The sequence below is a fragment of the Nitrospira sp. genome (assembly GCA_024998565.1).
Lineage (GTDB): Bacteria > Nitrospirota > Nitrospiria > Nitrospirales > Nitrospiraceae > Nitrospira_A.
Genome location: JACOEM010000001.1, coordinates 451,760 through 506,072, shown reverse-complemented (window position 1 = coordinate 506,072; position 54,313 = coordinate 451,760). Strand labels below are relative to the sequence as shown.

At 60.0% G+C, this 54,313-nt stretch carries 65 protein-coding genes (2 of these 65 cut by a window edge); 20 read left to right on the top strand and 45 right to left on the bottom strand.

Annotated elements, in window-relative coordinates:
- The 5 genes from H8K11_02625 to H8K11_02605 form a co-directional block, all read left to right on the top strand.
- Positions 1–103, top strand: partial view of a DNA polymerase IV gene (locus H8K11_02625; protein ID MCS6262626.1) — the 3' end only. It extends 1,091 nt beyond the left edge of the window; the window shows 103 of its 1,194 coding nt (coding positions 1,092–1,194); the start codon falls outside the window, past its left edge; its stop codon occupies positions 101–103.
- 89 nt (positions 104–192) lie between these two features.
- Positions 193–675, top strand: a complete 483-nt coding sequence (gene rfaE2 / locus H8K11_02620) for a D-glycero-beta-D-manno-heptose 1-phosphate adenylyltransferase (protein ID MCS6262625.1) — start codon at positions 193–195, stop codon at positions 673–675.
- A 7-nt stretch (positions 676–682) separates the two neighbouring features.
- On the top strand, positions 683–4,156 hold the full coding sequence (gene mfd, locus H8K11_02615) for a transcription-repair coupling factor (GenBank protein ID MCS6262624.1): 3,474 nt from the start codon (positions 683–685) through the stop codon (positions 4,154–4,156).
- Positions 4,157–4,186: 30 nt separating this feature from the next.
- A complete protein-coding gene (locus H8K11_02610) occupies positions 4,187–5,083 on the top strand; it encodes a peptidylprolyl isomerase (protein MCS6262623.1) in 897 nt (298 codons plus the stop codon).
- Positions 5,084–5,180: 97 nt separating this feature from the next.
- Complete coding sequence (locus H8K11_02605) at positions 5,181–6,215, top strand: peptidyl-prolyl cis-trans isomerase (protein MCS6262622.1); 1,035 nt, start codon at positions 5,181–5,183, stop codon at positions 6,213–6,215.
- Here the strand turns inward: H8K11_02605 and H8K11_02600 are convergent.
- Positions 6,205–6,807, bottom strand: coding sequence for a YihA family ribosome biogenesis GTP-binding protein (locus tag H8K11_02600; protein MCS6262621.1), 603 nt, complete (start codon positions 6,805–6,807; stop codon positions 6,205–6,207). The two genes, H8K11_02605 and H8K11_02600, sit on opposite strands and share 11 nt — an antisense overlap.
- A 101-nt stretch (positions 6,808–6,908) precedes the next feature.
- On the opposite strand from H8K11_02600, the gene mtgA reads away from it, so the two are divergent.
- A complete protein-coding gene (gene mtgA, locus H8K11_02595; protein ID MCS6262620.1) occupies positions 6,909–7,685 on the top strand; it encodes a monofunctional biosynthetic peptidoglycan transglycosylase in 777 nt (258 codons plus the stop codon).
- A 28-nt stretch (positions 7,686–7,713) separates the two neighbouring features.
- Here the strand turns inward: mtgA and H8K11_02590 are convergent, their stop codons facing one another.
- From H8K11_02590 to H8K11_02550, 9 genes are all read right to left on the bottom strand, one after another.
- Positions 7,714–8,142 (bottom strand): VOC family protein, encoded by a 429-nt coding sequence (locus H8K11_02590; GenBank protein MCS6262619.1) that lies wholly within the window; start codon positions 8,140–8,142, stop codon positions 7,714–7,716.
- 40 nt (positions 8,143–8,182) lie between these two features.
- Positions 8,183–9,121, bottom strand: a complete 939-nt coding sequence (locus H8K11_02585) for an isoaspartyl peptidase/L-asparaginase (protein MCS6262618.1) — start codon at positions 9,119–9,121, stop codon at positions 8,183–8,185.
- Positions 9,118–9,684: a hypothetical protein gene (locus H8K11_02580; protein MCS6262617.1), complete on the bottom strand. Its 567-nt coding sequence runs from the start codon at positions 9,682–9,684 to the stop codon at positions 9,118–9,120. Before H8K11_02580 ends, H8K11_02585 begins: the two co-directional genes overlap by 4 nt.
- 98 nt (positions 9,685–9,782) lie before the next feature.
- Positions 9,783–10,253: a D-tyrosyl-tRNA(Tyr) deacylase gene (locus tag H8K11_02575; GenBank protein ID MCS6262616.1), complete on the bottom strand. Its 471-nt coding sequence runs from the start codon at positions 10,251–10,253 to the stop codon at positions 9,783–9,785.
- Positions 10,254–10,287: 34 nt separating this feature from the next.
- Entirely contained in the window at positions 10,288–10,791 is a 504-nt protein-coding gene (locus H8K11_02570; GenBank protein ID MCS6262615.1) for a methylated-DNA--[protein]-cysteine S-methyltransferase, read from the bottom strand.
- A 1-nt stretch (position 10,792) separates the two neighbouring features.
- Complete coding sequence (murJ, locus tag H8K11_02565) at positions 10,793–12,421, bottom strand: murein biosynthesis integral membrane protein MurJ (protein MCS6262614.1); 1,629 nt, start codon at positions 12,419–12,421, stop codon at positions 10,793–10,795.
- 58 nt (positions 12,422–12,479) lie between these two features.
- The gene (locus H8K11_02560) at positions 12,480–13,142 is read right to left on the bottom strand and encodes a TPM domain-containing protein (GenBank protein ID MCS6262613.1); all 663 of its coding nucleotides are present in this window, start codon (positions 13,140–13,142) and stop codon (positions 12,480–12,482) included.
- Complete coding sequence (locus H8K11_02555; GenBank protein MCS6262612.1) at positions 13,129–14,034, bottom strand: TPM domain-containing protein; 906 nt, start codon at positions 14,032–14,034, stop codon at positions 13,129–13,131. Before H8K11_02555 ends, H8K11_02560 begins: the two co-directional genes overlap by 14 nt.
- A gap of 31 nt (positions 14,035–14,065) precedes the next feature.
- Positions 14,066–14,668, bottom strand: coding sequence for a LemA family protein (locus H8K11_02550; GenBank protein MCS6262611.1), 603 nt, complete (start codon positions 14,666–14,668; stop codon positions 14,066–14,068).
- A gap of 161 nt (positions 14,669–14,829) precedes the next feature.
- Between H8K11_02550 and H8K11_02545 the strand changes: the two genes are divergently transcribed.
- A complete protein-coding gene (locus tag H8K11_02545; protein ID MCS6262610.1) occupies positions 14,830–15,135 on the top strand; it encodes a hypothetical protein in 306 nt (101 codons plus the stop codon).
- A 134-nt stretch (positions 15,136–15,269) separates the two neighbouring features.
- On the opposite strand, the gene H8K11_02540 is transcribed toward H8K11_02545, so the two are convergent.
- A complete protein-coding gene (locus H8K11_02540; protein MCS6262609.1) occupies positions 15,270–15,770 on the bottom strand; it encodes a PilZ domain-containing protein in 501 nt (166 codons plus the stop codon).
- A 585-nt stretch (positions 15,771–16,355) separates the two neighbouring features.
- Here H8K11_02540 and H8K11_02535 point away from each other — a divergent pair.
- Positions 16,356–16,535 (top strand): hypothetical protein, encoded by a 180-nt coding sequence (locus H8K11_02535; GenBank protein ID MCS6262608.1) that lies wholly within the window; start codon positions 16,356–16,358, stop codon positions 16,533–16,535.
- 186 nt (positions 16,536–16,721) lie between these two features.
- Here the strand turns inward: H8K11_02535 and xth are convergent, their stop codons facing one another.
- The 7 genes from xth to H8K11_02500 all read right to left on the bottom strand — a co-directional run bounded on the left by xth (position 16,722) and on the right by H8K11_02500 (position 21,941).
- On the bottom strand, positions 16,722–17,495 hold the full coding sequence (xth, locus tag H8K11_02530; protein MCS6262607.1) for an exodeoxyribonuclease III: 774 nt from the start codon (positions 17,493–17,495) through the stop codon (positions 16,722–16,724).
- A 141-nt stretch (positions 17,496–17,636) separates the two neighbouring features.
- On the bottom strand, positions 17,637–18,041 hold the full coding sequence (locus tag H8K11_02525; GenBank protein ID MCS6262606.1) for a hypothetical protein: 405 nt from the start codon (positions 18,039–18,041) through the stop codon (positions 17,637–17,639).
- A 200-nt stretch (positions 18,042–18,241) separates the two neighbouring features.
- Positions 18,242–19,066: a mechanosensitive ion channel family protein gene (locus H8K11_02520; protein MCS6262605.1), complete on the bottom strand. Its 825-nt coding sequence runs from the start codon at positions 19,064–19,066 to the stop codon at positions 18,242–18,244.
- A 17-nt stretch (positions 19,067–19,083) separates the two neighbouring features.
- Positions 19,084–19,530 (bottom strand): hypothetical protein, encoded by a 447-nt coding sequence (locus tag H8K11_02515; protein MCS6262604.1) that lies wholly within the window; start codon positions 19,528–19,530, stop codon positions 19,084–19,086.
- Between the two features lie 28 nt (positions 19,531–19,558).
- Complete coding sequence (locus tag H8K11_02510; protein ID MCS6262603.1) at positions 19,559–19,774, bottom strand: hypothetical protein; 216 nt, start codon at positions 19,772–19,774, stop codon at positions 19,559–19,561.
- Positions 19,775–19,851: 77 nt separating this feature from the next.
- On the bottom strand, positions 19,852–20,535 hold the full coding sequence (locus tag H8K11_02505; GenBank protein ID MCS6262602.1) for a tetratricopeptide repeat protein: 684 nt from the start codon (positions 20,533–20,535) through the stop codon (positions 19,852–19,854).
- Positions 20,532–21,941: an FAD-dependent oxidoreductase gene (locus H8K11_02500; protein ID MCS6262601.1), complete on the bottom strand. Its 1,410-nt coding sequence runs from the start codon at positions 21,939–21,941 to the stop codon at positions 20,532–20,534. The genes H8K11_02505 and H8K11_02500 overlap by 4 nt, the downstream gene beginning before the upstream one ends.
- A 52-nt stretch (positions 21,942–21,993) precedes the next feature.
- On the opposite strand from H8K11_02500, the gene H8K11_02495 reads away from it, so the two are divergent.
- On the top strand, positions 21,994–22,209 hold the full coding sequence (locus H8K11_02495) for a DUF1653 domain-containing protein (GenBank protein MCS6262600.1): 216 nt from the start codon (positions 21,994–21,996) through the stop codon (positions 22,207–22,209).
- Here H8K11_02495 and H8K11_02490 read toward each other — a convergent pair.
- The 3 genes from H8K11_02490 to H8K11_02480 form a co-directional block, all read right to left on the bottom strand.
- Positions 22,189–22,743: an MEKHLA domain-containing protein gene (locus tag H8K11_02490; protein ID MCS6262599.1), complete on the bottom strand. Its 555-nt coding sequence runs from the start codon at positions 22,741–22,743 to the stop codon at positions 22,189–22,191. The two genes, H8K11_02495 and H8K11_02490, sit on opposite strands and share 21 nt — an antisense overlap.
- Positions 22,744–22,753: 10 nt before the next feature.
- Positions 22,754–23,305 carry a hypothetical protein gene (locus H8K11_02485; protein MCS6262598.1) on the bottom strand — a complete coding sequence of 184 codons (552 nt, stop codon included), beginning with the start codon at positions 23,303–23,305 and terminating at the stop codon, positions 22,754–22,756.
- Between the two features lie 101 nt (positions 23,306–23,406).
- A complete protein-coding gene (locus tag H8K11_02480; GenBank protein MCS6262597.1) occupies positions 23,407–23,640 on the bottom strand; it encodes a hypothetical protein in 234 nt (77 codons plus the stop codon).
- A 160-nt stretch (positions 23,641–23,800) separates the two neighbouring features.
- On the opposite strand from H8K11_02480, the gene leuC reads away from it, so the two are divergent.
- From leuC to H8K11_02465, 3 genes are all read left to right on the top strand, one after another.
- The gene (gene leuC / locus H8K11_02475) at positions 23,801–25,204 is read left to right on the top strand and encodes a 3-isopropylmalate dehydratase large subunit (GenBank protein MCS6262596.1); all 1,404 of its coding nucleotides are present in this window, start codon (positions 23,801–23,803) and stop codon (positions 25,202–25,204) included.
- An 86-nt stretch (positions 25,205–25,290) separates the two neighbouring features.
- On the top strand, positions 25,291–25,911 hold the full coding sequence (leuD, locus tag H8K11_02470) for a 3-isopropylmalate dehydratase small subunit (GenBank protein ID MCS6262595.1): 621 nt from the start codon (positions 25,291–25,293) through the stop codon (positions 25,909–25,911).
- 62 nt (positions 25,912–25,973) lie between these two features.
- Positions 25,974–26,324, top strand: a complete 351-nt coding sequence (locus H8K11_02465) for a hypothetical protein (GenBank protein MCS6262594.1) — start codon at positions 25,974–25,976, stop codon at positions 26,322–26,324.
- A 20-nt stretch (positions 26,325–26,344) separates the two neighbouring features.
- Here the strand turns inward: H8K11_02465 and corA are convergent, their stop codons facing one another.
- Positions 26,345–27,409: a magnesium/cobalt transporter CorA gene (gene corA / locus H8K11_02460; GenBank protein MCS6262593.1), complete on the bottom strand. Its 1,065-nt coding sequence runs from the start codon at positions 27,407–27,409 to the stop codon at positions 26,345–26,347.
- A gap of 136 nt (positions 27,410–27,545) precedes the next feature.
- Here corA and H8K11_02455 point away from each other — a divergent pair, with 136 nt between their 5' ends.
- Positions 27,546–28,364 carry a 3'(2'),5'-bisphosphate nucleotidase CysQ gene (locus tag H8K11_02455; GenBank protein ID MCS6262592.1) on the top strand — a complete coding sequence of 273 codons (819 nt, stop codon included), beginning with the start codon at positions 27,546–27,548 and terminating at the stop codon, positions 28,362–28,364.
- Between the two features lie 65 nt (positions 28,365–28,429).
- Complete coding sequence (locus H8K11_02450; protein ID MCS6262591.1) at positions 28,430–29,299, top strand: NAD(P)-dependent oxidoreductase; 870 nt, start codon at positions 28,430–28,432, stop codon at positions 29,297–29,299.
- 9 nt (positions 29,300–29,308) lie between these two features.
- On the opposite strand, the gene H8K11_02445 is transcribed toward H8K11_02450, so the two are convergent.
- From H8K11_02445 to msrA, 7 genes are all read right to left on the bottom strand, one after another.
- Positions 29,309–29,794, bottom strand: a complete 486-nt coding sequence (locus H8K11_02445) for a hypothetical protein (GenBank protein ID MCS6262590.1) — start codon at positions 29,792–29,794, stop codon at positions 29,309–29,311.
- 443 nt (positions 29,795–30,237) lie between these two features.
- The gene (locus H8K11_02440; GenBank protein MCS6262589.1) at positions 30,238–31,392 is read right to left on the bottom strand and encodes a pyridoxal phosphate-dependent aminotransferase; all 1,155 of its coding nucleotides are present in this window, start codon (positions 31,390–31,392) and stop codon (positions 30,238–30,240) included.
- 159 nt (positions 31,393–31,551) lie between these two features.
- The gene (locus tag H8K11_02435; protein MCS6262588.1) at positions 31,552–32,169 is read right to left on the bottom strand and encodes a lytic transglycosylase domain-containing protein; all 618 of its coding nucleotides are present in this window, start codon (positions 32,167–32,169) and stop codon (positions 31,552–31,554) included.
- A 39-nt stretch (positions 32,170–32,208) separates the two neighbouring features.
- The gene (locus H8K11_02430; GenBank protein MCS6262587.1) at positions 32,209–32,595 is read right to left on the bottom strand and encodes a hypothetical protein; all 387 of its coding nucleotides are present in this window, start codon (positions 32,593–32,595) and stop codon (positions 32,209–32,211) included.
- Positions 32,596–32,745: 150 nt separating this feature from the next.
- Complete coding sequence (locus H8K11_02425) at positions 32,746–33,186, bottom strand: hypothetical protein (GenBank protein MCS6262586.1); 441 nt, start codon at positions 33,184–33,186, stop codon at positions 32,746–32,748.
- Positions 33,183–33,629, bottom strand: a complete 447-nt coding sequence (locus H8K11_02420; GenBank protein MCS6262585.1) for a CoA-binding protein — start codon at positions 33,627–33,629, stop codon at positions 33,183–33,185. The genes H8K11_02425 and H8K11_02420 overlap by 4 nt, the downstream gene beginning before the upstream one ends.
- Positions 33,626–34,249 carry a peptide-methionine (S)-S-oxide reductase MsrA gene (gene msrA, locus H8K11_02415; protein ID MCS6262584.1) on the bottom strand — a complete coding sequence of 208 codons (624 nt, stop codon included), beginning with the start codon at positions 34,247–34,249 and terminating at the stop codon, positions 33,626–33,628. The genes H8K11_02420 and msrA overlap by 4 nt, the downstream gene beginning before the upstream one ends.
- Before the next feature lie 201 nt (positions 34,250–34,450).
- On the opposite strand from msrA, the gene H8K11_02410 reads away from it, so the two are divergent.
- Positions 34,451–34,924, top strand: a complete 474-nt coding sequence (locus tag H8K11_02410; GenBank protein ID MCS6262583.1) for an LEA type 2 family protein — start codon at positions 34,451–34,453, stop codon at positions 34,922–34,924.
- Between the two features lie 431 nt (positions 34,925–35,355).
- Here the strand turns inward: H8K11_02410 and H8K11_02405 are convergent, their stop codons facing one another.
- The 6 genes from H8K11_02405 to H8K11_02380 form a co-directional block, all read right to left on the bottom strand.
- Positions 35,356–35,889, bottom strand: coding sequence for an LOG family protein (locus tag H8K11_02405; GenBank protein MCS6262582.1), 534 nt, complete (start codon positions 35,887–35,889; stop codon positions 35,356–35,358).
- A gap of 2 nt (positions 35,890–35,891) precedes the next feature.
- Positions 35,892–36,713, bottom strand: coding sequence for a methyltransferase domain-containing protein (locus H8K11_02400; protein ID MCS6262581.1), 822 nt, complete (start codon positions 36,711–36,713; stop codon positions 35,892–35,894).
- A 56-nt stretch (positions 36,714–36,769) separates the two neighbouring features.
- Positions 36,770–38,404, bottom strand: coding sequence for a hypothetical protein (locus H8K11_02395; protein ID MCS6262580.1), 1,635 nt, complete (start codon positions 38,402–38,404; stop codon positions 36,770–36,772).
- Positions 38,405–38,799: 395 nt separating this feature from the next.
- Complete coding sequence (locus H8K11_02390; GenBank protein ID MCS6262579.1) at positions 38,800–39,507, bottom strand: hypothetical protein; 708 nt, start codon at positions 39,505–39,507, stop codon at positions 38,800–38,802.
- A gap of 124 nt (positions 39,508–39,631) precedes the next feature.
- Positions 39,632–40,978, bottom strand: a complete 1,347-nt coding sequence (locus H8K11_02385) for a TldD/PmbA family protein (protein ID MCS6262578.1) — start codon at positions 40,976–40,978, stop codon at positions 39,632–39,634.
- On the bottom strand, positions 40,975–42,438 hold the full coding sequence (locus H8K11_02380; protein ID MCS6262577.1) for a TldD/PmbA family protein: 1,464 nt from the start codon (positions 42,436–42,438) through the stop codon (positions 40,975–40,977). The genes H8K11_02385 and H8K11_02380 overlap by 4 nt, the downstream gene beginning before the upstream one ends.
- A 114-nt stretch (positions 42,439–42,552) precedes the next feature.
- On the opposite strand from H8K11_02380, the gene H8K11_02375 reads away from it, so the two are divergent.
- Together H8K11_02375 and H8K11_02370 are read left to right on the top strand one after the other, a co-directional pair.
- Positions 42,553–42,864: a transcriptional regulator gene (locus H8K11_02375; protein ID MCS6262576.1), complete on the top strand. Its 312-nt coding sequence runs from the start codon at positions 42,553–42,555 to the stop codon at positions 42,862–42,864.
- Positions 42,865–42,980: 116 nt separating this feature from the next.
- On the top strand, positions 42,981–43,205 hold the full coding sequence (locus H8K11_02370) for a hypothetical protein (GenBank protein ID MCS6262575.1): 225 nt from the start codon (positions 42,981–42,983) through the stop codon (positions 43,203–43,205).
- Between the two features lie 164 nt (positions 43,206–43,369).
- On the opposite strand, the gene H8K11_02365 is transcribed toward H8K11_02370, so the two are convergent.
- A complete protein-coding gene (locus H8K11_02365; protein ID MCS6262574.1) occupies positions 43,370–44,182 on the bottom strand; it encodes a DUF1295 domain-containing protein in 813 nt (270 codons plus the stop codon).
- Between the two features lie 190 nt (positions 44,183–44,372).
- Here H8K11_02365 and H8K11_02360 point away from each other — a divergent pair, with 190 nt between their 5' ends.
- Positions 44,373–44,729: a cytochrome c gene (locus H8K11_02360; protein MCS6262573.1), complete on the top strand. Its 357-nt coding sequence runs from the start codon at positions 44,373–44,375 to the stop codon at positions 44,727–44,729.
- Here H8K11_02360 and H8K11_02355 read toward each other — a convergent pair.
- From H8K11_02355 to ettA, 4 genes are all read right to left on the bottom strand, one after another.
- Positions 44,723–45,595 (bottom strand): SDR family oxidoreductase, encoded by an 873-nt coding sequence (locus H8K11_02355; GenBank protein MCS6262572.1) that lies wholly within the window; start codon positions 45,593–45,595, stop codon positions 44,723–44,725. The two genes, H8K11_02360 and H8K11_02355, sit on opposite strands and share 7 nt — an antisense overlap.
- Positions 45,592–46,266 carry an NAD(P)H-binding protein gene (locus H8K11_02350; GenBank protein ID MCS6262571.1) on the bottom strand — a complete coding sequence of 225 codons (675 nt, stop codon included), beginning with the start codon at positions 46,264–46,266 and terminating at the stop codon, positions 45,592–45,594. Before H8K11_02350 ends, H8K11_02355 begins: the two co-directional genes overlap by 4 nt.
- Positions 46,263–47,519, bottom strand: a complete 1,257-nt coding sequence (locus tag H8K11_02345; GenBank protein ID MCS6262570.1) for a patatin-like phospholipase family protein — start codon at positions 47,517–47,519, stop codon at positions 46,263–46,265. The genes H8K11_02350 and H8K11_02345 overlap by 4 nt, the downstream gene beginning before the upstream one ends.
- A 198-nt stretch (positions 47,520–47,717) precedes the next feature.
- Positions 47,718–49,400, bottom strand: coding sequence for an energy-dependent translational throttle protein EttA (gene ettA / locus H8K11_02340; GenBank protein ID MCS6262569.1), 1,683 nt, complete (start codon positions 49,398–49,400; stop codon positions 47,718–47,720).
- 100 nt (positions 49,401–49,500) lie between these two features.
- Here ettA and H8K11_02335 point away from each other — a divergent pair, with 100 nt between their 5' ends.
- Positions 49,501–50,223: a lipid-binding SYLF domain-containing protein gene (locus H8K11_02335; GenBank protein ID MCS6262568.1), complete on the top strand. Its 723-nt coding sequence runs from the start codon at positions 49,501–49,503 to the stop codon at positions 50,221–50,223.
- Positions 50,224–50,282: 59 nt separating this feature from the next.
- On the top strand, positions 50,283–51,101 hold the full coding sequence (locus H8K11_02330) for a hypothetical protein (protein MCS6262567.1): 819 nt from the start codon (positions 50,283–50,285) through the stop codon (positions 51,099–51,101).
- 55 nt (positions 51,102–51,156) lie between these two features.
- On the opposite strand, the gene H8K11_02325 is transcribed toward H8K11_02330, so the two are convergent.
- The 5 genes from H8K11_02325 to H8K11_02305 form a co-directional block, all read right to left on the bottom strand.
- Entirely contained in the window at positions 51,157–51,966 is an 810-nt protein-coding gene (locus H8K11_02325) for a pyridoxamine 5'-phosphate oxidase family protein (protein MCS6262566.1), read from the bottom strand.
- 24 nt (positions 51,967–51,990) lie between these two features.
- Entirely contained in the window at positions 51,991–52,158 is a 168-nt protein-coding gene (locus H8K11_02320) for a hypothetical protein (GenBank protein ID MCS6262565.1), read from the bottom strand.
- A gap of 20 nt (positions 52,159–52,178) precedes the next feature.
- Positions 52,179–52,916, bottom strand: a complete 738-nt coding sequence (locus H8K11_02315) for a hypothetical protein (protein MCS6262564.1) — start codon at positions 52,914–52,916, stop codon at positions 52,179–52,181.
- Positions 52,917–52,968: 52 nt separating this feature from the next.
- Positions 52,969–53,826 (bottom strand): hypothetical protein, encoded by an 858-nt coding sequence (locus tag H8K11_02310; protein ID MCS6262563.1) that lies wholly within the window; start codon positions 53,824–53,826, stop codon positions 52,969–52,971.
- 154 nt (positions 53,827–53,980) lie between these two features.
- Positions 53,981–54,313: the 3' end of an alpha/beta fold hydrolase gene (locus H8K11_02305; GenBank protein ID MCS6262562.1), read on the bottom strand. It continues 411 nt past the right edge of the window; the window shows 333 of its 744 coding nt (coding positions 412–744); the start codon falls outside the window, past its right edge; the stop codon is at positions 53,981–53,983.

The window sequence follows — 54,313 nt, the reverse complement described above, 5'->3', positions numbered from 1 at the left end:
CGACCGGTTGATCGAGCAACATGGCGCGGGGGTGGTTCGACTGGGAGGACTTCCACAAGGCTGGAACAGCCCGAAGAAGCGGGGACGGCGCACGGAAAACTGACAACCGGATGGCAGCCAGGCCGCCGTGGATTCGTGGTGGCAGACTTTTTCCACATCCTGTTAAGATGACATTTTCGCGACGCACCCACGATGCACACCAAGATCACCACGCGACAAGAGCTTGCCTCACGGCTGAATGAGCACCGTCGGCAGGGACATCGTATCGTTTTCACGAACGGCTGCTTCGACCTGATGCACATCGGCCATACCCGGTATCTGCAAGCAGCCCGCGATCTGGGGGATGCGCTGGTGGTGGGCGTGAATTCCGACGAGTCCGTGCGCGCCCTGAATAAAGGCACCGACCGCCCCATCGTGCCCGATACCCAGCGAGCCGAGGTTCTCGCTGCGTTAGCCTGCGTGGACTATGTAGTGATCTTTTCGGAACCGGACCCCGGCGCCCTCATCGCAACCCTCCAACCGGATATTCTCGTCAAAGGCGGAGATTGGTCCGTCGATCGGATTGTGGGACGGGAAACGGTCGAGGCCCGCGGCGGACGCGTCCAGACCATTCCACTCGTTCCCGGCGTGTCGACGACCACGCTGGTGCAACGTATTCGCTCCACGACAGCGTAAGGATATTGTGCCTCCCCTGATCCCGCTACATCTGACTCAGTGGCTCGCGCCGGCGCGAGAAGCCCTTCGCAGCAGCTCGGGCAAACCCTGCCTCATGGGGTTGCATGGGTCGACCGCCGGCTTCGGCTTGGCGCTCCTCACACACAGCCTGCCATCTCAGCCCCTGGCCGACCGTTCCTGGCTGATCGTCGCCAAAAACGATGACGAGGCGGAACGCCTCTATCGCGACACGGTGTTTTTCCGAACCCTCTGCGGGCAGTCCGTCGACGATCTCGCACTCTTCCCGAAATGGGAAACGCTGCCCTATGAATCGACGGTCCCCCACATCGATCTGGTGGCCCGCCGCATGCAGACGCTCAACCGCCTCTGCACCACGGCGCGCACGGTGCTCTTCACCTCCGTCCCGGCCTTAACGCAGCGGGTCCTGCCGGCCCTGGTCTTCACCGACGCGATTCTGCAGTTTCGACCGGATGGTTCCCTGGAGCGGGAAGTGCTCGTGTCCAGCCTGTTGCGGTTGGGCTACCGGAAGGGATCGGTGGTAGAAATTCCCGGTGAGTTCAGCATTCGCGGCGGGATCGTCGATATCTATTCGACCGCCTATGCCGACCCGCTACGGGTGGAGTTTCTCGGCGACACGATCGAGTCGATCCGCTTCTTCGATCCGGCCACACAAAAATCGACCGACAAGATCAAGCAGGCCTGGGTGCTGCCGGCCCGCGAATTGATTCGCCCCGAGGACGCACCCGATGCCCTCGCGCCCCTGGCCGCCGACGCTGAATGGCATGCCCCATCGGTCTACGGGACCATGGACAGCCTCCTCGACTATTTCCCTCGGCCGCCGGTGCTGGTCCTGGATCAACCCGGCACGCTGAAGGCCCACACGGAAGAATGTTGGCAAGCCATCGAGGAAGGATTCCTGCGTCACGAAGATCGCACGGATCCGAATCCCTACCCCACACCGGACAACCTGTACCTCACGTGGGATCAGATCCTCGCCGCCACCCAAGGCTACGCCACGCTCGCGCTTGAGCCGGTCACCGCACCGGACGCGAGTTGGGACCCGGTGCTGACCTGCCCGGCTCAAACACCAGCCAGCGTGGGGCTCGGTCAACGCGGCACCGCATTCAGCCATACGCTGGAGGTACTCGATCGCTTGCGCGAAGCCGGACCGGTCGTCCTGGTCGCCCGCAGCCAGGGCCAGGTCGGCCGCTTGCTGGCGTTATTCGGCGAGCATGATCGACCGGCGATGGAATGGAAGCCCTCGGCACTCTCGGCCGGCGGCGCGCAAAAGGCGCCGTTTTCGGTCTTGAACGGCGAAGTGTCGGCCGGTTTTCTATCCCCCGATCTGCGGCTGGTGGTCCTCACCGAAGAAGAACTCTTCGCCAAAGGCGCCCGCCATAAACCGCAGCCCAAGAGCAAGGCCGCCACCTTCCTCTCCTCGCTGGAAGATCTGAACATCGGCGACTACGTCGTGCACATGCAATACGGCATCGCGAAGTATCAGGGGCTGCGTCGGCTCTCGGTGCAAGACTTCGACAGCGACTTTCTGGTGCTGGAATTCGCGGGGACCGACAAGCTCTATGTGCCGCTCGATCGACTCAGCCAGGTCCAACGCTATGCGGGGGCGGATGCCCATGTCCCCCGCCTGGACCGCCTGGGCGGCACCAGCTGGGCCAAAACGACCGCGCGGGTCAAGAAAGACATCGAAGAAATGGCGCACGAGCTCGTCGATCTCTACGCCAACCGGGAGCTCGTCCATCGCACCTCGTACGGTAAAGACAGCATGCTCTACCACGAGTTCGAAGCGGCCTTCGAATACGAAGAAACAGTCGATCAGCGCAAGGCGATCGAAGACATTGCCAACGATCTGGCCTCCACGAAGCCGATGGATCGCCTGGTCTGCGGCGACGTGGGTTACGGCAAGACCGAAGTCGCCATGCGGGCGGCGTTCAAGGCCGTCGAGGAAAATCGACAGGTGGCCGTGCTGGTGCCGACGACGCTGCTCGCCCACCAGCATTACGACAACTTCGCCGAACGGTTTGCCCCCTTTCCGACTCGCGTCGCCCTGCTGTCACGCTTTCAGTCTCCGAAGGATACGAAAGCGATCGTCAAGGATACGGAAGCCGGCCTGGTCGATATCCTCATCGGCACCCACCGGCTGCTCCAAAAAGACGTGAAGTTCCGCAACCTCGGCCTCGTCATCATCGACGAAGAGCAATGGTTCGGCGTGAAACATAAGGAACGGCTGAAACAGCTGCGCACCCAAGTCGATGTGTTGACCCTGACCGCGACTCCGATCCCACGCACATTACAAATGACCATGGCGAGTGTGCGCGACCTTTCGATCATCGATACGCCCCCGTCGGGACGCCTGGCGATCCGCACCCAAGTCCTTCGCTTCAGCGAAAAGGCGATCCGTGAGGCGATTCTCCGCGAACTCGGCCGAGGGGGACAAACCTACTTTGTTCACAATCGGGTAGAAACCATGGAGCGGATGGGCGCCTGGCTCCAGGAATTGGTGCCGGAAGCCCGCATCGTGATGGCACACGGCCAGATGGACTCGAAACCGCTGGAAGCCGTGATGCTGAAATTCTTCCACCGGGAAGCGGATATTCTGATCGCCTCCGCCATTATCCAATCGGGCATCGACGTGCCGACCGCCAACACCATCATCGTGAATCGCGCCGACACCTTCGGACTCGCCCAGCTCTATCAACTCCGCGGCCGGGTCGGCCGGGGCGGCGAACAGGCCTACGCCTACTTCCTGGTGCCGGATGAAGGCAACCTCTCGGACGATGCCCAGAAGCGGCTGACCGCCATCCAACAGTTTACCGAATTGGGATCGGGCTTCCGCATCGCCGCAGCGGATCTTGAAATTCGCGGTGCGGGGAATCTGCTCGGCAAACAGCAATCGGGCCATATTGCCGCCGTCGGGCTCGATCTCTACCTGCAAATGGTGGAACAGGCGGTCCAACGCCTGAAGGGTCAGGTCGTGGAGGAAGAACCGGATCCCGAGCTGCGTCTCAGCGTCTCCGCCTATATTCCCGAAGAGTACGTGGCCGACAGCCACCAGCGCCTGTCGCTCTACAAACGACTATCCTCCTGCGGACAACTCGGCGACCTGGCCCTGATGCACGGAGAGATCGAAGACCGCTACGGGCATCCGCCCGATCCGGTCGAGCGTTTGTTCGAGCTCATGCAAATCCGGCTGTTGGCCAAGCAGCTCCGGCTGAGCTCTGTGGTCGAGCAACCGCATGCGGTCGTAATCACCTTCGATCCCAAGGCCACGGTCTCCGAAACCGCCGTGCAAGCCCTGATGGACCGATACAAGAAACGACTACGGTTTCTGTCGCCGCTGTCTTTTGAACTCCAGATACCGCATGACGACTGGAGTTTGGTCTTTCCAGAACTCAACGCAACCTTGCAAACCCTCCACGTCTGTGGTACCAACAATCAAGGGCCCCGCACGGCCTCGACCTGACCTTCGTAGAGGATGCTCCGCCCCGACCGCATGACGCCACCGCGCACACGACAGATTTCATTCTGGCAGACACGATTGACCAGCGCCGCGCTGGGTCTCTGCGCGCTCGGGTCGTTGGCCGCCTGCACCGAACCACCGCAGGAAGAGCCGGTGATCGCGATGATCAACGGCCGATCCATTACTCAATCCGAATTCGACATCCGCTGGGAAGACCTGTCGCAGGCCACGCGCGCGCGCTACGAAAAGGAAGGCGGGAAACGCCGATTTTTGGATGAATTGATCATGCGCGAACTGCTGATGCAGGAAGCGCGCAAGCAGGGTTTGGATCAGTCCGATGAGATTCGCGAAAAGACCCTGCGCTACCGCGAGCAGCTGATTCTGGATGAGTTGCTCAAAGACCGGATCAAGACCAAGGTCGAAGTCAGCAAAGAGGAACTGGACGCCTATCTGGGGAAACACGCCAATCAGCTCCTGGCCAATCCCAAGGTGCAAGTGTCGATTATGCTGCTGCCGAACGTCTATGCGGCCAAGGACCTCAAACGGCAGGTCGAAGCGGGCGGTAACTTCACGCGATTCGCCCTCCGGTATTCAATCGACGAACGCAGCCGTGCCAAAGGCGGCGATCTGGGCCCCTATAAGAAAGGTCTGCTGGAGCCGGAAGTCGATGCGCTGATTCCTTCTCTGCACCCCGGAGTCATCAGCGATCCGATCAAGACCGCGCAGGGCTATTACCTCGTGAAGGTCAGCCCCCTGGAGCCGGAAATTCTGCAGGCGGACCAGGCCACCCGCGAACGACTCCGCCAGGAACTGTTGGCCGAGAAACGCCGGAAACGTCTGGACGATGTGTTTGCCGAACTTCGCACCGGCGCCACGATCCGCCTGGCCGACGCAGCTCGTTACGTGACCGATGAACCACCGCGCCCGTAACCGCCCGCGCACTCCCCTCCGTCTTCACCCGTCTGCGTTTTTCATCTCCAGAGCGCTCCCTTTCTGACGCCTCGATTGTGTACAATCCAACAACCCTATGAACGATCAATCGCTGTTCGCCCGCACCTGCCTCCACGGCTACAGGCTCTTCTCGTCCCTGAGGGACAGGCGTTCCCCCGGACCCGCTCGCAGCGCAACCGGGTTCACCACCCTTGGTGCGCTCATTTTCTGCCTCTGCCTACTCTTCATCCTGATTTCCAATGCGGAGGCCGCCAAGCTGGAAGACCGCATTGTCGCGGTCGTCAATACCGACCTGATCATGCTGTCCGAATTGAAACGCGACCTCCTTCCCGAGCAGGACCGGCTGCGCAAGCTGTACAAAGGCGAAGACCTGGAGCGCCGCCTCAAGACGGCTGAGGCCATGGGCGTCACGAAAATGATCGAGCGGAAACTGCAGTTGCAAGCCGCGAAGAACAAAGGTGTGGACGTGTCCGATCAGGAAGTCGTGCAGGCGGTCGAAGAGATGAAGAAACAGGGCGAGGCCATCGACAGCGCCGATCCGAACACCGCCAGGAGCATTCGCGAACAGTTGACCTTGATGCGAGTTGTCGACCGCGAAGTCCGCGGCCTGATTATGGTGGCGGACTCGGAAATGAAACGGTATTACCATGAGCACCAGGACCGGTTTGCCTACCCCGAGGAATACCAACTCAGCCAAATCCTGATCAAGCCGCGCACGCCGGACGGCCTCTCCGCCGCCCATGGACGAGCCGAAGCGCTTCTGGCAACCCTCAAGCAAGGTGAACCGTTCGAGGATCTCGCCCTGCGCTTTTCCGACGGCGCGGATGCCTCGCGCGGCGGGCGGCTCGGCCTAGTCCGACAAGGCGAATTGATTCCCGCGCTGGAACAGGCGCTGACGTCCGTGGACGTGGGGCAGATTACGGGCATTGTGGAGACGTCGGAAGGGCTGCACATCGTGCGGGTCGACGACAAAAAGCCGCGCCAGTTCCGGCCGTTTGAACAGGTGAAGGCCGAAATTCAATCCCTCGTGTTTCAGCAGAAGACCGAAGATCAGTACCAGATCTGGATGGCCGACCTGAAAAACAAGGCCTACATCGAGATCAAGTTTTAAACTGCGTACGAATCTCGCCCCACAAGGCGTCCCGCCCCTCATGCGTTTCAGCCGAGTAGAGCACAATCGGCACCTCGGGCCCCAATCCGCAAGCAGTCCGCACGGCAGCGAGGCTGGGCGCCCGCTCACTTTGCCGCAATTTATCGGCTTTCGTCAGGACGATGATCATGCCGCACCCGAGGGACTGCACCCACTGCACCGTCATCACATCCTGCGGCATCCACACACGTGCCTCAATCAACAGAATCACAGCGCCGAGGGATTGTCGCTGTTCGAGATACTGCTCGATCATCGGCCCCCATTGCGCCCGCATGGTTTTGGAGACCTTGGCGTACCCGTATCCGGGCAGGTCGACCAGCGACAGCAGGGAGAGCTTCGGATCCGAGGTGCGGACCGTGAAAAAGTTAACGGCTCGCGTTTTCCCCGGCGTCTTGCTGACCTTGGCCAACTTCTTGCGGTGAAGCAGGGAATTGATCAACGAGGACTTCCCGACATTGGATCGTCCGACGAAGGCGATCTCCGGCAATCGGTCGGGAGGAAACTGTTCTGGGGAGACCGAACTTTTGATAAACTCAGCGCTGAGTAATTTCATGGTGATCAACCGCGTATCGACGTGCGGGATGTGCTTTCACCTCCGGAGACACAGGCCGGACCGGTGGAACACCTCGTGTCCTCATAGATAGAGTGTCGGGAATGAGCAAGTCAACTGGCAGCCTGTTCGGCCGAATGCTGTTGTGGGGGACCATCCTGGTCGGTTTCCCCGCAGCCGCATTGGCGCTGTATTGGCTGGTGACGCTGCCGGACGTCTCCCATCTGACCAAACATCACCCCACGGAAACAGCGGTCATGGAAGCCCGGCGGGCTCAGGCCAAGGAACAAGGCCATCCTCTGCACATCAAATTCTCCTGGGTCCCTCTGGCTCGAATCGCGCCCGCCCTTCAGCGCGCCGTGGTGGCGGCCGAAGACGCCTCGTTCTTCGCGCACGAAGGATTCGATTGGGAAGGCATCAAAGATGCGGCGCTCTACAACCTGGAGGTCGGCGAATTCAAGCGCGGCGGCAGCACCATCACCCAGCAGCTGGCGAAGAATCTGTACCTCTCGTCTGAACGCTCCCTGCTACGGAAGGCCCGCGAAGCCCTCATCACCCGTTCCCTGGAACATCATTTGACGAAGGAACGGATTTTGGAATTGTATTTGAATGTCGCGGAATGGGGGCAGGGCGTATTCGGCGCGGAAGCGGCCGCGCGGCACCATTTCGGGAAATCGGCCAAGGAGCTGACGATCGACGAAGCGGCGCTACTGGCCGCGATTCTTCCCTCCCCGCGCCGGTATGACCCGATCCGCCATACCGCCTACTTGAATCGACGGCAGCACCACATCGTCCGATGGCTGGAACGGGGGAACAGCCGGAAAGCGCCCTCGATTAACCGAATCCCTTCGGAGAACCTCGAAGTAGTCCCCGTGGAGTAATGACCACGTACCACAAACGACTCCTGCGCTACGTGGATTCGCCGACTGAGTTGTAGTCCCGCTCTCCAAAAATCGCCGACTCGTGCATGTAATATTTAAATTCGAGCAGATTTCCTGACGGGTCTTCCAGAAAAAATGTGCGATGCTCGATCCGTGTCCCGGGAAACCGGCGGCGTGGCTGCTGATAAAACCTGAGGTCATTGGCCTGCGCGCGATCGGCCAGCGCCTGCCATTCCTCTTCCTGCGTCAACACCAGCCCGAAATGACGCGGATAGACGCCCTTCTGCGGCACTGTCGACTGGGTAGAGAGATGGGCGACCAACTGGTGCCCGGCTAGTCCGAAGGTAACGGCGGAGGAGGATTCCCGACCCAGCACACAACCGAGACCATCGACGTAAAATTGCTTGGCTGCGGCGAGATCGTGGACAGGAAATGCGAGGTGAAAGAGTGCCGGCATGAGCTGATACCTCTGGTCACTGTATCAGCCACTCGCGCGACTAGGCAAACCGCCCGTTCACATGTGGGCGGCCGTCGCGCCCGATCACACCGGCCACCATGTTCGGCGTACTGTGCCGAATGGCGAACCGGCCATCGGGCGAGAGCACCAGCACCCCGGCCGCACCGTGAATACGCTCCACGACCTTCCGCAGTACCCGATTCGCCGCTACCAGCGGACTCAACCCGCTCGCCAACAGATCGCTGATCTCCTTCGCAACGGCTACTCGAATGATGCTCTCCCCTAATCCAGTCATGGAGACCGCTCCGGCCTCATTGTCGGCATAGACCCCGCATCCGATCAACGGCGTATCGCCGACCCGGCCCGGCAGCATCACATCCACCCCGCCGGTCGATGCGCCGGCAGCCACCGTTCCGGCGAGATCCAAGGCCACCGCGCCCACGGTTTCCTTGCCCAAGCTGCGCGCACGGAGGCGGCCCCGCTGCATGATCGCCTGATGCAAGCGCAACGTGTGCTTCAGCCCGTCCCGCGGCCTCAATTCCTTGGACTGTGGCCCTGCCGTCCGCTTGGCACGGGGCGCGCGCTCCAAGCCGAAATAGTCCGCAAAGCGGGAAGCGGATTGCCCGACCAGCAATACATGGGCCGTTTTTTCCATCACCAGTCGCGCGGCGGTAATGGGATGAACGATGCCCTCGATGGAGGCCACAGCCCCCGCCCGCAGATCGCGCCCTTCCATTATCGACGCATCCATACGCCGCACTCCATCGAGCTGACGGTTCGAGCCTCGCCCTGCATTGAACAGGCCTGACTCCTCCAGCAGGCGAACGGCTTCTTCCACCACAGACAGCGCCGGAGTACCGGCCATGAGCAAACGATGGCCCTCGGCCAGGGCGGCCTCGACGCAGGCCGCTTGAGCGACGGTCATGGCGCGGCGTCCCGCGCCACCGTGAATGAGCAGGATCGGTCGTGAGCGTTTCAATTCAGCAGGAGATCTTTCACACGACGGCAGGCAGGATCTTGCATTCGATCGAGGTCTGACCGGACAAACCCCAAACCGGTCACGCACAGCTCGAAGTTTTCCGACAGCTTCCGGAACAACGGGGAATCCTGCTCGGGGTCGTAGCTGCCATACTCGGCGACCAACCCGTACGAGCGTTTGCCCGTCTTCACGTAGTCCACCAGGAAGTCTTTATGGTAGATGCGGCCTACGCTCTTGAGGCGGCGGAGATATTCTGGAAACAGGCCGGTCATGAAGAGTGTAAAGTCACCGATATGGCGGTGCACCTCGCGCTCACGCTCGAAGGATTGTGCGTCCAACAGCACTTCGGATTCGAACAGCATCTCGACGACGGAATCGACGGCGCGGCCCTGCGTATTCTGGATCTTGTAGAGTTGGTCGGTGTGCGCGAATTCGACGAGCAGGTTGGAGACGTACTCGGTGACATTCAGATCGGGCCACCCGAGGTGTTCGGTGAAGCTTTTCTCCGTCAACGCTCCGAAGAGCTGCCGGAGTGGATGGCTGCGAGAAACGGGACTTCCCATCTCGACCTCCCGGGCAATCCCTGCCCTGTGAAAATAGTATAGCAGACCATGCTCAACCCTAGCGGACTTTCTCCCTGATTCCTTATCGGCACGTACATTCAAGACTTGAGCGGCGGAGCTGCCGATCCGACTCGGCTGTCCAACAGAAATGTTACCGGACCGTCGTTGAGCAATTCCACTTGCATGTGCGCCCCGAAATTCCCGGTTTCCACCGTCAGGCCCTTCGCCCGAAGCCGGCTCACGACCTCTTCGTACAATGCACGCGCCTGCTCCGGCGGAGCAGCTAGGTCGAACCCTGGCCGTCTCCCCTTGGTCGTATCGCCGAGCAGCGTAAATTGCGAAACGACCAGCAGCGCCCCGCCAGCCTCGGCGAGCGTACGATTCATCTTCCCCTGTTCGTCGCCGAAGATCCGCAGGGTCTGAAGCTTCTCGACGAGATACAGCAGGTCGCGCTCGGCATCACCTTTCGCGACGCCCAACAGCACCAAGAGACCTGCGCCGATCCGGCCGACGATCCGGCCCTCCACCTCAACTGCCGCGCGTGTGACCCGTTGAATGACGGCCTTCATGCATCGTCCTTCACAGAGCGATAACCAGCCACAATCACTGCGCATTCCGCAGTTGATTCAATGTGCCTTCCAAATTCAGCAGGCGACGCTTCAACGGCAATCCGCAAGAAAACCCACCCAGAGAACCGTCATGTGAGACGATCCGGTGACAGGGCACTACAATGGGGACCGGGTTGGCTCCGAGCGCCATCCCCACCGCCCTGGCATACTGCTTACCACCCACACGCATGGCGACCCATTGATAGGACCGCACCCGGCCATAGGGAATCCGCGTGATCGCCTTCCAGACCTTCCGTTGAAACGGCGTGCCGGCCGAACAATCCACCGGAAAAGAAAACTCACGACGCGTACCCGCAATATACGCCAGAAGCTGCACTCGCGCCTCTTCCACGATCGATGCGGCTGCGCCGCTAGCTTCAGCCGGTTGTTGCAGCGCAGCAGGATCCGATGGCGACAAATCAATGGAGGTCACGCCCTTCTCGGAAGCCGTAATACGGATCAAGCCCCAAGCGGTCTGAAACGTGATTGCATGCGTCATCTCAGGTTGCCCCAAACTTCTTCGCGACCCGGCCCAATTTCCGCTTCACCATTCCTAGCATCACGTCCAATTCCTCCGAACCGAGCATAATATGCACCCCGAGATATCCGATGACGCTGACTCCGATTCCACCAAACAAGGCTGCGGATTTCACGACCCACGCGCCGTCGCGCTCCCACAGGGACGCATTCGCGACCCAGAGGCACATCACGGCGACCGGAATGCAGGCCCCTAACACTCGAAAAGCCGACCGTACAATCGAACCCCAATCGACACGCCCCAGACGCCGGTACAACACGGCCACCAAAATACTCCCGTTCAGCATGGAAGCCAGCGCCGTGGCCAGCGCCAGCCCCGCGGCATCCAGCAGCGTCATCAACCACAGGGACAATAGAATATTCGCCCCGACCGCAATCCCCGCAGTGACCGCCGGTGTCCTCGTATCCTGTAGAGAATAAAACGCGGAGACGATAATACGCACTCCGGCAAAGGCCCACAACCCGACGGCATAACAGAGGAGCGCCGTCGCCGTCGCCAGCGTATCGGCTTTGGTGAACGATCCATGCTCGAACACCAGATGCACGATCGGGTGCCGCAAGAGGATCAACCCCACCATCGCGGGCAAAATGATGAAAAAAATCATCCGAAGGCCGAACCCGATCGTTGTCCGCAATTCATCCAAGGCCCCACGGGCGGCCTGCGCGGAGAGCGTCGGAAGAATCGCCGTCGCGAGTGCCACGCCGAATATGCCGAGCGGAAACTGGATGAGCCGCATACCGTAAAACAAATAGGTCGGGCCACCGGCAAAATACGAGGCCAGGATCGTACTCACGGTGATATTGATCTGCGTCACCGACAAGCCCAGCAACGATGGCACCATCAGCCACCCGATACGCTTCACGCCCGGATGGCCGGGTTGTAACCGCAGACCGAACAACATTCCCCGGCCTTTTAATCCCGGCAACTGCATCGCAAATTGCGCCACCCCCCCGACGACGATGCCGATCGCCACGCCGATGATGGGCTCCGGCAACCAGGGCGAGAGGAACAGCATGCAGGCAATGGTAGCAATATTGAAAAACACCGGCGAGAAAGCCGGCGCCGCAAAGGCGCGCAGCGAGTTCAGAATCCCCATCGCCAGGGCCGCCAGGCTGATGAAGATCAGATAGGGAAACATCATCTGCGTCAACAGCGTCGTCAGCGCCAGCTTATCCGGACTTCCGCGGAAACCCGGGGCAAGGAGCCAGACAATCCCGGGTGCCGCCAGAATGCCCAGCAGGGTCACGGCGGTGACGATTGTCAGCAGCGTCGTGAAGGTGGCACTGGCCAGTTCCCAGGCATCCCGCTTGGTCTTCAGGGTGTGATATTCGGTAAAGACCGGAATAAAGGCGGCGGACATCGAGCCTTCAGCGAACAGTTCCCGCAATAAATTGGGGATGCGGTATGCGACAAAGAACGCGTCGGCCGCCGGGGTCGCGCCAAAGAGTCTCGCTAACACCATGTCGCGGACAAAACCGAGGATACGGCTGGAAAAGGTCGCCACGCCGATGAGGCCCGCCGCCTTGACGACGGAACGGGTTTCATCCGGAGCTGGTCGAGATGGTTCAACGGACTCGGCGGGATCCGACATTATCGGCGATTGTAGCGAAACAGGATGGAGCCGTCCATTGTCGGACAAGAACCGGCGATCACGTATCCTGAATCACCTGATTCGATAGCTCATCGGGATTGTCGCCGTCACGCACAGGACAGGTGCGCGCAAGGAGCATTCCGCTGGCTTCGATGCCGCAGCACAGGCCGCCGACCAGATCACCAACCTTCAGTCGTTCGACGACGACGGCAACAACCTCCTGCCACTCCGCATCCGAGATTCCATCGCGCAATGATTGGTCTGCCAACACAGAGACCTGCCGTTCGAGTAGGGAGACCAGCAGCAGAAGTCCTGTTCGCTCACGGGTCTGCGCGAGACCATGCTGAGCAAACGCTAATTGCGCCCGTAACTGCACCTTCCGATGCATCCGTTCGCGGGAGGTGAAAAATCGCAGCACCGGAGGCCATATCCCGACCCAGGCTCCGAGGGCATAGGCCAGCATGGTCACCCCCAGCAACCAGACGGCATTCGCCGCATGCCACCCCCACGGGAGCCACGTGGTTTCGGTCGTCAGCAGCGTCGTCAAGGCGAGCACCGCGCTCAGTAGCCCGGCACGATGGTGCGCCTCACGATATACACCGGAGCGCCCGACGATCATCGGCACAATTTCCGCGCTGGTTCGTTGTTCGGCCGCCTGCACCGCCGCCTCGACACGCGCGCGTTCTTCATCGGTCAGCGCCGGCCGTCTACCAGTCGCCACTAGCGCCTCCTCCTCCGAAATCACCTCCACCGCCGGAGAAGCCACCGGATCCTCCAAACGACCCCCCGAGACCACCGGACCCCCATCCGCCTTGTTGCGTGCTGAACCAGGTCCCGTCAAACGCACCGCCGTCTCCCCGCCTGCGTGATCCGCTACTTGGTCCCAGCCTACTCAGCAGGCCGACCAGAACCAGGCTCACGGCCCCGGCCATCACTGCCGGTATCACCCATGGGGCAGCCAGAAACGAAAGGCCTCCCCCGACAACAGGCCCCAGCACTCGATGAGCGCGTGAGAAGAAGAGACCAACCACGACTCCCAGAATCACCGCGAAGGCCGCAGTGGCGAAGGCATCGCTGGAAGAAGGAGTACCCGCCGGATGTTCCGGTGCAAGGTAGGTCCCTTCAATGGTGCGCAAGATGGCTTGGACACCGGCCGTCACACCGGCCGGAACATCTCCGGCTCGAAATCTTGGCACAATCTCATTCCGGATAATCTGAGCCGACCTTGCATCCGTCAGGACTCCCTCCAATCCGTAGCCCACCTCTATGCGAATTTTACGATCCTTGATCGAGACGAGCAGGAGAACTCCGTTATCGGTCCCCTTGCGGCCCAGCTTCCACGCCGTCGCGACACGATGGGAAAAATCAAACAGCGGCTCACCCTCTAACGATGGAATGATGAGGACCGCCACCTGATTGGAGGTGTTGGCTTCGTGTGCCGCCAGATCGGCTGAGAGTCGCTCTGCGACGGCAGGCGGCAAGGCGTGCGCCTGATCCACGATGCGCCCGCTGAGAGGCGGCACATCCAGCGCTGCAGCTGGGAGGCTCGCCACCCCTGTGAGCCAGAGCCACCCGATGAGGAGCCCCCACCCTGTTCGCCCCAGCAGCCGCATCGCAATCGCTCCCTGACTTAGGAGACCGTCGTTAGAATTTTACTTCGGGCGGCTTGGCCACCGCCTTTTCGTCAGCCACGGTGAAATTGGCCTTCTCCTCCAGATGCAGGAGAAACTTGGCGGTGAGATTGGTGGGGAAATAACGAATCATCTTGTTGAATTCTGCAACCTTGTCGATGTACCGCTTGCGTGCCACGGCGATGCGATTCTCAGTGCCTTCGAGTTGGCTCTGAAGGTCGCGGAACCCTTGATCCGCCTTGAGATTGGGATAATTCTCGGCCAAGGCAAGCAACCGCCCCAGCGCACTCGAGAGACCCTGCTGCGCCTCTTGGAACTTTTTGAAGGCGGCTTCGTCCTTGAGCAACTCCGGCGTCACCTGAACGCTGGTCGCCTTAGCACGCGCTTGCACGACGCTTTCTAACGTATCCTTCTCATGCGCGGCATATCCCTTCACCGTATTCACCAGATTCGGGATTAAATCGGCCCGCCGCTGATATTGGTTGATCACTTCACTCCAAGCCGCCTTGGTATCCTCGTCAAGACCTTGCAAGTCGTTATAGCCGCAGCCGGACAGGGCCAGCACTGCCGCAAGCAGCACGACTCCGCCCATCGAACGCATCAATGACATGACCATGCTCTCCTCCTTCGCGCCGGTCGCAGCGGACCACGCATTCTTAGGACGTAAGGCTTTCACCGGCGAAGTCAATCACCGGCGGGACCCGCGAGGTGTCGATTCCTTGATAACCTTGCTATACTTACCCACTTGTAGTCGATCAGCACACAACGGGAAGCGGCATGGCACTCGATCATTCGACTGATACTCCGGGGGGTTATCAAGTCCGGCATCGAGCCTTGGGAGTGTTTCAAGGCAGCTCCATCGGGCTGGCCTTCTGGCATCCATCCTCTCATATGCCGGAGTACGGGCTTTGTCGCTTTGCCACTGAGGCGAAGGCACAAGACTATGTCGATTTTCTCTCGTCACCGGCATGCCCTGAACCATTGAATCGAGCAGACCTCATCGTGGAACCCTTCGACCACACCGAACACGACCGCCTCACAACTGAGCATCCCCAGGCCTCCGCCTGGGAAACTCCACTCTAACAGAACATCGAAGAGAACGCTGTCCCCCACGCAGCAAGTCGCCCGCTGGCGTCCGAGCAGATGTTCCCGTAATCGGGCATGACTCTGGGCAAACTGGAGCGGGGCAACGGAGGAAATAGGAGAAGTGGGTACAGCTAGCTGGAGGACCCTGCTCCGGAAGATTCAGTTTTGGCGTGCACAAACGCGAGCAGCCGTTTGTTTTCTTGCGCCGACCGAAGAAACTTGAATGCAATACCGCGGGAACTCACAGACCGAACCATCGCAGCCACTTCGAGCGGCGTCTGGTCATTCTCAAGCGCGATCTGAAGATAAAAAATATCATCCACGTGCACCGGAGCTTGGCTCTCGATGATGCACCCGCCCATCGAAATGTCCAAGACGGTTCCTTCTCCCCTAACTTTGCCGCCGGAGAAAGACAAAAACAGGTGCACAGGAATACGCAGATGTTTTCGCCGATCGAGCATCTGCGCCGGATACCGGCGTCCCAATCGGAAGGCCTGGAAACGGAAGCTACAAGACTGACAATGGAACGGGGCAATACAAGCAAGCGACTGCAACCGCTCCATCAGCGTGGAGCAGCGTGAACGAAACACATTGTCTTGGCCGCACTGCGGACACGTGAGGGGTTGGATCATGCTGAATGATCGGCGGGTATTAGCGCCGCTCTCCCGAATACAAGATACTCTGCCGGACGCCGGTCACGGCTCCACCTGAATACTCACGACAGATGGCCTTGAAGCAAAACCGACCGCGGACACAGATCACAGCAACTTCCCACAGTCTGACACACCACCGGCCGTGGGCGCAGCGGAATGACACTGTCAGTTCAATCGATAAAGGATGGGGGGAGTTCTGTCAAGAAACTCAACGGTTCGCTCCAAAAGGAAGGCAGATTCACTGATTAGCCCTTCTCTTTTCAGAGGCCAGTCAGCGTAGATCTGCCGATTTCGGTGCTCGCCGAATTGACCCTGTGATTCGTCATGTTCCGAGCGTGCATCGCCACCACAACTCTCATCGCAGACCTCATTTTGTACAGAACCCTTCCCATTCGCTCAGAATTTGTCCAACCGTGAAACGTGAACGCCCTGATATCGCTACACAATCCGGATTAAATGGTTTTAACGTCTCACTAACACCTCTTTAATCTCGCGTTGCTACTCTCTCCTCACATGGGCACGGCCTTTAGATCATAAGGGCGCAATCCTAAGGAGGTGGGAACCATGACATGCGGACGATGCAAAGGGTTGATGGTCGATGAGTGGAGACCGGACTTTTCGCCGGAAACGTTTGTCTGGCGCTGCATTAATTGCGGATCGATTGTCGATCCATTGATTGAACAAAACCGCCGAACTCGACTTGCTGAACAACTGTTGCTGGAGCCAGTCGAAGTATTGCAGTGATAGAGGAGTCGCAGGACCGGCATGACAGATGCCCCGAGTCCTGCGGCACTGATTGACGAGTACAATCTTCGCTGCGGCCATCAAGCTGGCCGCAGCGAAGATGAAGATGCAGAGAGCGGACTATCTACCAGATCCCTCTAAGGTCTGAACGAGACAAAGGGTACGGTGCCCCTGCGCAATGCTATGCTAGGTGGAAAACTCGGCCCACAGGACAGTGTGATCGGAGGGATCGGCCGCACGGCGTGGTTCCAAATCGACATCAACGCGCTGACACTTCTGAGCCAAGGGCGGGGTTGCCAGAATATGATCGATCCGCCACCCTTTGTTCGCGGCAAGGGCACTGGGTGCACGATAGTCAAAAAACGTGAACTGCTGGCGATCTGGATACAGTTTGCAGAACACATCTTCGAAGCCCCACGCAACCGTCTTCCCATAGGCATTGCGCGCGTCTTCGTGGTAGCAGACATGTTTCAGATGTTTCTCCGGGCTGTGGACATCAATGGGTCTTGGGGCCACATTCATGTCTCCACACCAGATCGCCGGCTCCTTCGGGGAAAGATGAGTTTCGAAATGCTTTCGTAACCGGTCGTACCAACCCAGTTTATATTGGTACTTGGGCGATTCGATCTCGAAACCCTGCGGAACATACGTGTTGATGATCGGGATGCCTTGAATCACCACGCGTAAGAGCCGTGCATCCTCTGCTTCCCCCCCGTCATCGAACCCATGCCAGACTGCTTCAGGCTTCGTTCGGCTGAGAATCGCAACTCCGTTGTAGGCTTTCATACCCCGGAACGTAATCTCGTAACCGGAGGAGGCGAGCGCAGTCAGCGGAAATTCGCTGTCCTGAACTTTTGTTTCCTGCAAACAGAGCACATCAGGCTGATGGCGTTCGAGCCACTGCAGCACGATAGGGAGACGCTTGCGCAGTGAGTTGACGTTGAAGGTGGCGACTTTCATACGGCGAGGATTCTAGCAGAGCCCGCCCGCCGCAACAACTGAGGCAGACAGAACAACAAGGCCTGTGATCGGACATTTCCCGATCACAGGCCGCAATTGTCGAATATCAGCGTTATCCGGCTCTCAGCCAACCGGCCGACTTTAGTTCCGCATCGCCCCCGTGACGTCGTTCTTCATCCCGCCGGCCTCGTGAGCCGCATCGTCGGCCATACTCCTCGCTTCTGCCGCCTTCGCGCGAGCCGCGTCTTTCTTGGCCTTGACCTTGGCTTTCATGTGTTCCTTCTTTGCTTTCAAGTCGGCCTTCGTTTGCTTTTTCTTCGCTTTCGCCGCCTCCCGCTTCGCCTTCATCTCGCTCTTCACCGATTCTTTCTTGGCTTTCAGGTCACTCGCCAGATCTTCCTTCTGGGCGTTCAGGTCGTTCGACAGCCCGCTCATGTCCTGCTTCATCCCCTCGGACATCTGACCCAGCCCCATATCATCGGCCACGGCCAACGAACTCATTCCCACAAATGCGACGGCGATCAACACAGCAATTGACCTTCTCATCAACAACTCCCCCTTGGTTGAAATATGGTGCCCGGCTCAATGGAGAACCGACCGGCATGCAGGATTCATCAATACCGTGAAGGGACGAGTTTGCCAATTATTTTGCCGGTTTTTGCCGGGACCGCGAATCCTCACACGACAAGCCGGTGGCAGAGGCTTCACAGAAACTGACACGTGAGTGGAAGGATCGTCGCGAGACCTTACGTCCGCACAGCGATGAGATAGCGCCTGAGAATGGCTTGTTCGACCCGTGAACGCCCACGGTCGGGGGCTGGAAACCTGAGCACCAGATGAATACGTCCCGCCTCAGGGAGCTGGATGGTAATACGTGGCTCAGGAGACGGCGCTTCCAGCAGGTTTCGCTGTTCCAGCAATTTCATCTGCCGGCCCATTTGATCCATGAAGGAGGCGCACTCGACTTTTGCGGCATTGAGCAGAGCTTGCTCAGCGGCTTGCCAATCGTCCGTGCTCTGAAGCGGAACCGACAAAACATAGAGGCCGTATTCCTGCGACGGGCTCTCTCTGATCAAGGGATTTCCAAACAGAAGACTGTTGGGGAAGACCACGGTTCGACCGGTATAGAGATGCGACGTCTGACCCGGCCCGATTTCCAGCAACTTCGTCGCGAAGACATCGTATTCCAGGACAACGCCCCGATACGTGCCCAATTGGATACGATCACCCACACCATACACGCCCCCGCCGACACGCAACGCTGCACCGCTCCAGCAGAGGATCAATTCCTTTGTCGCCAGCACCACGGTGGCCGCCAGCGCGACCAACGACACGGCAAACGCTTCCAACTCGTGGGCCCAGATCACGACGAGCCCCACGAAGAGCCCCAGCACCATGCTGTTCCGAGCCGTGACGATCCATCGTCGCTTCGCATCGATGGTCAGCGTCTGATTGCCTTTGATCCAGCGGACCAGAACCGTGCGTGCGATGAGCAAAATGAGGAGGAGGAGGATGGACTTGAGCAGGTCGAAGAAAACGCTCGATCCGATCACCGGCAACAGTTCGCGCATAACGTCGTGGGTCCGCCTTATTGGGATGCGTTCTCATCCTCACTGGCGCGAGGAACACATTCTTCCCGTTTCCAGTCTTTCAGCAGCTTGGCCTCATCAAACGACAGCGTATATCGATAACAATAGAGCGGCTCCCGGTAGGGTTCGTCATTACCGGCCAGGCTTTTTCCGAAGGGCGAGGGCGATGGTGGGGCTTTGGTTTTCTTGCCGGCCGTCAGACTCCCAGGATCCCAGGGATGCACTTCTCGATCCCCCATGGGTACGCGATAGGTCCAGACTGTGTCACCACCCAGCACCGGTGTCTTCGCGGTACTTGGAGGACCGAATTTATCTGCAATATCGTCCTGCGTGAGCTTCTTCACTCCCTTATCCAAATACCGGTCACGCCAAGGCCCGCCGCAACCGGATAGCACCACGACACAGAAAAGGAGCAGGAGAGTACTCCATCGACCAGGGCACACCATCGTCTTCTCCGTCTCGCGTCTCAACTGGCTACCGTTCCGAATCACGCTGCTCCCGAACCCGCCGGATGGAGCAATACATCGCATAGCCCTGCGCCATCATCCCGGTGACAAGCAGCCCTAATGCAGTTTGAAGCCACATGCTGTTGGGGAATTCCAACCCGTAAATACCAAGCATGAAGCCCCCGGCAATGAAGACAATGCCCATGCCGCGCGCAATCAATGCATTGGTTCGCCAATCAGACATCGTTCGTCCTCGAGCCCTTACGAATCTGTACGCTACACCGGCGCATCCCACCGGTTCAACTCTGCACCTCTCCGTCATCACGATTTCGATTTTGACCGAATCGCCCCTGCCCTCCGCTCGAGCCCCTCCGCCTCTGCAACCCGACCTACCTTGCGCAACGCACTCGCATAGTCCTCAAGATTTTTGGCCACATCCGGATGGTCAGGCCCCAAATGCTTCTCCCGCACCGCCAACGCCCGCGCAAATAACGCCCCTGCTTGCTCCCCGTCGCCTTGCGCCAGATACATCGCGGCCAAATTACTCAGGGCCAGCGCCACCTCCGGATGGTCCGGCCCCAGGAGCTTCTCCTTGATCGAGAGCGCCCGCATCAGGAGGCGCTGCGCATCGGCATATTGTCCGTGCTTGCGATGCAACACGCCAAGGTTATTCAACATGGCTGCCACATCGAGATGGGTCTCACCGTGCACATCTTGGTAAATCTTGAGCGCTTCCAGATACACCGGCTCAGCCTCGACGAATTTCCCCTGCGCGCTGTAGGCTTGGGCCAAATGGGCCAAGGTCACCGCGACCCGCCGGTCATGCAGACCGAATTCTTCCGCCTTAGACACGGCGGCCGCGAAAATTTTTTCGGCCTGCTCATACTGCCCTCGCTGCAAGGCCGATTCGCCTGCCTGCATCGCAGCCTCCCACGTCTGTTGCCCGCAGGCCAGGGTCACCAGCAGCAGAAGGGCCGACGCACCGGCGGCAACGGTTCGTGTCATGCTCTCCCCATCTGCTCGACAATGGACTCCGCCGGATACGTCACGATCTCCGCGAGCGTCGGATGATAGTGGGGAATGCGCAGCAGGTCCTGTGCGGTGCCGTGAAAATACATCACCGCGATCAACTCATGGATCAATTCCCCCGCCTCCGGCCCCACAATCTGAGCGCCCAGCAAGGCACCGTCGTCCGGACGACAGAGCAGCTTCACAAAGCCATGCGCGGCGCCCATACACATGGCCTTTCCATGGTCGGCAAACGGATAGGACGCCGTCAGATACGGAATCGCCTTTTCGCGGCACTGCCGTTCACTCATTCCCGCGACCGCAACCTGCGGTTCGGTGAACACAACTTCGGCATCCAGCCGGTGGTCGATCACACGTGCCGGCTCATTCGGATGCGTCGCGTTAAACGCGGCCGTTTCACCTTGTTGTATGGCCAGGTGCACAATAGGAGTGAGGTCATTGACGTCACCCACAGCAAAGATGTGCGGCTGAGAAGTCCGCATATCGCCGCCGACTACCAGACGACCGTCGATGACTTGCACACCAGCCGCCTCCGGATTGAGCCCGTTCAGGTTGGGACGACGCCCGAGGGCTTGAAAAATGACTTCGGCAGAGCAAGCGTGCGTGATCCCCCCCTGCACAAAATGCACGGTCTTCTTGGACGGGGTTGAGGTCACACGTTGAAACGACACGCCGGTCATCACCTCGATCCCTTCATCCCGAAAGGCCGCCGCCAGGGCCTGACCGATGTCTTCATCCATATCGGACAACAAGGTCGTGCCACGCTGTAACATGGTGACCTTCGTGCCGATTCGGGCAAAAAATTGCGCGAACTCGACGGCGACCAGGCCACCTCCCAACACCAGGAGCGACGCCGGTTGGCGGCGAACATCAAGCATCTCATCGCTGGTCAGGTAGCCGGCCTCGTCCAACCCCGGAATGGCCACCTCAGCCGCACTCGACCCGGTGGCAATGACGAATGCCCCACCTCGAATTCGAACAGCTCCGGCACGAAGTTCGTGAGGCGAGAGGAACTCGGCGCGTGATTCATACAAGGTAAACCGCGGGTCTCGCAGCGCGTCGATGCGGTAGTCGGCGAACTCCTGAACCAATCGGTTCTTGCGATCGACGATGGCCGACAGATCGGCCTGAACGGTGACCGGCGCAATCCCGAACTCGCGCGCGCGCTTCATCAGCGCCATGATTTCAGCCGACCGTAGAATCGTTTTGGTCGGCATGCAACCCCGCAGGATGCACAGCCCCCCGAGCGGGCCCTGATCCACGATGGCCACATCGGCGCCGGCGTCGCGAGCCGTTCGCGCGGCGGCATACCCGGCCGACCCACCGCCGATCACCACGACATCATGCCGCCGTTCAGGTATGTGAAAGAGTTGTGATGACATTCCCGGTCCGATAGACTGTCCCGCTGACACGAACCCGCAAGGATACACCATGATGAAACCTGGTCGCTATCGTCACTACAAAGGGAAGGACTATGAGGTGTTGGGCGTCGCTCGGCACTCTGAAACCGAGGAGGAGTATGTCGTGTATCGACAGCTCTATGGGGCAGGCGGACTGTGGATCAGGCCGCTGGGGATGTTTCTCGAATCGGTGACCATCGGCGAGACCGTCGTCCCTCGATTCCGACGGTTAGAGGAAGGTCCAGCGTGAGAAGGTCGCGGCCTGCCCCTGACGACGCCCGGCTCGGTCGACCACGCTCCACACAATCGCGCGTTCGATCAGAAACCGTCGTCCGCTGTTCGAAATTCTGACCCCGCGGTAATTATCCACATACCCCTGCACGCGGGCCCGTTCAAGCATCCACTCTCGCTCGGCACGATTTACGGGTTCAGCCGTCAGGCGGGATGGCGTCTGCAGGAGCTGCTCCCACGTCATCTCCCACAAGGTCAGCGCCAGATGCGACCCGTAATTCAGGATCGGATCTTCCTGCGCACCGTGCGAGACCACCACAAAAGGCGCCATGAACAATGCATGGGCCTGCTCCTCAGGCCCGCCGGTCCGTGGCATCAAGTCCCGCCCGACCCAGTGGCGATAACTGTTCAATAGCAGCTGGGACCATTCGACGACCGACGGCTGACTCCACACTTGATTCGGATCGTCCATGGCCCCCTCGGCGGAATAGGTCGATGCGTTGTCCCCGACGCATGACGAACGTGCCGGTAGTAGCACGCCTCCCCGCTCCATGCCAAGCGGGTTATGCGGCGCGTTTTCTCAAATGACGGACAAACAACCCCTGCCCGTGGCTTCCCATCAAGGTCATCACCAGATCGCCGCGTTGCAGCATGGGTTGATCTCCCATGCCCTCGGGATCTTCCGTAATCACCTTGCAGGTCCAGGTTTCCACCGTCTCATCATGCGCCTTTGACTTGAGGACGACGCGGCCTTTTCGTTCGACTCGATAGGTCATGTCCAATGGCACCGCCTCAAACAGCTGGTCCGGATCGCCGGAGAGCGGCTGGAGCGAGTGGGCCGATTTGGCACCACCCCGCTGCGAGTATTGAAACGCTTGGTGAGGAAACAGATACGGGGCCTGCGGGTTTCGGAACCGATACGAGGAATCGAAGGCAACCAGTTGCCAATTTCCGAGCACATCGTCTGACGCGCAGGCCCGGGAAAACTGCCCGTGACCGGCTAGCCCGGTTCGCGTCAGCGACTTTGCCACAGCATGGTCCTTCGCCTCGGCCGGACACCAACCAGCCACACCCAGGCAACCCGCGAACAGGAATACCCCGAGCCATCGTGCCATACGATCCTCCGTTTCAAGAATGATCTCTCCAGACCCATGCCCGGAGCTTGCCTGAAGACAAGCCTGGCTGAGGTTCGGAGATTGTCAGACACTCAACGAAATTAGGGTTCTTTTCGTACGTCTGCCGCCGGGGACGGAGCGGGAAGCGCTTTGGGAGCGCGCGGCAGCACACGATACTCGATCAACCGGCAAGTACAGAACGAAACCTGCCGCCATTCGGCGGTAATTTTCACGATCGCCGATCCGCAGATCGTGCAGCCCAGCGCCCGGGGATCGCGTTTGATCGTCCAGCGGGGAATCGTGATGCGTTCGGCGTCGACCGGTTCCTGTTCCATGCAGACTGTATCGGTCCCCGGTTTTAAAATCTAAAGAGGCAATTTCTTCCGACCCCCCTTTGCCCTTGATGCCATAGGCCTGCTCGCATATATAATAGGCCCGCACCGCTGCTGCGCCTTCAATCACTGGCAACGGGGCGGGTCTACAAGGAGTATCGCCATGGCTGCACAGACATTATTCGACAAAATCTGGAACGACCACGTGGTTCGGGCGGAACCGGACGGGACCACGTTGCTCTATATCGACCGCCACTTAGTGCATGAAGTGACCTCACCGCAGGCCTTCGAAGGGTTGGCCGTGGCCGGCCGGACCCCGCGCAGACCGGGCGCCGCGCTGGCCGTCCCCGACCACAACGTCCCCACGACCGACCGCCGCGTGGCCATCGCCGACCCGATCAGCGCCAAACAGATTCAGACACTGGACGATAACTGCAAGACGTTCGGCATCACGATGTTCGGCATGAACGACATCCGGCAGGGTGTGGTGCACGTCATCGGCCCTGAGCAAGGGTTCACACTGCCGGGCATGACGATCGTGTGCGGCGATTCTCACACCTCGACCCATGGAGCCTTCGGCGCGCTGGCGTTCGGCATCGGCACCAGCGAGGTCGAACATGTCCTGGCGACGCAATGCCTGGTTCAGAAACGCCCTAAGACCATGGAAGTCCGCGTCGACGGGCAACTGTCGCCCCGCTGCTCCGCCAAGGATGTCATTCTGGCCATTATCGGAAAAATCGGCACGGCCGGCGGAACGGGATACGTAATTGAGTACACCGGGTCGGCCATTCGCGCGCTCAGCATGGAAGGCCGTATGACCCTCTGCAACATGTCGATCGAGGGCGGAGCCCGCGCCGGCATGGTGGCACCGGACGAAACCACTTTTGCCTATATTAAAGGCCGCCCGATGGCTCCGAAGGGTGCCCTCTGGGATCAGGCCGTGACGGCCTGGCGGCAACTCGCCACCGATCCCGGTGCGAAGTATGACGCCGTCGTAGAGTTGCGAGCCGAAACGATCGCTCCGCAAGTTACTTGGGGTACCAGCCCGGGGATGGTCACCGGCGTGGACGGGAACGTTCCCGACCCTCGCACTATGGGGGACGACAAACTCCGCCAGGCGACGGAACGGGCCCTTGAGTACATGGCGTTGCTGCCCGGCATGCCGATCCGCGACATCAAGATCGACAAGGTATTCATCGGATCCTGTACCAATTCCAGGATTGAAGACCTCCGCCTGGCCGCCTCCTTCGCCAAGGGGAAAAAAGTCGCCAGCACCGTGCATGCCATGGTGGTCCCCGGATCGGGACTCGTGAAGCAGCAGGCGGAACAAGAAGGCCTGGATCGTATCTTCAAGGAATCGGGATTCGAATGGCGGGAAGCGGGCTGCAGCATGTGCCTGGCGATGAACGCCGACGTTCTGCAACCCGGGGAACGATGCGCATCAACCAGCAACCGGAACTTCGAAGGGCGTCAGGGAGCCGGCGGACGAACTCATCTGGTATCGCCGGCAATGGCCGTGGCCGCCGCCGTCGAAGGACATTTCGTCGATATCCGTCACTGGTCGTAAGCCAGGACGCATTCTGGAACTGCCAGCGGCGCGATTGAGTCGATGCCCGTCAGGCACGAAGCCGAAGAGGACACACGAGGACATCTATGGACGCATTCACAACACTCACCGGACTGGTCGCTCCCTTGGACCGGCTCAATGTCGATACCGATCAGATCATTCCGAAACAGTTTTTGAAGACCATCAAGCGGACGGGCCTGCGCGAAGGACTGTTCTACGATTGGCGGCGGCTGAAGGATGGCTCGCAGGATCCCGCCTTCTTCCTGAACCAGCCTCGTTATCAGAAGGCCACGATTCTACTGGCGCGGGATAACTTCGGCTGCGGATCGTCGCGTGAACATGCACCTTGGGCGTTGCTCGATCAAGGGTTCCGTTGCGTCCTCGCCCCCAGCTTCGCGGACATCTTCTACAACAACTGCTTTCAAAACGGCATTCTCCCGGTGGTGCTGAAGGGGTCAGAAATCCAAGCCCTGTTCGAAGGCGTGACGGCCCGTGAAGGCTATCAGCTGACGGTGGACCTGGCGGCGCAGCAGGTCACGACGCCGGACGGCGCGACCTACCATTTCGAGATCGATCCGTTTCGAAAAGATTGCCTGTATCGAGGATTGGACGCGATCGGCCTCACGCTCCAACATGCCGGTCGGATCACGGAATACGAGCAACGCCGCCGCACACAAGCCCCCTGGCTGTTTCAAGACGTACGCTAACCGTCGGGAAAGGAGCGCTCCCCATGACGTGGTGGGAAACCATTCTGTTTCCGGTAGCCTGGCTGTGGAGACCGAAACTTCTCTTCACGTTGCTCTTTTTCGGCGGGGCCGCCTATCTCCTGATCATCTTCAACTGGAGTTATTCAGACGGAGACCGCGTAGGTTATCTCCAGAAGCTTTCTCGGAAAGGGTGGATTTGCAAGACCCAGGAAGGCGAACTCGCCATGACGACTGTGCCCGGCGTCGCACCGGTATTATGGAGTTTCAGCGTGTGGGATGATGCCGTGGCCAAGAAACTCGACGGGCAGATGGGAAAACGAGTGGTCCTCCATTATAAGGAATTCCGCTATATCCCCACCACCTGCTTCGGAGAGACCGCCTACTTTGTGGATCGCGCTGAAGTCTTGGATTGACGGCCCCATTCTGCACACCATCACAGCCACTTCTTTTGCTTGAAAAAATACAGCATGGCCAGCCCGGTTGCGGCCATGACGCCGAGTACGGCTGGATATCCCCAGGGCGATTTTAATTCCGGCATGTGCTCGAAATTCATCCCGTAGATGCTGGCGATAAAGCTGAGCGGCATGAAAATAGTCGTGATGATCGTCAACACTTTCATGACGCCGTTCAAGCGATAGCTCACGCTGGAGAGATACACTTCCATCATGGACGACACCATTTCGCGCAAGGTCTCGATCGTATCGCCGATCTGAATGATGTGGTCATAGACATCGCGGAAAAACACCTTCGTCGAACCCTGCAGAAATTGGCCGTCCGAACGCGACAAATTGTTCATCACATCCCGGAGCGGCCAGACGGAGCGACGCAGAAACAGCAGTTGCCGCTTGAGGCCGTGGATATCGCGCAATGTCTCCGGACCGGGGTTCGTGACGCACAGATCCTGGAGCGCTTCAATTCTTTCTCCCAGCGTCTCCAGAATGACGAAATACCGGTCCACAATCGAGTCCATCAGGGCGTACAAGAGATAATCCGCGCCGGCATGACGTAACCGGCCTTTCCCGTTCCGCAGCCGTTCCTTCACACCTTGAAAGACATCCCCGCCGTTCTCTTGAAACGACAGGAGAAAGTTCTCACCGAATACCAGGCTGACCTGCTCGACATTGATATCGCCCTCCCGGTCCCCTTCGTACAGCATCTTGAGCACCACATATCCGTACGAGCCGTAGTCGTCGAGTTTCGGACGTTGGTCGGTATTCGCGATATCTTCCAGCAGCAAGGGATGGAGGCCGAACATTTTCCCGAAACTCTCCAGCACCTCCATCTTGTGGATGCCGCCGACGTCCACCCATCGGACCGTCGGCTCCCCCGTCATCGCGATCTCGTCCGGTTTCGACACCGTTCGCTCTTGAAACTGTCCCTCGCCGTATTCGTACACCGAGATCGTGACCGTCTCGGACTTTTTTTCGCCGATATGGACCAGCGTGCCGGGCGGCAACCCCGCTTTGCGGGAATGTTTGTGCTTCAACTTCATCGTCATTCCAGCTTGTACGCGGAACCGGAGGGAGGGTCAAGAGCGGAAGCGGTGCCCGCCACTCCGGGCTTTGCTCCCGAGCCAAGACCTGGTACGGTGAAGACATGCAGCCATCACCCTTCTCTGCGAACCGGGAGCCCCTGTGACGATGGATCATGAACTCAGCATCTTGTCGGAAGCCATGAGGCGGGCCGGGCGTGAAGCCCTTCGAATGGCGGCCACCGGATTCGACACCTACACCAAGCCGGATCAGTCACCCGTCACCTCTGCCGACCTGGCGGTCAATCAGATCCTTCGGGACCATTTGTCGGCGGCATTTCCGGAGGATGGCTGGTTGTCGGAGGAAACCGAGGACAACCACAATCGCCTGACCAGATCACGGGTCTGGATCGTCGATCCGATCGATGGAACGCGCTCATTCGTGCGAGGCCTGCCGGAATTCTCCCTCTCAGTGGCGCTCGTTGAGCAGGGCATGCCGGCCGTTGCAGCCATCTTCAATCCCGCGACCGGTGAATTCTTCTCGGCCATTCGCGGCCAGGGCATCCGCGTTGAGCGCCAGGCAGAAGCCGGCCAGGCTCCGTTCACCCCGCCGGAGCGCCCACTCGCGCTCGTGAATCCATGGGAACTCCGGGTCGGCCGCTTTCAGGCCCTGGAGCCCCATCTCCATTGCCGTCCGATCGGATCTATTGCTTACGCCCTCGCCCTGGTCGCAGCCGGACAGGCCGATGCCGTCGTGACGCTGGAAGGGGGCAATGAGTGGGACATCGCCGCCGGCGTCCTGTTGATCGAAGAAAGCGGAGGGCGCGCCACCACGGCCGCAGGCCATCCGTTTACGTTCAACCGCGCCGATCCCAGGGTGAAGGGCACCTTGGCCATCGGCACAGACCTGACCACACCGACGCGCACACACCTCATTCAACTCAGTGCCGCAAGTAGAGACCTTCGCGCCCCTCTCCCTTGACCCTTTCAACCGCGGCCGCTTCTCTGTACGATGACCGTCTCGCATACAGGATGGAGGTTTTCCATATGAATGTGGCCTTGCTAGGCACAGGGTTGCTGGGGCAGGCGGTGGCCGAACGGCTGCATGCCACCGGTCATCACCTGTCGGCCTATAATCGTACCCCTGAAAAGACCCTGTCGCTGCGGCAACAGGGTCTTCACATCGCCTCGACTGCGGTAGAAGCCATCGCCGCTGCAGAGGTGGTCATCCTCCTGTTGGCAGACGCGGCGGCTATCCGTGCCGTGCTGCTCGATCCCTCCACCAGCCAGGCGCTCGGCGGACGCACCATCATTCAGATGGGCACGATCGGCCCGTCGGAAAGTTGCTCGATCGGAGAAGAGATCGAGCGCCTCGGCGGACAGTACTTGGAAGCGCCGGTGCTGGGAAGTATCGCCGAAGCCAAATCGGGCGCCCTGCTGATCATGGTCGGTGCGACTCCGGAGCGTTATGCCGCATGGGCACCGCTCCTGCAGGCCCTCAGTTCGGACGTGCGCCTGATCGGCCCGGTCGGAAAAGCCGCCGTGATGAAGCTGGCGCTGAATCAGCTCATTGCCGCAGAAACGGCAGCGTTCGCCCTCAGTCTGGGACTCATCCGCCGTGGCGGGGTCGATGTGGAGAATTTTATGGCGGTGTTACGCAAGAGTGCGCTGTATGCACCGACGTTCGATAAGAAGTTGCCTCGACTGGCGGAACGCAACTATGCCCGGCCGAACTTTTCGACCCGCCACCTGCTGAAAGATGTGGAGTTGACCCTCGCCGCCGCAGACAGCGCCCAGCTCTCTCCCGGCGGACTTCCGGGCGTCCGATCACTGCTCATCGACACGATTGCCCTGGGGCTGGGAGATGTGGACTACTCAGCGCTCTATGAACGGGTGGACCCCGTTGCCGGCACGTGACTCTGGTCTCTACTGGGAGGCGCGCGCGCCGGGCACAGGCTGGTTCTCGACGATCGATTGCACCTTCATCACGTGGAACGTTCCACCGGCCTTGGTCGGCGCGGCATCACTCTCGATGCGTGTGTACCACCAACGACCTTCGCCTTCCAAGTAGTCTGGCGACAGGGTGATCTCGAATCCGCCTTCCCGATCGTTTTCCCGTTGAGCCCAGGCCCCGGCCCAACGGTGATCGGAGAGGACATCCGTCCGAAACCGTCCATCCTTAAAGTCATACGAACCGTTGCCGAATTGATCCAATCTCAACGGCACCACCATCCCGCTTTCCTCATATTCCCATTCGCCTGCAAGGACCGCATGTTCAGCCCGATGGAGGGAAATTTCCCCCGACACAGGCTCCGCCCAGGAAGCCTCCTGTGGCCGTGGCGCATGACTACAGGCCTGCAACACCAGCGCACCGAAGCAGATCGACAAGAACGACAGACGGTTCAACTTCATCGTGTGAATCCCTAGTGTTTCCGTACGCACTCTTCTTCTTGTGTTTCTTCGAAACTATTTATTTACCACGCATACCCGCCTGTCTCAAGCATCATGTGAATTGTGGCTCATTTCAACCAGTTGCACCGATTGTCTCATATTGCGCCACCAGCCGGCCGCGCAACCATTTCGAGGCCAGCGGGTGAGCCCGCGAGAACGTCACGCCTCACCCGGCCGCCTCCTATCCAGGGCCGATTCCTCACCCTGAATCGTCTCAATCGACAGGGCGTCAGTGTGTGGAAATTGATCGGGCTGTATCGCTGGATAGCTCGAAAAAAGGCCACCCGGGGGCGATGACGAGAACCGCGTCCTGGCAGACGCGGTCACGCTGAAACGGGCCCGGCTAACCAGCGGCAGTGTCGGGCGAGAACGTCGCTGACGGCCTTTTACCGGATCCTGCTAGCTTATGACCTGAATCGTTCGATCGCCTGACTGGCTCGCTCCAGATCTGTGTCGGTCTTCGCCATACAAAATCGCATAAACCGACTCCCGTCCGGCCCTTCAAAAAACGCTTCGCCCGGCACGCCTGCCACCCCTGTCTTGTCCAACAGATACAGCGCGCGCTCGCGACTCGTCTTTCCCGGTAGCCGGGAGACATCCGCCAGCACGTAATACGCGCCCTGCGGCACGGCAGGGGGCAGTCCCGCTTTGGCCAACGCGTCGCAGAATCGATCGCGCTTTTCCTGATGCTCCTTCGTCAGGTCGCTGTAAAACGACGGGCCGAGCGCACGAATCCCCGCGGCAACACCATGCTGCAGCGGGGTTGGCGCGCAGACATACAACACATCACTCATCGCGCCGATGGCCTTCGCCCACGTGGCCTCCGCCACGCTATAGCCGATGCGCCAACCGGTGATACTGAACGTTTTCGAGTAACCCCCGATGGTAATGGTGCGGTCGGCCATCCCGGGGAGAGACGCCATGCTCACGTGCTCCCGCCCATCGAACACGAAATATTCATAAATTTCGTCCGTGATCACCATCACGTCATGGCGGCAGGCCGTCTCCGCAATCTGTTCCAACTCCCGTCGTGTAAAGACCTTTCCGGAAGGGTTTCCCGGAGTGTTCACGACGATCGCCTTGGTCCTGGACGTGATCGCCTGCTCCAGGCCTTTGAAATCCACCGTCCAGTCCGGCGGTCGCATCGGCACACAGCGGGGCACGGCCTCGACCGCAACGATCGCCTGAATGTGGTAGGCGTAGAAGGGCTCAAAGAGAATCACTTCGTCGCCGGGATTCAGCAACGCCATGCAGGTGGCCTGAAACGATCCGGTGGCGCCGGCGCTCACCGTAATATTGACGTCCGGGTCCGCCGTGATTCGATTGTATGCGGCGAGTTTGTCGGCGATAGCCTGCCGCAATTCCAGAATGCCGTCAAAGCGTGAATAGATGTTGTGCCCTTGGGCCATCGCCTGTTGCGCGCCCTGCACCACGACCGGAGGAACGGGGGTATCGCACACGCCCTGAGACATATTGATTCCGTTCACCTTGGCACAAGCGAGGGTCATGGCACGGATATCCGACTGAGCCAAACGAGCAGTCCGATCGCTTTTCTTCATCACTATCCTCAAAAATCGTGGTCTGGTTTCCACCGGCTTAGCGGCCGGAGGCCGTCGCGTCGCGATTGCGCGAGTCAGAATCCCGTACCCGTTCCTAGCGGAAAATGCAACCGACGCCGCATGCCTGCAGCGGGCCAGCTGTCAATGCACAGACCGGCTTCATTCACGCACCCGAGGAGAAGCCAGGAATACCTCGCCGCCTGATTCCCGCGCCCTGGATTGCGAAGCCGTCTGATGAGCCTCCGCGCGGAATCGATGGTAATGACCCAGCACGCGTTCGACATAGAGCTGCGTCGCGGGAAGCGCCGGCGTGCCGAGCGTCTGCCTGACTCGCGTCTCACCGACATGATACGCAGCCAGCGCCAACGAAAGGTCCCCGTCGAACCGGTTCAAGAGCCGGCGAAGCAGCGCCGCACCCGCATGGATATTGTCTTTCGGATCGAACGGATCCAGCACATGGAGCGCCGCCGCGGTCAGTGGCATGAGCTGCATCAACCCGATGGCCCCTTTCGACGACACGGCTTCCGAATTGAAATTCGATTCGACCTTGATCACGGCCCGCAGGAGGGCGGGGTCGAGCCCGTACTGCGCGGCAGAGCGGGCAATCAGCGAGGTGATCGATTCGGACGCGCGAGAAAACGGAACGTCCCGCATGCCGGGATCGATCGCGACCCGGCTCACCGGAGGCATCATCACCACCAGGCACCCTGCCACCACAAATGGGCAGAGCACGCGGGCGACACGCTCCCAACGGGAATTCCATTCCGGCTCTTGCATGATCGTGCGAGGACTAGAGCGGCGTGGGCCTGGCTCGTCCTACCGGGCCTCCTCATCGAGGCTTCTGATGAGCACGGCTCGGCCCTGCCGATCGAACCAGGATTGGATACGATCGCCCACATGAGCCGGTCGATCGATCCTCGTGTTTTGATCATGGGGGATACGATATTCCTGCCCGCGAACATCGCGGACCAGATACGCTCCGCCTTCCACGGCTTGCACCTGACCGACCAATGACCCGCCGGGCTGGTCACCGACCGTGGCTGCAACCGGAATTTGCGCTCCGAGCGTTCCCGTCACGATGCCCATGCCAAGATTTTCTTGCGGAGAGGGTGCCTGCAGGGCCGACTGTGTACAGCCCATCACGAAGAACCCCATGGGAAGCGCGAACAACAAACGACCGCACACCGTGAGCAAGGGCATCATGGCTGTAACCTCCAGGAATGAATGGTATGGAAGCCGGTGCAAGAAAGGCGCGGCGCACCGTCATGTCACTATTCCATGGAGGGACGGAATGCTCAAGAAAATGACAGAAATCGGCCCTGAGGGAAATCGATGGCAGGTGAGGGAACGAGGTTACCGCGAAACGGGACGCGACACAGTGATGTGACGTTGGCGATGCCACAGGTAGAACGAATAGAGCGTCGCCGCCAGCACGAAACTCATCATCAGCATCAGACAAAACACCGCGAAAGCGCCACCCGTGGCATTGTGATAGCTCCCGTAGATCACGTGCAACGGCTGGTCGGTGAAGGGACTGAAGTGGGCCAACCATACAAACACCAATCCTCCGCATCCGACGATGGCCCAGAACAGGGGCCCGACACCCCCTCTGCGGGACAGCCGTACTCCCATTCCAATCACGAGGTAGATGGCGGCAACGACGAGCACAACACCAACCGATTGCCCGTCAAGCGGCCAGTGGAAGTCTCCCCGCATGATGTGGTCGATCGTATGCACCCCATTCAGCCAGGCAATAACCAGGATCAGGCGGAGCAGGGAACGATCCACAGTCATGCGTTCGCCGACCTGACATCCGGGCCGTGCTCGCTGACGCAACGCATATGCTCCTTCAGCCAGCAACGATCCATCACCACCTGCAGTCCGGCCCGGCGGGCACGCTCAGCCGCCGCCTCGTCGATCACACCCTCCTGGAGCCAGACCGCCTTGGCCTTGATAAGGATGGCTTCATCGACGACCGCGCCCGCCTCTTCAGATCGTCTGAAAATATTCACCATATCGACCGGACCGGGCACAGCAGAGAGGGCCGGATAAGCCCGCTCCCCCAACACGTCCGACTCTCGCGGATTGACCGGAACCACCACCTTGCCCTGCTGCTGCATGTAGGCAGCCACGCGGTAGGACGGTCGTGCCGGATTCGACGACAATCCCACCACGGCAATCGTCCGGCATTCGCGGATCAGTCGAGCGAGCCACGCTTGCGAACCCTCACCTGTCATGGAGCCCCCCAGAGATCTTCCAGTCGCTGCGCCCGCCCGCAGTTATATTTGTAGAATTTGTACCGGACCGGATTCTTTTTATAAAAATCCTGGTGATAGTCCTCGGCCGGATAAAACGTCGACGCCAGGGTGAGTTCCGTAACAATCCTCCCTGGGAGCCGCCCGGATTGCTCGATGGCGCCTTTTGACTCCTCCGCCAGGTGCTTCTCCTCGTCGCCCTGGTAAAAGATCACCGCGCGGTATTGGCTGCCATGGTCGCAAAACTGTGCGTTCGGCGTGACCGGGTCCACATTGTGCCAAAAGGCGTCGAGCAAGGCGGTGTAACTGACCTTGGCTGGATCGTAGACCACCTCCACCGACTCGGCATGACCCGTTCCACCGGCAGAGACCTGCTCATAGCTGGGGTGTTCGACCCGCCCGCCCATATATCCGCTGGTCACCGATATGACGCCCGGCACTTTCTCGAACACTTCCTCCATGCACCAGAAACACCCTCCGGCAAAATAGGCTTTCGCCGGACCGGCAGGACCCGCGGCCTGCCCGACCGAAGCCAGTGAACCTGCCAGCACCATCGCCAGAACCAGCCACGTATACATGCCTCGGCGTATCACGATATTCATAGAATAAGTCCTCCCTGCAACTGACCCGGCTCCTCGCTGCTCATCTTACCAAAGCACTCATCCCGCTGCGATTGCAGTGCCGGTGATTTTTCCGGGCGGCGCCTCAGAGCGATGCGAGAACGCCGCAGGCGGCCTTTTTCCACATCCAGCTGTTATCTACGAGCGTCGCAATCGAACGGATGTTTCTATATGATAGGCGGGATGAAACGACTGATTTTCTGTGCGGGATTGATAGCGGCGCTGATGCTTTCCGGATGCGCCTCCTGGTTCATGAAAGGGGAGGCACCGGAAGTCCTGGTGACCAACGTCACGCCGCTCGAGGCAAGTGCCTTCGAACAGCGACTTCAGGTGGATCTTCGTATTCGGAACCCCAATGATTTCGATCTCGCCGTCACCGGCATCGACTTCCGGCTCGATCTGAATGATAACCGGTTGGTCCGTGGGCTCGGTAATAAGGAACTGGTCGTCCCCAGGCTGAGCGATTCCGTCACATCGGTCGAAACAAGTACCTCGACCTTACAGGTCGTCCGCCAGCTACTATCCTTCTCCGGCGACCAGCCGCTCACCTACCACGTCACAGGTGTGCTGTATACCAAGGACGGCCGCCTCCCCTTCGACAGTTCCGGTGTGCTGCTGGAAAAAGGCGCGCTATCCGGATCTCCCGCTGCTCCCTAAAAGGCTGCCCCCTTCCGTCGTCGTTCGTGAAGCGTCGTCCGTCTCTCGTCCGGAGAAATGAGCGTATGGCGAATAGCTCATAGCGTATAGTCCGACAGAGAGAGTGAAAGTCTTTGCAGCCGGCGATACGCCATCAGCCATACGCTCTTCTCCCCGACGGATACGCTTCATGTAGCCCGTCGCGAGGCGTTTGAGCCCGAAGCCCGCCGGGGCTGCTCGCAAGTGAGGCCGACGCAGGTGTACGTGCGGTCCGTCGAGAAGGCCGAACGAGAACGGCCCTGGCGGGCGAGAGAATCGCACGTGTTCACAAGCTGTTCAAAAAGGTCGTCCAGCAAGGCCGCAGCAATGCGAGGAGGCGAGGCGTACCCTTGCGGTACGTTGAGCCTAAGAGCGATGCGAGAACGAAGCTGGCGGGCTTTTTCAACAGCTTGTCAGACTCCGCCCCAGGAGCGCGCCCCCTGCACAAGATCCGGTTGCTGCTGTTCGAACTGCTTCAGCATGAGCCCGATGGCTTCTTCCGGACTGTCCACGGAAGCGATGAGCCGCCCGCCGAGTTTCTTGAAAAATTTCTCCTCGGCCGGCGTGGCCCCGACCAGAATCACCGGCTTTCCCGCCTTGAGCGCAAGCGCCACCTCCGACACGGTGCCGGCCCCCATCAGCCCGCAGACCACCACCACATTGCTGGACATGACGTTGACGTTGTTGCGGGCATTGCCCATTTCGGTGATGATGGCCAGATCGACATACTTGGACACACGTTCACGAGCCGAAGGCAGCACCCCGATCGTCAGGCTGCCGGGAACCTTCTTGGCGCCCTGACAGGCGGCATCCATCACGCCGACGTCACGACCGCCGGTCAGCACCACCCACTCGCGTCGCGCAATCAATTCGCCCAACACGCGAGCATTGTCGACATCTTTTTTCCTGGCCTTGGCCGGCCCCATGACTCCTACAATGTATCGCATGCCTATCCTTGGGTTCGCCCGCCGCATTGCGGCTGCCACCAGCCGGTCACCGCTACCGTCGCGTAATAAATGGCCCAGAAGTCCGGATCGTCGGCAAGCCTCCCATACTGCTCAATATCGGACTCGGTCACTAGCCCTGTCGCCACATACTTCGCTTGAAGCTGCTCGGCAGACAATTTCATCATCTGCGGAATCAGGTCGCCGCCGGCGGATAAATGCCCCTCGTGTTCCACCGTCACCTGGTCCAGGTGGTGGCGCCGGAACAACACGGGCAACTTCGCACCTAACGCATGGTCCATCCCGAGGGACGTGAACATCCGTTCGATCGCATCGCTCACTCGCCCGAATGCCGCCCGCGCCTCGTCCGGTCCGGTCACGGCGCGAGCCGCTTGAAAATCCGGTTCTTCGATCACGACCCAGCCGCCCGGTTTGACGCACCGCAGCATCCGCTCGAACGCCGTCTGATAGTCCGCGATATGAATCATCACATACCGCGCGTGCACCAGATCGAACGCGGCGGGCGGAAGTTCCATGTCACAGATATCCCCTTGCAGGATTTCGATGGTCGAGCTGCCGCTCCCGCGCAGGAACCTCGGGTTCGTGTCGACCGCGACCACCTTGCCGGATGGCCCGACCCGCTGCTCCAACCAACGCACGATGGAGCCGGCGCCCGCCCCCACCTCCAGGCAGTGCCACCCGGTCGTCAACCCGGTGGCTAACATGCGTCGTTGCGTGCTCGGATCGAAGATCCGCTCCAGCATCTGCAACCGTTCCAATTCACGTGCCTCTTGAGTGGCATGAAACACGTAATCCGTCTTCAGCATTTCGTGTCCTTTGTCTGGCACAGCGATGGGCTCCGGGGCCGATCCGGCGCGGAACGCTAAAATCGAGACCCCGTCAATGTCACGTCGGCCTGTCCCCATGCAGCACGAAACCGGGCTTCTTCCTGGGTCGCCTCCTTGTTCTGAGCCCGCAGGCTCTGCATCAGTCCGTACAACGCCCATCCATTCTCGGGGTTGAGGCGCAAGTCTTCCCGGTACACGGCTTCAGCCTCGGTCGGACGTTCCGCCAGCAACAGCACCGCTCCCAGGTTGTGGCGAACCGGCTGAACCCAGAACGGCGGCTCGCTGTAGGGCAACGACGCCTCCAACTGCAGCGCCTCGCGTAAGGCCTGAATTCCCTGCTCGTATTGCCCGCGCCGCGCGGCCATTTCCCCGACCAGGATCCGTTCGGCCACCTTCAACATCGTGCGACTGATCTTGCCTTCCGCCGTCTTGGCGCGAGCGAATGGCTTCATCGCCTTCCGGAGATTCGACAATTCCCCCTCGGCGCTCCCGAATCGTGTCGTCGCGGCAAAGGCCAACCCGCGCGAAAAATGCCACAGACCTGTGGTGAGCCGCAGACTCTTGGACGGCGGCGGATGTCTGATCAGGTCGCCCCACTGGCCGAAGCGGGCCATGGTCAGCAGCACCGTCGGCGCATACCATTCCAGCGACGGCTCCCTGGCAATCTCGTCAGCCGGAACCTTCGCCAGGAGATCCCGCGCGACTTGCAGGGCTTCCGCGCTTCGGCCTTCCATCATCAAGGAGGCGTTCAGGAAATGGAGGTTGTGCGCATAGTATCCCGATGCGTAGTTGCCCTCAAGGGGGTGACGGGACAAATACTCATGATCCACCATCGCGGCGGTCGCATTGCGCTCCGACGCCTCCCGATAACGCCCCAGCCGCATGTAGATATGCGCCGGCATATGCACCAGATGTCCGGCACCCGGCATCAGCGAGGGCAACCGCTTCGCACAGTCGAGCGCGCGCTGAGGGTCGGGTGAAGCTTCGACCGCATGAATGTAATAGTGACAGGCACCCGGATGATCCGGGTGCTGCCGCAGCGCCGCTTCCAAGATGGCCAGGATCTCCTCCGTCCCCGGTTGAGGCCGTCCATCCGCGCGCCAGTAGTCCCAGGGCCGGAGCACCATCATGGCTTCAGCCGCTATGGTCGCGGCATCGGCATCGTCGGGAGCCTCTCGCGCCACCTGACGCATCGCTTTGGCATAGGCTTCGTCCTTCGCCTTGCGGGTGACTGATTTTTTAGCCAAGTAGCGAGCGGCAAGGGCTTCCACGTAGGCTCGCTCCCTGGCGGTGGCCTGCGACAGACGCGCAGTGGCCTTCTGAACCGCCTCCACGGCACGTGGCTCTACCTTGGGATCCATGGCCGCGTTGATGTTCGGCCCCAGGCTCAACGCCACACCCCAATAGGGCATGGGCGCATCGGGATCGAGACGGGAGGCCTCGGTGAAGGCCGTAATCGCCTCCTCGTGATTGAAGGCATAGACCAGCCGGAGCCCTTGATCGAAAAATTTTTGCGCGAGGTCTGAGTTGGTCGTGATCTGATGATGTAGAGAGCCGAGATTCTCGAACAGCGTGACCTCTGCTCGCGCGACTCCACCCGAAACAGGCCACGCCAACCCCGCGACCATCAAGCCGTGAACCAGCGCCCTCGCATACCGCCCCTTTACCATCGCCCCTCTCCTGCTCGGTTCTTCGTATGTCGGACGGACCGCGCCGTCACCCGCGACGACTCCGCCGCCCCACAGAACGGCACAAATTAGCAGTCCCGTCGAGAAGTTGCTAGTCGGAGCATGTCGGCAAGAGAAGATCGGTTGGAATAGCTCGAATGCGGGACGCTCAAAACGGTCGTCCAGCGAGGTCCACGGCGCGAGGAGTAATGAGCGCCACGTCTGTGGACGCCGGCGAGACGGTGACCCGGCCGTGTCTTCGCCGAGGCGTTACGTGCTTACCCGCCTGCCCCGCACCTACCGCGCCAGACTCTTTCCCGCTGGGGTACGTTGAGGTTCTGAACGATGCGAGAACAAAGCTGGCGGTCGTTTTCAGCGTCCTGCTCGATCGGCAGGAATCAGGCGTTGAGGTAGGGAGTCTGGGATGCTTCGGCAGAAGCCTCCCGTCGGTCTCTCGAGGATTTCTTGTCACGGTCACGGTATGGAATCGCGCGTGACGGCACGAGGGAGAGCTCCAGCTCGGCAGGCTGCGCCAGCTCCATGTCCTTGCCCATGTACATCAAGACTTTCTGCTGGGAGGTCACCAGAGCCCGCAAATCTTGCAGCTGCGCCGTCAACTCTTCGACCTGGACCTGTTGAGTCGACACCTGTTCCCGCAATTGATCGACTTCCGCCTGGGTGGACCGGGTATGTTCGATCACCCACTCCTTGAGCTCACGAGCCTGCGCGGTCAACGCGCGTTGCACAAAGCCCGCACGGTCGCGCAACCGGAAAATGAGATCACCGACTGCGCCATCCCACCGACGGGCGGGAACCAGCCCGTGTTCCTCCTGGACCTCATGCTCGATATGACGCGCGACAGGAGCTCCCAGCCATTTCGAGACCCGTTGTCCCAACGGCTGTTCCGTCCGGTCCTCAGAGTTGCCGTACTGGCACCAATCCTCGAACCGCTCGGTCATATCTTCCAGCTTGACGAACACCTTTCCGATCGCCGCGCGCAACGGCGAAGGCGCAAACGGATTCACCGCTCCTTTATCACCCTTGTCGGGAGCGAACGTTAGGAGATGAATCGGTTTTTCGGCTAAGCGCTGCTGTTTACGCTTCATAGGGACACCGGCATCTTATCGGTCGGTACTCGTTCATTCATTACTCTTTCCACTAGTCCGAGTCAATGGCCGGAACAGGTTTTTTGCCCTTCGAAGCCCTCGATTTCCGTCACCCCGAGCAGGCTTAGAATCGAGTGACGCTTGAAAAATTAAAGTCGTGGATCCTCATGGCAGGCACCAGGGCCTTCCCGGTTTCCGACGTGACCGCTTCGACCGGGGCGGTGTAGGTCTCCACCTGGTTGAAGGCTCGCAGGGGGCTCTCGTGAAACCGGAAGTTCCGGACGGCCGAGGTGATCTCCCCGTTTTCAATGAGGAAGGTGCCATCCCGCGTCATGCCGGTGAGTGTCAGGTCGGATGGATTGACGGGGCGGATGTACCAGAAATTCGTCACCAGGATGCCTCGCTGGGTCGTGCGAATCAGGTCATCCACCCTTGTGCCGACGGGACGTTCACCGGAGAGGTAGGGAGACTCCAGCGTCGTCAGCGGATCGATCCCATGTTCCTGCGCGGTATACCGGTCGTGCAACAACTGGTTCAGCACCCCCGCCTCAATCCAACTGGATTCGATGACCGGGAGGCCCTCACTCGTGAATCCGTGGCCGAGCAGGTCGGCATGGGCCGGCTGATTGAACAGGGAGAGGCGTCGGTCGAGGATGCGGGTGTTCAGTTTTCTACTGAACGGACTCGTCCCTTTATAGAAGGATTTCGCGTCCAGCATCCAAATCATCCAGCTCAGCAGCCCTGCGACGGCCGCCGGCTCCAAAATGACCGTGTACCGGCCGGGCGGCAACTCCTGCGGTTCATCCGCTCCTCGTTTGGCCTTGATGATGGCCGCCAGCGTGCGCTCCTGTACATGCAAACGATCGATTGACCGATGAGCCGCCGCCGACCAGCCGGTGGCCTCGCCGGCCTGCACCGTCAGGCTGAACCGGGCCTCGGTACGTTCCTCGTAGGCCCGCAATCCCGTGTCAGCCGCCAGCCCCACGATGGCCGTGCTGGACGACACCGTCCCGGCCGCGTTTAAATTCTCCATCTTGCATTGGCCGATGGCCTCACGCGCATAGTCGAGCCGCCGCGCGGGTCCAGCCGCACTCGTTTCGGGACGCGAGGTCGGCAGCGACAGGTAGGTCTGCGGCCCGACGGGGGGAAGATACTCGGGATCTTCGGGAGAGATGCGGGCGATGCACTCGGCCTGCTTCAAGGTTTCCCGCACCGCGCCGGCGGTGAAATCCGTCGTGCTCGCTGTGCCGTGTTGTCGTCCGAAAGCCACCGTGATCGACAGGGCGCCGCGTCGCTGATTTACATTCTGAATGACCTGATTGTTGGCAAAGCGAGTCGTGCCGCCGTGGACATCGCGCAACGACAGGCAGGTGTGGTCCCCGGTCGAATGACTCATCACCAGATCGGCCAGGAACTCGAATTCCTGCCGTCCCGTCAACTTGGGCCAGGAGGGAGTGATCGACGACGTCATTCGTTGGCCTTCGCTTCTCCGGCAATGACATCCACACGCCTGAACCGGGCATGGGAGGCAGCATGGGTCATCCAGCCCGATTGGCCCGGTTGGCCTTTGCCGCAGGTAATAAATCCATACCGGCGTCGATGACTGCGATCGGCAACGCCGTCACACCGCCCCCAAAACTCCGGGGTAATGCCGTGGTAGATCACGTCCCTCACCATGTGCGTACGGCGACCGTTTTCAATCAGCCAGAACGCATCGCCCCCGAACTGAAAATTGTACCGTCGTTGATCGATACTATAGGAACCGTGACCTTCGATGTAGATCCCCCGCTTCACATCGGTCAGCAGTTCATCGAGGGTCGCCGCGCCCGGCTCCAGTCCGATGTTCGCGATACGCACCATCGGCACGCTCCCCCAGCTATCGGCCCGATTGGAACCACGAGAACGTTCTTCGTTGATACGCGGCGCCACCTCGCGGTTCGTGCAGTATCCGACGAAGAGTCCCTCCCGCACGATGTCCCACTTCTGGCAACTCACGCCATCGTCGTCGTACCCCGTCGCCGCCAGCGTCTGCGGTTCGGTGTTGTCGGCCACCAGATTCACGTGGGACGAGCCATAGCGATAGGTGCCGCGTTTATCCGGCGTCAGAAAACTGGTGCCGGCATAATTCGCCTCGTAGCCGAGCGCGCGATCCAACTCACTGGGATGTCCACAGGACTCATGCATCGTCAACGACAGATGTTCCGGATCGAGTACCAGATCGTATCGCCCGGCCTCGATTACCGGCGCCCGCACCTTTTCCACGGCCTGTTCGGCGATGCGCGCCCCTTCGCGGGCAAAGTCGGTGTCGCGGATCAACTCATACCCCATGCGCAAATGCGGGCTGTTGAACGAACGCGTGGCAAACCGTCCGTCCTGAACCGCCGTCGCGCTGCACTCGCCCTGCACCGCCAGCAGGGTGAACTCAAGATGTGAGCCTTCCGAGGAGGCGAACAGTTTGCGGTCCCGTTGGGCCCAGAAACTGGCCTGGCTTCTGGCGATCCCCGGGTGTCGCTGAATCACATCCATGGTGTTCAGCAGCAACGACGTTTGTTCTTCAAGAGGAACCGCAAAGGGATCCAGTCGACAGGGAGTGACGATACGATCACGATGCACCGGCTCAGGCGCCAGATGCACCTTCGTGATGGCGAGCGAGGCCGATCCTTTGGCAATTTCTACGGCAAGGTCCGCAACACGCGGAATTTCTTCGAGGGAAATGATGGAGCTGGCCGCAAATCCCCAGGCGCCGCGATGCAGCACCCGAATACCAAACCCGCGATCGGTGCCCTCACGAATGTGAGCGATGCGCCGATCTTCACCGGTGATCGTCCGCGTCGTGGTATCGAGCAGACGGATATCCGCATACTCGACCCCGGCCGCGCAGAGGCGAGACAACGCCAGCTCGGCCAACTCGTCCCACGGCGGTCCACTCATAGCAGCATCTCTCGTTGCGGAAGGAAGCTCGGGCAGTCTTGCGTAGTATAACAAGATCGCGGGGGCTGATTCCTGCCTTTTCATCGGCAGGCCGTTCCCCTAAGATACCCGCTGATGTTGTCACCCGGACTGACACCACGACGGCGGATCATCGAGCTGTTGACCGGTACTCTGTTGTCTTCTCACCAACTGGCGCAACTGCTCGGCATGCCGGAACGACAGGTGGAAGACCATATGACGCATATCGTCAAAACCCTGTCTCGCGATCCCGCGCGGACATTCCTGCTTGAACCGTCGGAATGCCAGGAGTGCACGTACGTCTTCCGCGAACGAACGAGACTCACCCGCCCCAGCCGCTGCCCGCGCTGCCGCAGCGAAGCCATCACCTCTCCGCGATACGGCATCCGCGAGCACGAATCCCCCTGACATCGAGTGTCACCTCGACCCTGCCTTCTTGCAACTCCCGGCGTCTTGGGCGACACTACGCACATGTCTCAACTCATCACGACATTGCGCGACACGTCAGCCGAAAGGACCGTCGCATGAACAGAGTCGCCACGTGGATCGTCTCGACTCTTCTGCTGGCACTCTCCGCCTGCGGTCCCGACCAGGCTGCGCAGATGCTCGAGACGGCCCAGTTCGAAGAGCGCCAGACCAACAAGGCCCACGCCAGGGAACTGTACGAAGACATTCTCCGTCATTACCCGGACAGTCCCGCCGCCAAAACGGCGCGTGCACGACTGACTGAACTCACCGACAAACCGTAGCCCCCGTTATATAGTTCTCCTGGAATCGCCGCGAGATGCGTAGAAAGGTCGTCACCTTGGTCCGTCGTTCGTGAAGTGTGGTTCGTCTCTCATCCGGATAGAGGAGCGTATGGTGCAAAGAGAGGGCCATCAGCCATATGCTCTGAGTCCCCGCGAAGTGCCTTTCACGTTTCACGTTTTGCGCTTATCCGGCGCGGAAACCAGGGAAAGAATGCGTTGGTGGTGCGCCGGTACTCCGCATATTCCTCACCACGGCTTGCCATGCTCTGCGCTTCCGTCCAGGGAATGCCGGTGACCTTCAGCAGCGCTACGCCCATGACCATCGGACCGATCAGCGTCAGGCCCCAGCCTCCCGTAGGAATCGCCAGCGCCATCCACACATAACTCCACCAGTGCAGCCATTCGAAGAAGTAGTTGGGATGGCGTGAGTAGCGCCACAGACCGATCCGGCACACACGACCGGTATTCCACGGTTTGCTGCGAAACGCAGCCAGCTGCCGATCGGCCACAGCCTCACCCGTGACCGCCACAGCCCACCAGAGAAATCCAATCAGGTCCCAAAAATGAAACGGCGGATGGGGGTTCTGCATGACCACAAGCGGCGGGAGAGAAAAAAACGCGATGGCGGCAGCCTGGAGCTGGAAATACCAGAACATGCGCGAGGACTCGTGCGCGCCCCATTGATGGCGCAAAGCCCGATATCGCCCATCCTCCTGCTTGCGCCACACCCGGTCGATGAGCACGTGTGTGCCCAGGCGGACGGCATAGAGAGAGATCATCAACGCCACCAGCAAGCGCCTGGCCGGTTCTCCCGCACCGGAGCCTGCGTACCACCACACCACCAGTGCCAGCCCGTAACACCAGCCCACATCGGCGATGGACGCGTTACGTATGCGGCGCTCGATCAACCAGAGCAGGACCATCAAGGCTGCGGAGGCCGCCCAGGCGGTGATGAGGAGGGACAGGGGATCTCGCAGTGTCATGCGATCAGCTACCGGAGGTGGACTGACAACGAATCGTCTTCACCGCACAGAGTCTGCGATTGTACTATGGCGGTCACGCTCAAGACAGGGTCGCAGGAGTCGAATGGCATTCGGGTTCAGAGGCGGGTATGATTCCGGACATGCACTGCGGCACGCACCGTCACATCACACCGGAGGGACCGTTATGAACATGGGTTTCGTCAACGTGCTGATCCTCGCGATGGCCTTTGCGGCGACACTCCCGATGCAATCCGAGGCCGGCGAGAATGCTTCCCCGAAAGCGGCTCACCCTGCGAAGGGTAAGACGCTCTTCATCAAACACTGCGCCGGATGTCACGGAGTTCAAGGCAAAGGGGATGGATACAAACTACTGGGGCCCGATCCAGCGAATCTCACGGCACCGGCGACCAGAAAAAAATCCGACCGTGCCCTGCTGGCCACCATTCATGAAGGCAAACCGAACATGCCGTCCTGGAAAGGCCTCCTCTCCGAACGCGACATTCGGAATGTGCTGGCCTACATTCGCACCTTGCCTCACTGACCTGTGCCCCAGGGATCGTCGCCGACCGAGAAGTCACCATTGAGCCAGTGACGAAAACCCGGCAGGCGGAACGACAGCAGCGCCTGCATCTTGTCGCTTCGCATCGAGAGGTCCGGAGGACGCGGCGGGCCATGATAGTCGGCGACTGACCCGGGTTGAATCCAGGGCCGGAGTTCCGGATAGCGCCTCGCCAGCAACTCACCGATTTCCCATCGAGACAACCGCTCGCTCCCACCCAGGTGATAGAGGCCCGCCCGCGGCTGAGCGGCAAACTCCCACAGGGCACGCACCAATGGTCCGGCCGGAATGGGGCAGCGGAACTCGTCCGTGAAGAGCGTCAGCTTCGTCCCCTTGCCCGCAGCCCGCAACATGTCTTCGACAAAACTCCGGTCGTGAGTCGGCGAGGTGCCCGCCGTCAGGGCGATACGAACGATTGAATGGACCGGATTCTCGAGTACCACCTGCTCCGCTTCTGCCTTCGTCTGTCCATACACATTCAGGGGATGCACCGCATCCGTTTCGACATACCAGCCCTTCGCGCCGTCGAACACCTGATCAGTAGATAGAAAAATAAAGGGGATGTCCCGGGCGGCGGCAGCCAGAGCGCGAGTCGCATCGACATTGATGTGCCTGGCCCGCGCCGGGTCCTGCTCGCAGGCGCCGGTTCGGCTCAGGGCCGCACAGTGGATGACCAGAGCCGGTCTCGATCGGCGCCAGAGTTCCCGTACCTGCATCGAGTCGGTCAAATCCGTCTCGGTCCTGGTGACACCGCACACGTTCCACTGCGGGGCCCAGCGCGCAGCGGTTCTGACGAGGTACCCGCCGATCAGCCCGCCGGCCCCGGTAATCAAAGCGGTCGGTTTCATGCGTCACTCCGGCCGAGGCGACGGATCTCCGGCACCTCGATCACCCGACTACCGGACGGTGGCTGTTCAATCGCCCACAGCGTCGTCATGAGCATCTCGTGAATTGTGACCAAACCCAGCCTCAGAGCGACGGCTCTCGTTCCCGGGAACTGCTCCATCAGCCGATAGACCGGCTGCAGCGCCACTGGCCACCAATGACCCGGACCGAGAATATACCAGGGCCTGAGGATCGTCGCGACCAACCCCGCTCCCGCAATCGCCGCTTCGCATTCGCTACGCACGGCAATATAGTCCCGCATGACGGGAGCCGGATGCGCCACGCTGACATAAACCATATGTCGCACGCCCGCTTCGCGGGCTGCACGGATCGCTGCCATGGCCGAAGGCCCGTCGATGGCGCGGAACTGCGAGCCTTTCCAGGGTGCAGGTTTCGGCACACCCACCAGGTGCACGAGGGTATCGGCGCCGAGCACCTGCTCAACGAACGTCCCGCTCTCCAGCGGATTGCCGACGACGATCTGGCATCCGGTGGGAACCCTACGGACTGATTCCGGCCGAGCCAGGGCGGTCACCTGATGACCCCGTTCAAGCAACAACGGAATGAGCCGCGCGCCAAGATAGCCGGTTGCGCCGGTCACAAACACGCGCCGGGTCATGAGGGGTGTCGTCATGGATGCGTGAGCAGTGCGGGCCGGGCACTCATAAACTCGGCCCACCCGTCGGCTTGATGCATCTCCTCGCGGCCCTTCGCCACGAGCCGGGCCGCTGCGGTGGCGAGGGCCGCCTGATCTTCCGCCGACAACCCGAGATTCGTCTTGATATGGGTCACGCGATCGCCCAATGGATCGCTGTCCGGCAACTGGCGTAACGCAATGTGCCAGAAGCGGCAGGACCCGCCGTTTCCGTTCATGCCCACCTGAAAGGTGCCGAACATCGACGCATCCTGCTGTGACACAGGAATCCCGGCCAGCTCCAGCACGTTGCGCCGATGGCCTCTGAGCAGAGCCGCAGCGGCAGAAAGCGGTTTGCGCGAGTCGTTTCTCTGCCGCCCGGTGGCATCAACAGAGATGACCAGACAGCCCTGCGGAAAGAGGTCCATCATCGACCGTTCCGACAACGCACTCTCTACAACTTGCATGAGGGTTCGAATGCCGAGATTGTCAGCCGCGCCTCCATCGTACGCCAATATCGGCAAGGAGCCAGACCCGTTGCGACCTGCCTCTCCATCCGAGATGGCCAGCGGCTCCAGCACCCCGGGATAGGCCGCCGACATATAGACGGCGCGGGCGATGCTGAAGGGCGCCAGCGGCTGGTGTAGCTCCGCGAACCGTTCATCGGAAATGACCAGTGGATCGCCGGTGAGGGCATCGGTCGAGTTCAGCAGAAGAATCGGCTTCGAAGGATTCAAATCGGCAAAGGTCGCGCCGCGAAAAAGCCGGTCGTCCAGGACGCGAATGACCTGTTCGGCTGGAACCCGATCGGTCACGGCATACCGGATCGCGTTCTGGGGAACGGTATACCAGGGACCCAGCATCGCGCCTTGAAAATCCCGTCCGACCAATTCCGCAAACCCGTTCTGGAAATTGAAATCACGATACCCCTCCAGCGCGTAAGACGCCGCGGGCAGTGCCCCTCCGGATACCGCAGACAGCACATCGACCTGCTGGAGCACACCCAGCCGGTCCAATTCCTTCATCACCGCCGCCCCGAACACCGCCGCGCGGCTTCCCCCACCGGAAAAGGCCATTCCGACGAACCGGCCATCCGCCAATTCCTTGTGCCCCAAGTGCAGTGTCGCTCTGGTGTGGGAGGCACGAGGCTCAGGGGAGAGGACCCGAGGAGGATCGGCAGTCGTGCAGGACACGGAGGTCAGCAGCAGCGTCGCGAGCCAACAGCACAGGGAACGTCCCAGTAACATGCTCATGTGTGAATCTACGGCTGAGTCGGAAAAACGGATGTTTCTCCGGCAAGAATCGTGACAAGCTGAGAACCATCGCAGGCTGTTCAAAAAGGCTGTCCAGCAAGGCCGCAGGAAGCACGACGACTGAGGCGTACCCTCCGGGTACGTCGCAGGGAGGCGTGCGACTGAGAACGCCGCTGGCAGCCCTTTTTCAACAGCCTGCTAATTCCTGGTCAGTTTGCGATAGCGTATCCGATGCGGCTGGTCGGCTTCTTTGCCGAGCCGTTTCTTACGATCGGCTTCGTATTCGCTGTAGTTGCCCTCGTACCACACCACTTTGCTGTCGCCTTCGAAGGCCATGATATGGGTGGCGACGCGGTCCAAGAACCAGCGATCGTGACTGCTGATGACGGCGCAGCCGGCGAATCCTTCCAACCCCTCTTCCAATGCGCGCAACGTGTTCACATCCAGATCGTTCGTCGGTTCGTCGAGGATGATGAGGTTGGCCCCTTCTTTCAACATACGCGCGAGATGCACGCGGTTCCGCTCGCCGCCTGACAGATCCTTCACCTTCTTCTGCTGATCGGTGCCGGCGAAGTTGAAGCGCGCGCAGTAGCCGCGGGCATTCACTTCGGCTTTGCCCAGCATGATCGTGTCCTGGCCGTCGGAAATGACTTCGTACACCGTCTTGTTGGGATCGAGCGAACGATCCTGATCCACATAGCCGAGCTTGACCGTCTCGCCGATGCGGATGGTGCCCGTATCCGGCTTCTCCTTGCCGATAATCATGCGAAACATGGTCGTTTTGCCTGCGCCGTTGGGACCGACGACGCCGACGATGCCGCCCTTCGGCAGGCTGAATTCGACATTTTCATAGAGCACGTTGTCGCCGAACGCCTTGCTGATGCCCTTGGCCTCGACCACCAGATCGCCGAGCCGAGGTCCCGGCGGAATATAGATTTCCAGATCGGCGGCCAGTTGGTCCTGCTTTTGATTGACTAATTCCTCATATCGGTTGAGACGTGCCTTACCCTTCGACTGCCGGGCCTTCGGCGACATGCGAATCCATTCCAACTCATGCTCGAGTGTTTTCTTGCGCTTGGATTCGGCCTTCTCTTCCTTCTCCAACCGATCCTGCTTCTGTTCGAGCCACGCCGTGTAGTTGCCTTGGAAGGGAATGCCGGAGCCGCGATCGAGTTCCAGAATCCAGCCCGCCACGTTGTCGAGAAAATAGCGGTCGTGCGTCACGGCGATGACCGTACCCTTGTACTGTTGCAGGTGCTGCTCCAGCCATTGCACGGATTCCGCATCGAGGTGATTGGTCGGCTCGTCGAGCAGCAAAATGTCGGGCTCCTGAATCATGAGTCGGCAGAGGGCCACGCGGCGTTTTTCACCTCCTGATAGCACGTTCACTTTCTGATCTGCGGGGGGACAGCGCAGTGCATCCATGGCGATTTCGAGTTCGCTCTCCAGTTCCCAGCCGTTGGCCGCTTCGATCTTTTCCTGCAATTGAGCCTGTTTGTCGATGAGCTTTTCCATCTCATCGGGGCCGGCTTCGCCCATGCTGTTGCTGACCGCCTCGTACTCGTGCAGCAAGGCGACCAGTTCCTTCTTGCCTTCCTCGACGACCTCTTTGACGGTCTTGTTGGGGTCGAGTTGCGGTTCCTGTTCGAGCAGTCCGACACTGTAGCCCTTCGAGCGGGTGATCTCACCGACATAGTTGGGATCGGTCCCGGCAATAATTTTGAGCAATGAGCTTTTTCCGGACCCGTTCAACCCCAGCACGCCGATCTTGGCGCCGTAGTAAAAGCCCAGGTAGATATCGCGCAGGACCTGCTTCTTCGGCGGATAGACCTTGCCGACACCGACCAGTGAAAAAATTACTTGCTTATCGTTCGTCGCCATAGCCATCCTCGGTAGAGTGTGAGCCGTCTGTTCGTTCGTGCAATCGGTCACCATAACAAAGCACGGCTTGATTCACAACCGCGAGGGAGTCCCCATTCCCATGATTCGACATCACCTGCTCCAAAACCGATCCTGCCACAGCACCCTGGCGGCGCTGCTCCTGTCCCTGCTCGCGTGGATGGCTCCCGTCTCCGCCCTTGCCGACGACCGCGAACAACGGGACCTGGTGGATCAGTCCCGCATGACCCTCGCCAACTTTCTTGCCGACTCCAACATGTCCTGGTTTCGCGACCACATTAAAGACGCCAAAGGCCTTTTCATCGTGCCGCAATACATGAAAGGCGCGTTGCTCTATGGCGCAGCCGGCGGCAGCGGTGTCTTCGTAGCCAGGGATGAGAAGACCGGCGAATGGAGCGAACCGGCCTTCTTTACCATGGGAGCCGCCAGTTTCGGATTTCAGTTCGGCGCGCAGATATCGGAAGTCGTGTTGCTCGTGCTGACCCAGCGAGGAGTGGACTCGCTCCTGCTCGGCAATTTTAAATTGGGAGCCGACGGGTCAGTCGCGGTGGGGCCGGTCGGAGCCGGTGTCGCAGGCGCAACCACGCCGAATTTGAGCGCGGACCTGTTGTCGTTCGTACGGGCCAAAGGCCTGTTCGCGGGCGTGTCGTTGGAAGGGGCCGCGCTGATTTCACGCGATGAATGGAGCCGAGCCTATTACGGCAAGCCGGTCACCCCGACCGAAATCATCACCGGCCATACCGTGAAGAACCCTCACTCGGAGGTGCTGCGCACGGAGATTAAGAAGGCAATCGACGGGAAGTAACATTTGGCTCGGCCCACGAAATCTGAAGAAAGGGTCCGCCGCGCGCGCCCTAATCAACTATGAAGATTTTCCACCGAATTTTTGAGAAGGCAACATCACAGATACTCGAAACTTTGGCTTCATTGGGGGTTGTGGTCGTGCCAGACCCTCTTAATTTGATCATGTTTGAGATCGATGAATCAGACGAGCGGTGGCCCGCCATCCAGCAATGGATGGCCGCTCACGGATTCACCGACTCGATCCGAACGACATTTTCGCACGGCGAAATTTCGAGGGCCAAGTGGCTGGAGCTAGACCCGCAATGGCACTACGGCTATCCACAACCGAATGAGGATGAATTCGGGTACCTCACCGCAACCTATGACCTTAGCGACTACTGCGATCAGTGTGGTATCGGGAAGGTCCAACAGGCCCCATTCCAAATGCGAGGCGAACCCAAGTGGGGTCGAAGAGGCATGCTGCAACTGAACTGGGTCTTTGACGAGTTTTTTTCGACCCCGGACGTCTGGGCCACCGTCTTCAAGCCATTTGGAGTGGAGTGTCGTCCTGTGCAGAATAGAAAAGGCCAGGAGCTCCGGACTGTCGTGCAATTAGTCGTGCGAGAGACTGTTCCGATTATGACTGGCCGCTTGAATGTCTCGCGTTGCCAGCTTTGTGGCCGCATCAAGCATCTACCCGTTACCAGAGGATTCTTCCCAGCGCTTCGGACTAGCCTGGCGTCCCACATGGTCAAAACACGTGAATACTTTGGAAGTGGAGCGAGCGCCTGGCGTGCCACAATTATCTCTCAAGAAATTAGGACCGCCCTGAAAGAGGCAGGCGTGCGAGGCATGGACTTCACTCCAGTCGAAGAGTTCAGAGCGATCGACGCAAAGTAGTCACCCTAGCCCTCACAGACAATACCGCCGGGGACGAAATAACTCACTTCACCAGTTAGAGGGAGTGCAGCACTTGGGCTCCAACACTGGCCTTCGCTGCCAGGTCGGCAAGACCGGCGCGAGCCTCTTCCGCATTGCGCACAGGATCGGTGAAGGCAAATCGTCCGCCCTGCATCCGGTCTGGTGTTTTGACGCGCAGGTGAAACCCCAACCGGTCCATGGTCGTGATGCTGGCCTGCTGCGCATCAAGATTGCCGCAGACGCGCGCGAGGAGCAGCAGCGTCTCCTGCTGTGCGGTATTGATCTCGCGGATAAGTTCGGACGCGGTGTCCACCAACGGATCCACGGCAGCCGCCATGTAGTCAGCCGGTGCCACCCAGCCCATCGAGCCGAACCCGCCGACGAAATAAATGTCCGCTATCGCCATACGAAAGAAGCCGAAGTCGTTGAAATCCACCCAATAGGCCGCGTTGGCATGTCGCGCCAGGTAACGTTCGCGAACCGGCGCGCTGTCATCCTTCGACACACGCGTCACCGATCCCATCAGCGTCACCCTGGCCGCGCCCAGCGGATCTCGCTGGCTTTCCGGCGGGGTGATCAGGAGGCTGGCGCGCGGATCGCCGAGGAGGTTTTGCGTGTGCATCGCCATGGTGCTGATGAGAAACAACGGTTGCCCCTGGTCGTCGAGGCCATAGGGCATGACGGACCCGAAGGGCCAGCCTGGTTGTTTACGCGAGAGGGTCGAAAGGCCGCCCGTCTGCTGCAAATAGACTAACGTCCTCGCTTTTTCGGCGTGGGGCGGCTCGGGAACGTCAGGACCTTCCGAGTCCGGGCCGCTGTTATGTGCTCCTAACGATGACGACACGAAACCTCTACTTTCTCGGCCCTATCAAATACCCAAGTCCTGGGTGAGCCGTAATTCTGATTCGTCCACAATTTCTTCCAAACAGGTGAAGCAGGTGAATGGAAACTGACTGACCGGAATCGCGCACACTTCGCCGACGGGCGACTCATCCAATGCCGGACCACCACATTCTTTATGGATCAGGACTAACATATATTTTACTTCCTGCGGCCTTACCGCGCAGCGTTCATGACATCCAGCCGCTGTTCAATATCGGCCGCCACGTTTCTCCAGGTCATCTCGTCAGGCTCACGTTGCCGAAAAAAGTCCGGCCACGTGCGTTCCGAGTATCTGAGGAACAGATGATACGCGAGGAATGCCTCGGCATGTCGGCCCTCTTCCTCAAGCGCTCGCCCTCTCCAGTAGTCGATATCTGACTCTGTTTGCAGGGTCGGCAGTATGATTTTTGCCCGATTCCAGTCCCGCAACGCTTCGGAAAATTCACCGGTCGCGAAGTGGGCCTGTCCTGACCGGCAATCTGCCTCCGCTGCCTCATCCACCGCCTTATTGATGACAGGAGCCGTCGCCAGCAGCGGCACTGAAGGGACAATCCACAAAGCGCCTGTCACAGCGTTATAGGGCAGGTAGAGGCCTGCAAGCAAATAGGCAGCCGATTTTGTCCCGGCACCGACCACCTTGTGCTCCTTGCTCGCGAACAGGCGGTCCAGATCCTGTTCAGTTTGAATTTTCGTTCCCGCAGCATTGCGCAACACCTGGCCGTTCGGAGCTCCGCGCGTCGTGCTGCGATAGGCAAGAATGGCTTGATCGAAAAAGACATCCTCCCTGACCAGTGCATCTTGGAAGCCCGGGAGCTCCCTGAGATCGGAAAAGCCCGGCAACGAAATGCAGCCAGACAGCGCAAGAACCAGTCCGCATCCAATACCCGTCGTCGCCGCATTCCAGAGCGTCACGCCTACCCTCCTCGTCCCGCTGACCGGTTCAGTAGCGACAGGGTTTTGCCCGCTATTCATACAGCGCCCCTCCAGGCCTGGCGGCAACCGCCTTGGCACGTTTCACGGAATCCCTCATGACCTCGGAGATTCGCGCCTCAGCCCGATCGGCCTTCTCTGTCCATGACGAATCATCTGGAAGCTGTGGCTTGAAATACGAGGGCACGACCGATTCCGAATAGGCGAGAAAGTCCCCGTAGGCGATGGCTGCGACGCGAGGCCTAGCGAGCGCATCGAAGGTCCGACCACGCCAGTAGTTCACATCTGAATAGGCTCGCAGGGACGGCATGATTTCTTCGGCATGGTCCCAGCTCGCGAGGGCTCGTTCATAGGAACCGGCCAGGAATTCCGTCCGTCCCTGCATGTAGGCTTGTTGCGCCTCTGTCACATACGTCGCCTCCAGACTCGTGGACACCGGCAGGGACGGAATTCCGAGCACCAGTCCTACGACGCTCATCGCCACGACGCAGGGAAAGAACACAATCACTCCTGCGACCGCGGCCGCCCCTGCTATGCCGACACCCGTCCACATCGTGACTGTCTCGCCGGTCGAGAACCTGCTGTCGATCGGCTCAAACAGCACCTGTAGATCCTCCTCATGCTGGATCTTTCTCCCCACCGGATCCCGCACGACGGTTCCAGGCTTCAATGTCCCGGGCTGTCTCGTTTCCTTTGGAAGATAGCGATAGGCTCTCACGGACTTGTCATACAAAAAATCCTCGCTCTTCTGAGCGAGCAAGGATCCGGGAAGTGCTTTCGGCGATTCCCTCTCCTTCTTCAGATCAGAAAACACAGCACACCCCGAAGCGTGGCTCAACACCAGACAGGCCAGCAACATCACCGGAACGAGTGATCGACGAAACTGAGCCATAGATCGACCTTCCGTGAGCAGACCATGGGCATGGCTGAAAGACTTCAGCCCTCGTATTGCATGACCCATTCTGTTACGAGTCTACGGATCTTCGGTGGGATGAAAAGAAAATTCGAGCAATGAAGGAGGTGCCGGAGGCTCGTATTCCGTCGTGCTAGGCGCGGACCACCAACCTACGAAACGTCTCCAAATGCTCCGGGCTGCTCAGCCGATGATCGCCGGTTTTCAGCAGCAATTCGATGGAGAACTCCGGATCCTGCGACAGCACCTGCTGCACGAAGCCCCAGCTGCCGTCGGGCCTGATCACCGCATCCTGTAGTCCATGCAGGATGGTTGTCTTGACGCGACGCGGCATGGTGAAACGACGGCTCCAGAGGGCCTGGCTGTCCTCGACCCAATGCCAGGGAATCGGCGCCTCTCTGTGCATGGGCTCGTCGTCCCAGGGCATGGAGCCGGTCGCCTGCCACTGTTCACGCCGCTCGTTGGA

What these genes read in the sequence shown, in the direction of transcription:
- H8K11_02405 (MCS6262582.1), bottom strand. Translation starts at nt 35,889, where the DNA reads ATGCGATACATTGTAGGAGTCATGGGGCCGGCCAAGGCCAGGAAAAAA.
- H8K11_02380 (MCS6262577.1), bottom strand. Translation starts at nt 42,438, where the DNA reads ATGAGTGGACCGCCGTGGGACGAGTTGGCCGAGCTGGCGTTGTCTCGC.
- H8K11_02350 (MCS6262571.1), bottom strand. Translation starts at nt 46,266, where the DNA reads ATGACGACACCCCTCATGACCCGGCGCGTGTTTGTGACCGGCGCAACC.
- leuC (MCS6262596.1), top strand. Translation starts at nt 23,801, where the DNA reads ATGGCTGCACAGACATTATTCGACAAAATCTGGAACGACCACGTGGTT.
- H8K11_02575 (MCS6262616.1), bottom strand. Translation starts at nt 10,253, where the DNA reads ATGAAGGCCGTCATTCAACGGGTCACACGCGCGGCAGTTGAGGTGGAG.
- H8K11_02395 (MCS6262580.1), bottom strand. Translation starts at nt 38,404, where the DNA reads ATGGTAAAGGGGCGGTATGCGAGGGCGCTGGTTCACGGCTTGATGGTC.
- rfaE2 (MCS6262625.1), top strand. Translation starts at nt 193, where the DNA reads ATGCACACCAAGATCACCACGCGACAAGAGCTTGCCTCACGGCTGAAT.
- H8K11_02420 (MCS6262585.1), bottom strand. Translation starts at nt 33,629, where the DNA reads ATGACAGGTGAGGGTTCGCAAGCGTGGCTCGCTCGACTGATCCGCGAA.
- H8K11_02505 (MCS6262602.1), bottom strand. Translation starts at nt 20,535, where the DNA reads ATGACACGAACCGTTGCCGCCGGTGCGTCGGCCCTTCTGCTGCTGGTG.
- H8K11_02525 (MCS6262606.1), bottom strand. Translation starts at nt 18,041, where the DNA reads ATGAGAAGGTCAATTGCTGTGTTGATCGCCGTCGCATTTGTGGGAATG.
- murJ (MCS6262614.1), bottom strand. Translation starts at nt 12,421, where the DNA reads ATGTCGGATCCCGCCGAGTCCGTTGAACCATCTCGACCAGCTCCGGAT.
- H8K11_02430 (MCS6262587.1), bottom strand. Translation starts at nt 32,595, where the DNA reads ATGATGCCCTTGCTCACGGTGTGCGGTCGTTTGTTGTTCGCGCTTCCC.
- H8K11_02435 (MCS6262588.1), bottom strand. Translation starts at nt 32,169, where the DNA reads ATGCAAGAGCCGGAATGGAATTCCCGTTGGGAGCGTGTCGCCCGCGTG.
- H8K11_02520 (MCS6262605.1), bottom strand. Translation starts at nt 19,066, where the DNA reads ATGCGCGAACTGTTGCCGGTGATCGGATCGAGCGTTTTCTTCGACCTG.
- H8K11_02385 (MCS6262578.1), bottom strand. Translation starts at nt 40,978, where the DNA reads ATGACGTCGTCGATCACTCCCTCCTGGCCCAAGTTGACGGGACGGCAG.
- H8K11_02320 (MCS6262565.1), bottom strand. Translation starts at nt 52,158, where the DNA reads ATGTTAGTCCTGATCCATAAAGAATGTGGTGGTCCGGCATTGGATGAG.
- H8K11_02345 (MCS6262570.1), bottom strand. Translation starts at nt 47,519, where the DNA reads ATGAGCATGTTACTGGGACGTTCCCTGTGCTGTTGGCTCGCGACGCTG.
- H8K11_02545 (MCS6262610.1), top strand. Translation starts at nt 14,830, where the DNA reads ATGGCACTCGATCATTCGACTGATACTCCGGGGGGTTATCAAGTCCGG.
- H8K11_02550 (MCS6262611.1), bottom strand. Translation starts at nt 14,668, where the DNA reads ATGGTCATGTCATTGATGCGTTCGATGGGCGGAGTCGTGCTGCTTGCG.
- H8K11_02540 (MCS6262609.1), bottom strand. Translation starts at nt 15,770, where the DNA reads ATGATCCAACCCCTCACGTGTCCGCAGTGCGGCCAAGACAATGTGTTT.
- leuD (MCS6262595.1), top strand. Translation starts at nt 25,291, where the DNA reads ATGGACGCATTCACAACACTCACCGGACTGGTCGCTCCCTTGGACCGG.
- H8K11_02515 (MCS6262604.1), bottom strand. Translation starts at nt 19,530, where the DNA reads ATGGTGTGCCCTGGTCGATGGAGTACTCTCCTGCTCCTTTTCTGTGTC.
- mtgA (MCS6262620.1), top strand. Translation starts at nt 6,909, where the DNA reads ATGAGCAAGTCAACTGGCAGCCTGTTCGGCCGAATGCTGTTGTGGGGG.
- corA (MCS6262593.1), bottom strand. Translation starts at nt 27,409, where the DNA reads ATGACGATGAAGTTGAAGCACAAACATTCCCGCAAAGCGGGGTTGCCG.
- H8K11_02580 (MCS6262617.1), bottom strand. Translation starts at nt 9,684, where the DNA reads ATGGGAAGTCCCGTTTCTCGCAGCCATCCACTCCGGCAGCTCTTCGGA.
- H8K11_02335 (MCS6262568.1), top strand. Translation starts at nt 49,501, where the DNA reads ATGATTCGACATCACCTGCTCCAAAACCGATCCTGCCACAGCACCCTG.
- H8K11_02535 (MCS6262608.1), top strand. Translation starts at nt 16,356, where the DNA reads ATGACATGCGGACGATGCAAAGGGTTGATGGTCGATGAGTGGAGACCG.
- msrA (MCS6262584.1), bottom strand. Translation starts at nt 34,249, where the DNA reads ATGAATATCGTGATACGCCGAGGCATGTATACGTGGCTGGTTCTGGCG.
- H8K11_02375 (MCS6262576.1), top strand. Translation starts at nt 42,553, where the DNA reads ATGTTGTCACCCGGACTGACACCACGACGGCGGATCATCGAGCTGTTG.
- H8K11_02425 (MCS6262586.1), bottom strand. Translation starts at nt 33,186, where the DNA reads ATGACTGTGGATCGTTCCCTGCTCCGCCTGATCCTGGTTATTGCCTGG.
- H8K11_02310 (MCS6262563.1), bottom strand. Translation starts at nt 53,826, where the DNA reads ATGGCTCAGTTTCGTCGATCACTCGTTCCGGTGATGTTGCTGGCCTGT.
- H8K11_02555 (MCS6262612.1), bottom strand. Translation starts at nt 14,034, where the DNA reads ATGCGGCTGCTGGGGCGAACAGGGTGGGGGCTCCTCATCGGGTGGCTC.
- xth (MCS6262607.1), bottom strand. Translation starts at nt 17,495, where the DNA reads ATGAAAGTCGCCACCTTCAACGTCAACTCACTGCGCAAGCGTCTCCCT.
- H8K11_02450 (MCS6262591.1), top strand. Translation starts at nt 28,430, where the DNA reads ATGAATGTGGCCTTGCTAGGCACAGGGTTGCTGGGGCAGGCGGTGGCC.
- H8K11_02570 (MCS6262615.1), bottom strand. Translation starts at nt 10,791, where the DNA reads ATGACGCATGCAATCACGTTTCAGACCGCTTGGGGCTTGATCCGTATT.
- H8K11_02495 (MCS6262600.1), top strand. Translation starts at nt 21,994, where the DNA reads ATGAAACCTGGTCGCTATCGTCACTACAAAGGGAAGGACTATGAGGTG.
- H8K11_02390 (MCS6262579.1), bottom strand. Translation starts at nt 39,507, where the DNA reads ATGAAGCGTAAACAGCAGCGCTTAGCCGAAAAACCGATTCATCTCCTA.
- H8K11_02440 (MCS6262589.1), bottom strand. Translation starts at nt 31,392, where the DNA reads ATGAAGAAAAGCGATCGGACTGCTCGTTTGGCTCAGTCGGATATCCGT.
- H8K11_02610 (MCS6262623.1), top strand. Translation starts at nt 4,187, where the DNA reads ATGACGCCACCGCGCACACGACAGATTTCATTCTGGCAGACACGATTG.
- H8K11_02485 (MCS6262598.1), bottom strand. Translation starts at nt 23,305, where the DNA reads ATGGCACGATGGCTCGGGGTATTCCTGTTCGCGGGTTGCCTGGGTGTG.
- H8K11_02445 (MCS6262590.1), bottom strand. Translation starts at nt 29,794, where the DNA reads ATGAAGTTGAACCGTCTGTCGTTCTTGTCGATCTGCTTCGGTGCGCTG.
- H8K11_02510 (MCS6262603.1), bottom strand. Translation starts at nt 19,774, where the DNA reads ATGTCTGATTGGCGAACCAATGCATTGATTGCGCGCGGCATGGGCATT.
- H8K11_02360 (MCS6262573.1), top strand. Translation starts at nt 44,373, where the DNA reads ATGAACATGGGTTTCGTCAACGTGCTGATCCTCGCGATGGCCTTTGCG.
- H8K11_02370 (MCS6262575.1), top strand. Translation starts at nt 42,981, where the DNA reads ATGAACAGAGTCGCCACGTGGATCGTCTCGACTCTTCTGCTGGCACTC.
- H8K11_02490 (MCS6262599.1), bottom strand. Translation starts at nt 22,743, where the DNA reads ATGGAGCGGGGAGGCGTGCTACTACCGGCACGTTCGTCATGCGTCGGG.
- H8K11_02400 (MCS6262581.1), bottom strand. Translation starts at nt 36,713, where the DNA reads ATGCTGAAGACGGATTACGTGTTTCATGCCACTCAAGAGGCACGTGAA.
- H8K11_02480 (MCS6262597.1), bottom strand. Translation starts at nt 23,640, where the DNA reads ATGGAACAGGAACCGGTCGACGCCGAACGCATCACGATTCCCCGCTGG.
- H8K11_02355 (MCS6262572.1), bottom strand. Translation starts at nt 45,595, where the DNA reads ATGAAACCGACCGCTTTGATTACCGGGGCCGGCGGGCTGATCGGCGGG.
- H8K11_02600 (MCS6262621.1), bottom strand. Translation starts at nt 6,807, where the DNA reads ATGAAATTACTCAGCGCTGAGTTTATCAAAAGTTCGGTCTCCCCAGAA.
- H8K11_02500 (MCS6262601.1), bottom strand. Translation starts at nt 21,941, where the DNA reads ATGTCATCACAACTCTTTCACATACCTGAACGGCGGCATGATGTCGTG.
- H8K11_02410 (MCS6262583.1), top strand. Translation starts at nt 34,451, where the DNA reads ATGAAACGACTGATTTTCTGTGCGGGATTGATAGCGGCGCTGATGCTT.
- H8K11_02590 (MCS6262619.1), bottom strand. Translation starts at nt 8,142, where the DNA reads ATGCCGGCACTCTTTCACCTCGCATTTCCTGTCCACGATCTCGCCGCA.
- H8K11_02605 (MCS6262622.1), top strand. Translation starts at nt 5,181, where the DNA reads ATGAACGATCAATCGCTGTTCGCCCGCACCTGCCTCCACGGCTACAGG.
- ettA (MCS6262569.1), bottom strand. Translation starts at nt 49,400, where the DNA reads ATGGCGACGAACGATAAGCAAGTAATTTTTTCACTGGTCGGTGTCGGC.
- H8K11_02330 (MCS6262567.1), top strand. Translation starts at nt 50,283, where the DNA reads ATGAAGATTTTCCACCGAATTTTTGAGAAGGCAACATCACAGATACTC.